The sequence below is a fragment of the Arthrospira sp. PCC 9901 genome, from assembly GCF_059013425.1.
This window is the reverse complement of record NZ_CP102296.1, coordinates 3,480,113-3,537,783: the sequence shown is the minus strand read 5'-3', so window position 1 is coordinate 3,537,783 and position 57,671 is coordinate 3,480,113. Positions and strand designations below refer to the sequence as shown.

Below are 57,671 nucleotides of genomic sequence, written 5' to 3'. Positions count from 1 at the left end.
TGGTCAGATAATCGAGGTGATAATGTGCATCCTTTTACTATTGCTGTCTTGCTGAGTTTCGCCTGTGCTGGGTTAGGGGTACTCTTGGCGATCGCATTGATTAAGTTGGGGAAAAAAAGGCGATCGCCTTCAAATTAACCAGTGGGGGGTCAAAAAAACTTGGTTTCTGCGAGGGGTAGAAAGAGGGAACCTTATCTAAAGTTAATTTTGGTGATTCAGTATGGGTAGTCTACCAGAGAAACCGGGTGGCTTACAGCCAATTACCGATTAAAACAAACGCCGCCCAATAGTAGGGATCTCGATATCTCGGTTCCTGGAGTAGGGATAATTGGGCTTGACGTAGAGCCTCGGCTTTGCCTATATTGGAGCTAGTTAGGACTCGGTAAAACTCAGCCATGAGAATGGCGGTTGATAGGTCATTAACTTGCCAGAGGGTGGCTAATGTGCTGCGCGCACCCGATCGCACTGCAACTCCTGCAAGTCCTAAAGCCGCCTGGCGATCGCCTGTAGCCGTTTCACACGCACTGAGGACTAATAATTCAATCGGGTTTCCCTCAGCCGTATTACGCAGCAATTGGTCTAGGTCCTTAACATTAATCCGATCATCCCAGGTTAGCAGAAAAGTCTCTTCTGCTTGTGAACTAAACTGACCGTGGGTAGCTAAGTGCAAAATATTTGAGGGGGGTCTCAGGGATAAATTATCTTCCACCTGGGGGCGGGTGAATTGCTGATTGAGCAGCACCCTAGATGGTATACTGGAGTTGATCATCTCCAGTTCTATCTCAACGGCTGGCAGAGGATCGAATCCTTGGCGGGCTTCACTTAAACCCACGGCTAGGGTTTTCAGGTGGCGGCGATTTAGCGATCGCGCTTCTAACAGTTGCAAGCCTGGGGTGAGGGCAATATTATATTTTTCCAGTAGATATTGCTGTCCGTCGTGAAGGGCTGCCATGGGTATATTTCGCAGGGAACCATCCAAGACAAATACTAGGGTACTAATGTCTGATTGCGCTAGGTCTGCTTCCGCTGGACGAATTAGCCAATTATAAACCTGTTGAGACAGCCGCCACCGTTCAGCAGTGGAAAATATCGGACGTAGGGACTGCTGCATTTTCTGCACAGTTTCCTCTAGCTGCTGCTGGTCAATAGGGGTAGCATAGTTACGCAAAGGCTGACCGGGTACTGATAAAATCACCTCTAGGCGATCGCTCAGTATAATCGGGTAAAGTACCGCTGAGTGAGGGTCAATACCATCAATTTGTTCCGGACTGCTATCTAAACAAGCCTCCCGGAAAAAGTTGTCAAGTTCCGCCAGTTGCAGGGATTCCATTAATTCCCTCGCTGTGCGAAGATTCTCCTGGGAAACTGTACCCGTCACCGGATCTGGTCGTAAGATTAAACTCACCAATTCTCGATAGACTGGCTCTACACTATCACGAAAGGAGTTCTGCACGTCCGTATTGATGGCTACCAGGTCTGTGCGTAAAGATTCCAAAGTTTGCACGGCTATTTTATAGGTAGCGATCGCTTCAGCGGTCCTTGATTGCGCCTTCAGCAGCCTTCCTAGCTGCCACTGCCATCGGTAGCCTATATCCGGTGCATTGATGCTTTGAGCGATAAATAGACCCCTCTGGGTTAACGTTTGCGCCTTACTCCATTGTTGAGTCTGTTCATAAATTCCCCCTAATAGTCCCAGGGCGTAGGCTTGGGATCTGGAGTCTTCTAAGGCGATCGCCTCTTCAATAGCCTCCTCCAGTAGTGCGATCGCCTCTTTTCGGGACAACTCCTGATTAATTATCGGTGCATTTTGTAGGCGGATCAGGCTTTCCGCCAAATTAATTCGCCCCTGAATTCCCACTCTCGCGGGTAGAGAAGCATCGTTTAACAAAGACTCCTGACCCCTAAACTTTTGCCATAATTCCACCGCCTCCCCCCACTGTTGATAATCTACTAACAGTCGGAGGAGGTTTAAATTAGCTGGCAGTTTAGTAGTATGATTAGCCGTCAATGCTGCCGCCTTTTGATAAGCTGCTAAAGCATACTCAAAGTCCCCTTGGCTGCGGGCGGTATTACCTAAATTCAGCCAAATTCTGGCTTCTGTGGCTGATAAGTTTAACTCCTGGGCGAGGTTAAGGGCGGTTTCTAATACTGCGCGAGATCTATCTAAGTCTCCCAGCATTAGCAGGGTATTTCCCAAACTGTGGAGGCTGGCAACTTTTAAGGGAGAGTCCGTAGCCTCCCCCAAACGATCCGCCAATCTTTCCAGGGTATTTAAAGCCTGGCGATATAGTCCTAGGGCTTGTAGGGCTTGACTCTGATTGATTAGGCTGCGGTATTGTCCGGGGATATTTCCTAGCTGTTGATAAATGGTTTCCGTGCGTTTCCAGGTATCAAAGGCGGCTTGGGGTTTTCCTTGGGCTAATTGAATTTGTCCGGCAATATTTAGGGTATCAGCAAGTATGGATTTTGGGGGTGGTTTTTGACTCTCTAATTTAGCGATCGCTTCCGAGATAACTAATTCCGCTTCGGGGAGTTGACCTAACTCTTGATACACTAGGGCTAAATTACTTAAAGCGATCGCCATATTAACTTGATCATGGCGATCGGCAAATTCCGCCGCCGCCGACTCCAGGACCCTAGCCGCTTCCCTAAACCTTTGGACTTCATATAAATCTCGTCCCTGTTGGATTAAATTCGGCGGTAATTCTTGGGCGATCGCTGGTAGTAATGCTAGACAAATTCCGAGGATAAATAGCCACCGAATAGTTACCCCTTTATATACTCCAATTAAACCAGCAATTTTTTCCCATATTCCCAACAGAAACTCCCCCCATTGGCGGCGGGTAGAGATTAACTGAGAGTTAGGGGGAAATCCGGGTTTTCTCATAGTCACCTCCCACAGGCTGGTAACCCTAAAGGATAAGGCGTAATTTGGGGCGGGTTAGCCACCAATTGCACCCGACCATCAGCCCCCAAGACCAACCCTTGAGCCTCCACATATACCGGCGTTTTACTATCCGAATTTACCTGATATCTATGATTAGGATTAATCGCCCTTGGTGGATTTTCGGACACCACAGCATCAATCCAATTAACTAATACCGCATCCCCCGTAAAAGCATCACTAGGCGCAGGAGGCAAACCGCCGCGACCCGTCACCACAAACTCACTCCCCGCATAGGGAGAACAGCCCACCACTACCAATGTGGACGGATCAATAACATCAGTAGGAAGAGTCACCAAACCAGAATTGGGGTCAATTTCCGGGCTAGTAATTTCCACAGTCCCGCTAAACTCAGCCCCCAATTCACTGGTAGCAGTAATATCACTAGCAGGAGTTTCGCGATCGCGAAAAGCCGTGCCAAAAATGCCCCTAGCTTCAATAGCAACTCGGCCACCTCTCCCCTGTTGAGCATTAGCAGTAATATCGCTATTTTCCAGGGCAATTAAATTATCAGTAATAATGCTAATATTACCCCCATCAGCACTACCAGCATTAGTAGTAATGCGAGACTCTCTAAACATTTCCAAACGCGGTGTCACCAGAGAGATATTTCCGCCGCTTCCCGCTGCTGTCGCCGCCGATAGAGTCCCTTGATTATCCAACAAAATCGACCCAGCTTGAATATTCAAATTCCCAGCCGCACCTTCCCCGGTTCCCCGCACCCCAATTTCCGCACCATCTCGGACTACTAGGCGATCGGTTACAATTTGTAAATCTCCGGCTGCGCCTTCTCCACTTGTGTTAGACTCAATAGCACTGGGGACGATACCATCGCCAATCACTCCAAAGGATACTGATTCCACAGAGGGATCTACTCCCACACCCACCCCAATCACCTCCACGGACTCAGAGGCGCGGATATTCAATTCCCCAGCCCGTCCTTCGCTACCTGTAGCAGAGGAAATTTGTGCGCCGTCTCGGACTACAATGCGTCTGGCGGTTATGTTTAAATCTCCGGCGGGAGAAGTTCCCGGTAGTCCTTGGACCGTTAGCAAAGCGGAGGAAGTGAGTAACCCGCTGAGAAACCGACCATCAGGAGAGAGTCCGACTAACTCTATGGTGTCCGCGTTGACCGTTAAGTTACCACCTTTTCCCGCACCCGTGGCGGAGGTAGATATCTGGGTTCCGTCTCCCACGAATAATTCCCCGGCGTTAATGGTAATATCTCCCGCATCACCAGAACCCAAGGTAGCAGCAAATAAACCTCCCGGTAATGCCACCCCCGGCGATACCCCCCTCAATTCTACCGTATTGGCTCTCACTGTCAAATTGCCACCCCTACCGCTGCCATCTTCACCGGGACTCGTAGCAATAAAGCCATCATTGATAACCTGTAGGCGATCGCTTATTATATCTAAATTTCCCGCATCTCCCAAACCATTAGTCCCCGTCAGCAACAGAGACCCTTCTAGGACTCCCACCCTATCAGCCCTAATATTAATATCCCCCCCAGGTCCAGCCACAAAAGTAGCAGTCACCACACTCGCGCCATAATCAAGATTAAGGTTAGGCGTGATGATATTAACATCTCCAGCCTTTCCCACATTAGCGCTAAACGTAAACACACCGCCGCTAACTTCCAGCGGGTTAAAAGTACCATCAATAATTTGGTTAATCACTTGTGAAGGCTGGTTTCCCCTCAAATTAACCGACTCGTTAGCATTGATGTTAACGCCACCACTATCACCTTCTCCAAAAGTCGCAGCCGAAATAACCGCCCCCCCATTGAGATTAACTTGATTAGCATTAATAGTGATACCCCCACCGTTTAACTCCCCAAACGTATCTGCAGCCAGCCGAGAGTTACCTGTCAGGTTGATGTTTCTCCCAAATAGTCTAATGTCTCCTCCCCCCAAGCCGCTAGTCGTGACACTACTGCTGCGAGTTAGTTGTATATCTCCCCGCTGTGTGGGTTGGTTAGCAGCGACTCCCGCTTGTAGTTGCCAAATTCCCCCTCTCATAGCTGCCAGTTCGATATTACCCCCAAAGGCGCTAAGATGACCCCCTTCTAGGTTAATTTGTCCCCCCACTAGCGTAATAGCCTGTCCGGGTTGCACTTGTAAACCTGTGGGACTCGGTTCGCCTTCCAGTCCGATACCTACCGCTTGGGAACGGTTCGTAATTGTTGACCCAGCCCCGTTTAATTGCAGCCCTATGGGGGTGTTAATAGATAGCAGAGGGGGGGACTGTGGTTGGGTGCTTAACTGGGTTCCATCGTTAAAAATGAGGCGGTCTGCGGTACTGGCGAGGAAGGAACCACCGATGTTAAGTTGGGCGTTAGGACCGAAAATGATACCGTTGGGGTTGAGGAGAAATAGGTTGGCGACTCCGTTGGCTTGTATCAGACCATCAATATTTGATGGCATTCCCCCCGTTACTCGGCTGATAATGTTCTGAATATCTAGGCTATTGTTGAATAGGGCGACGCTACCAGTGCTAAGGGAAAATTCCCCGAAGCTATGAAAGAGGTTATTTCCCGCTTGGGTTCCACCTTCGATGTTGATAATATTGCCTTGGGGGGTGACTATACTATTTTGGGGTAGAGTTCCATCTGGTCTAATCTGGGCTTGGGCGGGTGATGATAACGTACACAGGTTAAAATACATGGCACAAGCCATTAAACCAAGAAACCCTGGTTGATAGGAAATTTGCCGTGGTTGCTGTGATTTTTGCCTCAACACTTTAACACTCGTGCAGATTCAACCCTTTCTGCTACCCAATTTTAAACTATCAGGACTTTTTTCGCTCTAATGTCTGTATCTAACTCTATCCAAATCATAATATGTCATAATCGCACCTGTCGTAAACAAGGCGCAGCCAAGGTTTTACAGGCTTTTCAGGCTGCCAATTTTTACGTCGGGGTCATTACTCCTAGCGGCTGTCTGGGGTCCTGTGGTAATGGGCCGATGGTTTTGGTTTTACCGGAGCAAGTCTGGTATGATCACGTTACACCAGAACAAGTCCCCAGTATTTTGGGATCTATTGACAGTTAACAGTTGAAAAATTGATGATGGATAGTTTAGAAATTTTACAATATGAATTATTGACAAATACCCTATCTGATTATTTAATCGCTTTTGTGATTATTGTGTTGGGTATTTTAGCTATCAGAGTCATCGAACAAATGATTTTGAGGCGGTTAAAACTCTGGGCGGTCAAAACCAATAGTCGGTTAGATGATGCCTTGGTGAAAATTGGGGATAGAGCCCTAATCCCCCTGGGTTATGTGGGTATATTTTATGTGGCAATCACTAACTTATCATTGCACCCAATTTTCGCAAATTTAATTAATGCGATCGCCTTAATTTTCTCCACCTTTTTAGGTGTAAGGCTGGTGGTATCCCTCGCTGAATATGCTATGCGGTTATACTGGTTAAATCGTCGAGAAATCGAAACCGTAGACCGCGCCCTAAATGCCCTATTGCCAGCCATTCGCACCGCCGCCTGGGGATTAGGAATTATCTTTGTGCTAGATAACCTCGGCTTCAATATTTCCGCCGTGGTAGCGGGTTTAGGAATTGGGGGTGTAGCCATTGCTTTAGCCTCCCAGGGAGTCCTACAAGACCTATTTAGTTATTTCTCCATCCTGTTCGATCGCCCTTTTGAAATCGGAGATTTTATCGTAGTGGGGGACATGGCGGGAAGCATCGATTATGTGGGAATTAAAACCACCCGCATTAAAAGCATAAGTGGCGAACAAGTAGTAGTTCCTAATACCAGCCTCACCGCCTCTCGTATTCATAACTATAAACGCATGGAAAGGCGGCGGATACTGTTTAAAATTGGTGTCATCTATGAAACCCCCCAGGAGAAACTACAACAAATTCCTGCCCTCATTCGAGAGATTATCGAACCCATAGAAAACACCCTATTTGACCGGGCGCACTTCTCAAGTTTCGGAGACTTTAGCCTAGACTTTGAGATTGTTTACTACGTTCTCAGCAGTGATTATGCCATGTATATGGATATTCAACAGCGGATTAACTATCAACTAAAATCCGCCTTTGAAGCCAGGGAGATTGAGTTTGCTTATCCAACTCAAGTCACCTATTTTGATGGTCTGAACAACCCCAAAAACAGCCCCAGCCGTGAACCTCTCAGCCAGATTTTGAACCCTTAGAATAAAAAGCGCCCTCACACTTACCCAAAATTTCGGAAACCGGAACTACAGAAAAGTAGTTATTGGTTGACTGATACCATTGCCAATTTTCAGGTTAACAGCTATAATAGTATACTTGTACTGTTCCGAGTTTGTGCATCCAAACTTTTACCAACTATGGCAACCAAGCCAACGATAGCATTTTCCCATTTAGGTTGCGAAAAAAATCGCATCGACACCGAACACATGATCGGTTTATTAGCCGAAGCCGGATATCAAGTAGACTCCAACGAAGAGGCTGCTGATTATGTGGTAGTGAATACCTGTAGTTTTATTGAATCAGCCAGAGAGGAGTCCGTCAATACCATAGTTGAACTCGCCGAAGCCCATAAAAAAGTAGTGATTACTGGGTGTATGGTGCAACACTTCCAGGAACAATTACTTGAGGAACTTCCGGAAGCTGTAGCAGTAGTAGGAACCGGAGATTATCATAAAATTGTTAATGTAATTAATCGGGTAGAAAAAGGCGATCGCGTCTCGGAAATTTCTGCCGACCCCACCTATATTGCTGATCATACCGTCCCCCGTTATCGCACCACCACAGAAGGGGTGGCTTATCTACGGATAGCCGAAGGGTGTAACTATCGCTGCGCCTTTTGTATCATCCCCCACTTGCGAGGAAATCAGCGATCGCGTACCATTGAATCAATCGTTACCGAAGCCAAACAATTGGCAGATCAGGGAGTCCAGGAATTAGTGTTAATCTCCCAAATTACCACTAACTACGGAACCGACATTTATGGTGAACCGAAACTCGCAGACCTGATCCGCGCCTTGGGTAAAGTTGATGTACCCTGGATCAGAATGCACTATGCTTACCCCACCGGACTAACTCCTAAAGTCATTGATGCGATCACCGAAACCCCCAATTTTCTCCCCTACCTAGACCTACCCCTGCAACATTCCCACCCGGAAATTCTCCGCGCCATGAACCGTCCATGGCAGGGTCAGGTTAATGACCAGATTATTGAGAATATTAAAACCGCTATGCCTAATGCTGTAATTAGGACTACTTTTATTGTCGGTTTTCCGGGAGAAACTAACAGCCATTTTGAACACCTCCTCAAATTTGTGAAACGCCACGAATTTGATCATGTTGGCGTCTTCACCTTCTCCCCCGAAGAAGGAACCCCCGCTTATACTCTTCCTAACACCGTATCCCAGGCGGTAATGGACGCGCGACGGGATGCACTAATGCAGGTACAACAGCCAATTTCTCTCAAGCGTAACCGCCAGTGTATTGGTGAGGTAGTGGATGTTTTAGTTGAACAAGAAAACCCCTCTACAGGCGAGTTTATAGGGCGATCGCCCAGGTTTGCGCCAGAAGTCGATGGTTTAGTATATGTAGAAGGAAACGCGCGTTTAGGGTCCTTAGTTTCCGTGAAAATCACCGATGCTGATATTTATGACCTCTATGGTCACACCCTAGAAAATTAACCCACAATTAATAATTATTGTCGGGTTTCTACCCCAGCAGTCAAGAAACCCGGTTTCTCAAAGAAACCGGGTTTCTCAGCCCATAATTGACAGCCGAACCCGCCCCCCTCCACAATTATTAATTATTAATTATTAATTATCAATTGCTGTAAACTTTGCACAAAATCCGGGTAGGAAATAGCCGCAGCTTCGGCGCGATGAATGGTGGTAGAACCCGCCGCATTTAAAGCAGCGATCGCCAAACTCATAGCGATACGATGATCCGTGTCACTGTCAACTTCAGCGCCGCGCAAAGGGAAGCCGCCAGTAATTTCTAAACCATCAGGTAACTCGGAAATTTTCGCCCCCATTTTAGTCAATTCCGTAGCCATAACCTGAATGCGATCGCTTTCTTTAACCCGCAATTCCGCCGCATCTCGGATGGTAGTAGTACCCTCGGCAAAAGCCGCCGCCACTGCCAAAATCGGAATTTCATCAATTAACCGAGGAATCAAATCCCCCTGAATTTCACAGGCTTTTAATGGCGAGAAACGGACTCGTAAATCTGCCACAGGTTCCCCCGCCACAAGTCGTTCTCCTTGGGATTGAATATCAGCCCCCATCATAGCCATAGCCTCCAAAATCCCCGTCCGGGTGGGATTAACCCCCACATTTTCGATGGTTATATCCGAACCCGGAACAATAGAAGCCGCCACCAACCAGAAAGCAGCCGAACTGATATCACCGGGGACAATCACAGTTTGCCCCTGCAATTTAGCCGGTCCGAACACCGTCACGCTGTTAGTGTCTGGATTGACCGTTAATTGCGCCCCAAAAGCCTTTAGCATTCGTTCCGTGTGGTCCCGTGACAAGGCGGGTTCCGTCACGGTTGTAGCCCCTTCTACCATCAATCCAGCCAACAAAATACAGGACTTGACCTGAGCCGAAGCGATGGGCGAATGATAATGAATCGGTTGGAGTTGTTGACCATGAACCGCCAGAGGAGCGAAAGAACCCGATCGCCGTCCCCAAATAGTCGCCCCCATTTGGGTGAGAGGTGCAATCACCCGATCCATTGGTCTTTTGACCAGGGAACTATCCCCTGTGATAGTAAAGAGGCGATCGGGGTGAGAAGCCAAAATCCCCAGCATTAGCCTCATGGTAGTGCCAGAATTGCCAGCATCAAGGATGCGATCGGGTTCCTGTAAATTACCGATACCACAGCCTTTCACCTTAATCTGTTGTGAGTTCAACTCGGAAATTTCTGCCCCCAACCCAGAGAAACATTCAGCGGTGCTGCGAGGGTCTGCACCCAAGAGTAAACCCTCAATGGTGGTAATTCCTTCTGCTAGGGCTCCTAACATTAAAGCGCGGTGGGAGATAGATTTATCCCCAGGAATGGTAAGGCGACCCTGGAGGGATAAACCGGAAGAGGGAGGGTTAATTTTGAGTTTCTGCTGGTTTTCTGTATTTTCTAGGGTGACAACTACAGATGGCATTAGGATAGATGTAGATAAGGATTGATATTCAAATCCTATCGCTTTAGGGGTCCTGAGTTACTATCGGGACTGAAAATCCTATCAATTAACAAGATATTTTATGCTCACTCATCACCGTAAGCCTGTTAGTCTATCTTGGATTTCTACCGATTTACCGCTGCGATCGCAAATTGAGACAGCGGCTACCCTGTACCAAAAAGACAAACAGCAGTTTCACTTTATCCTACAGGAACCAGATCTGTTCGACTACCAATCCGAGAGTGACGGCGATCGAGTCCCCATTGTAGCACCATGTCACAAGCCCAGACTCTTGTGGTTGGAAGTGTCCCCTGCTCGTGCCGTCATGACTATGCAGGGGAACAGTAACTTTAGCTATCGTCATCTATGGCAAAAAGGGATGTACGGGCTCAGTCGTTATTATCTCCAGGGTCAGTCGGAGTCTTTACCGAATCAAATTCGCCTACGGAATTTTACCCGCGAGTTAACTTTAGTTGGTTATCCCCTGCCAGAATTTTTGCGACTGGAGTATGAATTATGGTCAGAAAATTTGCGCCTAGGTAACTATATTTTACTGCTCGAAATTCATCACTAATTAGTAGCTTTTGGCGGACAATAAACTATAATTTGCTCGGTGAGGGTATCATGGTGATCGGCAGCTTCCTGAGCCATTAGGGTGGCTTTTTGCATTTGTTCTTGGGCTTGTTTAAGTTGTTGTCGTCCTTGAAAGCTGACCGGGATAGTTTGTCCCGTTTCCAGCACCTGAGCCATCAGGGTTAGACCTAGGGCAATATCCCGGAAACTCTGGGTATAGCTACTTTTAAAAGTTTGTAGTTCCTCGTTGTGAATATCTAGGTTTTCCACTTGGCTGGCGATGCCGTTCAGTTCTAAGGCTAACTGTTTGGTAGTGGCTATATCGTAGCGATCGCCTTTAGCCGTAATTAAAGAATTACCCCGGTGTACCACATCAATTAGTTTTTGACATTGTTGGGCTTTGAAAGGATAACAGCCGACTAAAGTAGTTGTCAGCAAGCCGAATATTAAACACTTACCACGAGATAAAACCATTGGCGATCGCACCTTCCCACTTATTGGATTTGTTGATTGGTTTAACTGATACCTGCCTATTATTTCAAAAAACTACCCCCATGGCAAGACATCATAACGAAAATCACCCGGTTTCTGAATCGTGGGGTCAAGAAACCCCCTTTCTCAGTCTGCGGGGGGGTGAAGGCAGCAGTTGAGGGCTGCTGTGGGAGCCAGACTAGAGTATAATTAATAATTAGAGACCTCGAAAACAGCTATAAATGACCCGATTTATCTACGACCAATTCACCAAGCAATATATCCAGGAACTCTTAAAGCCATTAGGTCAAACTGAAACCAGCAAAACCCTAGCTTCAGAAAGGCGAGAAATTGACATCTTTTTCACACCCAACCCCGAAAATATCGCCTCGGCGAGTAACCTAGGCTTATTAGGAAGATTAGCCACCACCCCAGCCGTTTTTGAGCCTTTCAGCAATCCCGTTAAACCCGGAGAAATTCGCAGTTGTCTAGTGAAGATATTAGAGATGAAGGCGCAATGGGAACGCCAAGCCAAACGGGAAAAACGACGGCTCGCTCCCGGAGAATCACCCCGGTTGTGGATTCTGACCCCGACCGCATCCCCTGCCATCTTAGCAGATTTTGGCGCTACGGTAGACCTGGAAAACTGGATGAGTGGCGTGTACTTTCTCGCCAAGGGACTGGAAAGCGCTATTATAGTAATCCACCAACTACCGCCGACAGCAGAAACCCTATGGTTGCGGATTTTGGGGACGGGGAGAGTCCAAAAACAAGCCTTGCAAGAACTCTATCAACTACCAGGAGACAATCCCACCCGAGAAACCACGCTAGAATTACTGTATAACCTGCGCGCGATGCTAGAAGCGCGGCAAAATTTAGACCCAGAAGAGAGAGAGTTAATTATGGAACTATCACCCCTGTATTTACAACGGTTACAAACTGTTAAGGAAGAAGGTATCCAACAAGGAGTTCAGCAAGGTATCCAGCAGGGTATCCAGCAAGGTATCCAGCAAGGAGTTCAGCAAGGACAGCGATCGCTCCTAGAAAGTATGCTACAAGTGAAGTTTGGGGCGGTGGATGCCGAATTAGCTGAGATTATCGACCGGTTGATTGCAGTTCCCCCATTGGAACAAGCTCAGTTGATTTGGCAGTTATCACGGGAAGAACTTTTGGCTCGCTTTTCCCGTGACATATAACCGGGGGGTTAAGAAACCCGGTTTCTCAAAGAAACCGGGTTTCTAACAGTATACAGACCCAGAAGAGAGAGAGTTAATTATGGAACTATCACCCCTGTATTTACAACGGTTACAAACTGTTAAGGAAGAAGGTATCCAACAAGGAGTTCAGCAAGGTATCCAGCAAGGTATCCAACAAGGAGTTCAACAAGGCATCCAGCAAGGAGTTCAGCAAGGACAACGATCGCTCCTAGAAAGTATGCTACAAGTGAAGTTTGGGGCGGTCGATGCCGAATTAGCTGAGATTATCGACCGGTTGATTGCAGTTCCCCCATTGGAACAAGCTCAGTTGATTTGGCAGTTATCACGGGAAGAACTTTTGGCTCGCTTTTCCGGTGACTTGTGAACCGGGGGGGTTAAGAAACCCGGTTTCTCAAAGAAACCGGGTTTCTCAGTTGGCGGGGTGAAGGCAGCAATTGAGGGCTGCTGTCGGAGCCAGACTAGAGTATAATTAATAATTAGAGACCTCGAAAATAGCTATAAATGACCCGATTTATCTACGACCAATTCACCAAGCAATATATCCAGGAACTCTTAAAGCCATTAGGTCAAACTGAAACCAGCAAAACCCTAGCTTCAGAAAGGCGAGAAATTGACATCTTTTTCACACCCAACCCCGAAAATATCGCCTCGGCGAGTAACCTAGGCTTATTAGGAAGATTAGCCACCACCCCAGCCGTTTTTGAGCCTTTCAGCAATCCCGTTAAACCCGGAGAAATTCGCAGTTGTCTAGTGAAGATATTAGAGATGAAGGCGCAATGGGAACGCCAAGCCAAACGGGAAAAACGACGGCTCGCTCCCGGAGAATCACCCCGGTTGTGGATTCTGACCCCCACCGCATCCCCTGCTATCTTAGCAGATTTTGGCGCTACGGTAGACCTGGAAAACTGGATGAGTGGCGTGTACTTTATGCCGAAGGGACTGGAAAGCGCTATTATAGTAATCCACCAACTACCGCCGACAGCAGAAACTCTATGGTTGCGGATTTTGGGGACGGGGAGAGTCCAAAAACAAGCCTTGCAAGAACTCTATCAACTACCAGGAGACAATCCCACCCGAGAAACCACGCTAGAATTACTGTATAACCTGCGCGCGATGCTAGAAGCGCGGCAAAATTTAGACCCAGAAGAGAGGGAGTTAATTATGGAACTATCACCCCTGTATTTACAACGGTTACAAACTGTTAAGGAAGAAGGCATCCAGCAAGGAGTTCAACAGGGTATCCAGCAAGGCATCCAGCAAGGTATCCAACAAGGACAGCGATCGCTCCTAGAAAGTATGCTACAAGTGAAGTTTGGGGCGGTGGATGCCGAATTAGCTGAGATTATCGACGGGTTGATTGCAGTTCCCCCATTGGAACAAGCTCAGTTGATTTGGCAGTTATCACGGGAAGAACTTTTGGCTCGCTTTTCCCGTGACATATAACCGGGGGGGTTAAGAAACCCGGTTTCTCCGAGTATACCCCATCCCCACAGAGGGAGCCGACAATATCCAAGAGGCGATCGCTTCCTGACAAGGGGCCTGTACATCCTCCTTACCCCTATAGGGCCTCAACACCCCACGCGACCTCGGCTCTGACCCGCAAAACTGGGAAATCGCCGCAGGCTACGACCAGGCCATTTGCGCGGTGGATGCCCAATGAGCTGAGATTAACCCGGTTGCTCGGAGTCGCGGGGTGGGGTATAATCGAGTTGGGGTCGCGCGAGGCTTCACCGCACCGACTACACCGAAACAAGACTCAGGGAGGCGGAACCATGTCGATTTGGCGTGAGAAATGGCAAAATCTATGGCAGAGGCTCAACATCCTATTATTATTCGCCTCCCAGTCTCCCAGAACCTCCGACCTCACTGTTGAGGGGATATCCCCTGAGTATTTAGCAATTGGGTTAGAAATCCTGGAAGCCCAAAACAGCGGGTTAACCAGTAGAAGTGAGTATTTAGCAATTTGGTTAAAAATCCTGAAAGCCCAAAAAAGCGGGTTAAGCAGGAAAAAAGTTTATCCCATTTTCCAAAAATACCAAGATAAACTCGACCTTGAGTTTGCCGAAACCCTCAGCCAATGGTTTCACTCCCAACTTGACCCCAAACGTATTAGGAAAAATGAAGACCTCGCCAAACATCTTAATAATTTTGCTGTTTATATTCAGCAATTCCCATTAGGCAGTCGAGCCAATAATCTGGAAATTGCCATTGTTGCCTACCAAGCCGCCTTAGAAGTCATAACCCGCACGGCATTTCCCAAAGATTGGGCAATGACTCAAAATAACTTGGGGAGTGCCTACCAAACCCGCATCCGGGGAGAGCGAGCCGACAATATCGAGTCGGGGATTCGCTGCTACCAAGCCGCCTTAGAAGTCTTCACCCGCACGGCCTTTCCCTATGAATGGGCAACGACTCAAATGAACTTGGGGGCTGCCTACTGGAGCCGCATCCGGGGAGAGCGAGCCGACAATATCGAGTCGGCGATTCGCTGCTACCAAGCCGCCTTAGAAGTCATAACCCGCACGGCATTTCCCTATGAATGGGCAACGACTCAAACGAACTTGGGGAGTGCCTACTCAAACCGCATTAAAGGAGAGCGAACGGACAATATCGAGGAAGCGATTCGCTACTACCAAGCCGCCTTAGAAGTCTTCACCCGCACCGCCTTTCCCTATGAATGGGCAACGACTCAAACGAACTTGGGGAGTGCCTACTCAAACCGCATTAAAGGAGAGCGAACGGACAATATCGAGGAAGCGATTCGCTACTACCAAGCCGCCTTAGAAGTCTTCACCCGCACGGCATTTCCCGAAGATTGGGCAAGGACTCAAATGGGCTTGGGGAATGCCTACCAAACCCGCATCCGGGGAGAGCGAGCGGACAATATCGAGTCGGCGATTCGCTGCCACCAAGCCGCCTTAGAAGTCTTCACCCGCACCGCCTTTCCCGAAGATTGGGCAAGGACTCAAATGAACTTGGCGATTGCCTACTCTGACCGCATCCGGGGAGAGCGAGCCGACAATATCGAGTCGGGGATTGGCTGCTACCAAGCCGCCTTAGAAGTCTTCACCCGCACCGCCTTTCCCTATGAATGGGCAACGACTCAAACGAACTTGGGGAGTGCCTACTATGACCGCATCCGGGGAGAGCGAGCCGACAATATCGAAGAGGCGATTCGCTACTTCCAAGCCGCCTTAGAAGTCTTCACCCGCACGGCATTTCCCGAATATTGGGCATGGACTCAAAATAACTTGGGTCTTGCCTACTGGAGTCGCATCCGGGGAGAGCGAGCGGACAATATCGAGTCGGCAATTCACTGCTTCCAATCCGCCTTAGAAGTCTACACCCCCTCCTCCTTCCCCCTAGACTGCCTCAAAACCGGACGCAACCTCGGCAACTTCGGCTATGACCTGCAAAACTGGGAAATCGCCATCGAAGGCTACGACAACGCCATCCGCGCCGTGGAACAAAGCCGGGACTGGGCGACCTCCCCCGACACCAAACGGCAAATCATGGAAGATGCCCTGCCCCTCTATGGCAAAATGATACAAGCCTGCATCCACCTGGAACGCTACGACCAAGCCCTGCTGACTGTGGAGCGCAGTAAGTCCCGCACCCTGATGGAAATGCTCACCAGCGCCGACCTGGTTCCGAAAAACGCCACCCCCGAACAACAGGAACAATACCGCCAACTCAACCGGGAAATCGCCGCCCTGCAACAATCCTTCGCCCCCACGGAGAACCCCACCGACGGGAAGACGGGGACACCGGGAAGCCGGGAAATCCGGGCAAACCTGGAACTCGCCACCGCCACCGAGGCACGGGAAACCACTCCCCTGCAAAGCCTGCTCCAACAACGGCAAACCCTGCTGGCGGAAATCAACGACCCCGCCTTTAACGCCTTCCAGACCGTGCGCCCCCAACTCCCGGACTTTCGCCAACTCCTGACCCCGGAAACGGCTCTCATCGAATGGTATCTCCCCCAAGACCCGAACTTGGGAGCCTGGGCGTTCACCGTCACCCTAGACGAAGACCGCCCCCATATCGACGTTCACTGCTACAGCGCCGACCAACGCCAGCGCCTCGACCAATTCAACCAAACCTACTTCGCCGACTACCGCCAAGCGAGTTGGTATCAAGCTCTAGGCGATCGCCTGGATGACCTCGCGGAACATCTCCACCTGTCCGATATCATCGCCGCCCTCCCGGATACCTGCCAAAGGCTGATTCTGATTCCCCACCTCTACCTGCACCTGTTCCCCCTCCACGCCTTATCGGTTGACCTCAACGCCCCCGCCACCCCGTTACTGGAGCGCTTTAGCCAAGGGGTCAGCTACGCCCCCAGTTGCCAAATCCTGGACTACCTCCACCACCGCCCCCAACCCGCCACCGCGCCCCAATTCTTCGCGGTGCAGAACCCCACCCAAGACCTCAACTATGCCCAAATGGAGGTGGAGTTCATCCGCCCCTACTTCGACCCCAACTGCTATATCCTCAGCCAGGAAGCCGCGACGAAATCCGCCCTCAATCGCCTGGAAACCCTAGAGAAACTGCGCGAGAGTCATCTGATTCATTTTTCCTGTCACGGAGCCTTTGACGGCGCAAATCCCCTCAATTCCGCTATTATTTTGGCAGGGGATGCACCCCTTGAATCTGACCCCACAGAGAAAAAACGCCAGACCCTGACCCTCCGGGATGGTCGCCGCTTCGACACCGCACAGCAAGGCTTAACCCTAGGGGAAATTTATCGGAATTTAGACATTCCCGCCTGTCGTCTGGTGATGCTTTCCGCTTGTGAGACGGGACTGATGGGGAGTTTATTAACGGATGAATATATTGGGTTAGCCAGTGGGTTTTTGTATGCGGGAACTCCTGCGGTGGTGAGTAGTTTATGGTGTGTGGATGATTTTGCCACGGCTTTTTTGGCGATTCGTTTCTATTATGAATTGCGCCAAGATGAGCGGGTGGTGATGGCGTTACATCGGGCGCAAAATTGGCTGAGACGGGTTTCGGTGGAGGGGTTTTTAGAGTGGTGTGGTCAGGGTTTGAAGATGACGGAGGAGGAGTGTGAGATGATTGATTTTAAGTTAATGGATTATGATGAGTGTTGTCCGTTTGGCGATCGGCGTTATTGGTCGGCTTTTGTGGCGATCGGCTTGTAATCAATTAATAATGAATAATGAACAATTAATGAATTGTAGGTTGGGTGAAGCGCAGCGGAACCCAACACGGAACCCAACCAGCAACCCAACCCGAACCCAACACGGAACCCAACCAGCAACCCAACCAGCAACCCAACCAGCAACCCAACAGCCAGCGATTGTAATTGATAATTGGAGGTAAACAACAGATGACAGCCCGAGAACAACTAATTAAAGCCATTGAAACCCTGCCAGAATCCCAGTTAGCTAAGGTTTTAGCCTATATTAATCAGGTCATAGCTGATGAGGGTAAAACGCCACAAAAAGACTCTGATTCCCAGGGATATTTTGATAACAATTGGTGGAATAACTTATCTGAGTTTACGCCGGACTTTTTAGAAGTTCGAGAACAACCTCAACTCCCGGCGCGAGAGGATATTTTTGAATGAAATTTTTGCTGGATACTAACATTTGCATTTATGTCATCAAACAAAAACCTCTGAGGGTTAAGGAGCGATTGCAAACAATTGATACTACAGAAGTTGGGCTTTCTATCATTACTTTGGCAGAGCTAGAATATGGAGCAGCAAAGAGCCAAAACCCTCAGCGGAATCGAGAAACCTTAACTCGCTTTCGTTTGCCGTTTCAGATAGTCGGTTTCTCCCCAGAAGATGCTCAAAAATTTGGCGAAATTAGAGCCACTTTAGAACGACGAGGGCAACCCATTGGCAGTTATGATTTATTGATTGCCTCTCAAGCTGTCACTCGGGGACTGATATTAGTGACTAATAATATTAAAGAGTTCAGCCGGGTTGATGGTTTGAATCTGGAGAATTGGGTTGAGTGAAGCAGCAACCCAACCCAACACGGAACCCAACCCAAGAAGCCACAGCCAAAACCAAGTGGTAAAAAAGGGGGGTTTCTGTGTTAAAATGAGGTAAGACAGCTTAAATGCTGCCAGAAACAGGGTTTTCTAATCTAAGGAGATTGTACCATGAGCGATCGCATTCCGTCAGATTTCCTACAAATTATTGAAGACTTCCTCACCTGGCTGGAACAAGCAAAAACCGACCCCCAAAATTACCCGCAACTGTCGGAAAATCTACAAGCATTAGAAGACGAATTGACCGCCGCCGAGGATAAAACCTTAAAGCTGGCTAAAATCATTAAAGGCTGGTGTAACAAGCATCAAATCACCTTCAACCGAGAACAGTTAATAACTGTGCGCCTTCACATGGCTCAACAAGGGGATGAAATCCCGAAGCCAGCGGAGGGAGAACGCCCAGAAATTGTCTATAATAAGGCTTTATTAGTGGCTAGGGCGCGAGAGGCGAAAGAAGCAGCACAGTCTTAATCTGTTTAGCCAACTTAGCAGCCAGAAACATGAGCGATAAAATAGCCCCAATTTATGCCCCTAGTTTATATTGGTTCGCCTATCAATATCATCGAGGGTTAGTGACATCAAATGATGATACCCCCGCCCAAACTTTAGACGACATTAACCCCCAATGGGTGCGGGGAAAATATGGCAGTATTCTTAACAAGTTCGAGGTAGACTTACCGCTAGATATTCGGTTAGATGAACCCTCCAAAAATTTCGATTTGCTCATGGGGGCTGATGATAAAAGAGCTATCAAATTTTTTACCACCAAACAGGATTTGGAAGGGTTTATTTATCCTCAATGTCTCCATGATAGTTATGCCCTAAATCTGAATATTTACCAACCGGAAAACCCCGGACAAGATGAATATCAACTGGCGGATTTAGCTAAATTCAACCCGGGGAATTGCTTTAAACCGGAACCGGACTCGGCTGCCAATTTAGGGCAAACTCTGTTATTAAGTGCCTATTTAAACAGGACCAAACCGGAGCATATCCGCGACTTGGAACCCTTGGCTAGAGAGGGCTGGATTAAGTTTTTTCACCTGAAAAATGGGGAAAAATTACCCCGTCTCTATCGCGCTTATAATCTGCTGGGGGGATATCTCTACGAGTACGGTAGTCCGAAGGCGGATTTACAGGAAAATCCCTACGGTCATTTATTGACTTGGTTTCTATTTGAAGAAGAGCCAACTGTAATCCTGCAAAAGTGTTATTGGGAATTGCCGGAATTACTACTATATTATCACAAAATCGCCAAAAGTTTTCAAGATAGTCGGATTTATTACGATCGCGCCGATCGCATTGTGACGGAAAATGAAATCCAATTAAGTGAGTTACATCAAAACTATCTGAATCGGGAAAAAACGGAAACGCTGTCCGCCGCCGAATTGCAAAAGTTGAAAATCACGTTAAAAACGCTGCTGGCGACTTCCCTCAACTATTCTCAACAACTGCGAAATATGGAATATGCGCGCAATACGATCGCCATCAATAGCAAAAACTATCAAACGACCTTAGAACGCATGGAACAACTAGCGGACACCCCCCTAGAAGGTTGGCGGTTATTTTACGAAAAGGAAGCGATCGCCTTTCAGGAACAAATCCGCGCGGATTTAAACTATTTTAACCCCGGTTCCAACCTACTTAATCAAGCGATTGCGACGATTCGGGGATTAGTAGAAATTGACCAAGCGGAACGCGATCGCCACATACAAGAAAAGCAGCAACAACTAGAGGATCACATTCAGGCGTTGGGGGTAGGAATTGCTGGGGGTGCGATCGTTGCTTCCTGTAGCGGATTGTTATTTGAACAGCAACGGATGACCTTTCCCTGGGAAGCAGAATTTGGCAAATATCCCCATCCGTTTTTGAGTGCGATCGCTATCAGTAGCCTGATAGCTTATTTAGCCTTCAAAGCTGCTCAATATGGGATTAGAAAAAGGCGATCGCGATCGTGATTTGACCAGATTAAAGCTAGTTAAATTCCCTGAATGTTTAATCATCATCATCATCATCAAACTCGATCCGGGTGGTATGACCTGGGTCGGATTCCGTGATATCATTGGCTGCTAAATCTTCTAAATCGGGGATATCTAATTGCTTGTTGAGTTGAATATCATTAACAAGTTTTAAGCGAATTAAAAGCCGGGGTCCGGTATGTCCTAAACGGACTACCATACCATCTACAATTCGCCTCTTGTTAACCATCTGATTATTAACATAAGTGCCATTAGCACCAAAATTGACTAATTCCCATCCAGAGGTTTTATTCCACAATTCCAGATGATGTCTTGAAACCACGGCACTACCAATAATAACATCATTATCTTTCGAGCGACCAATACGCAAGATCGGTTTATCCTCAAAAGTCCAACGATGCAAAGGAAGAGGTCGGCTAGAATGAAGCAGGATGAGAGTAATCACACCAAAATTTAATAGGCAAAAAATATACAACAAAGTCCTGAAAAATAGATAACCAACCTACAAGTTATAGGAATTTTTGGCAATGTCTACCAAGTGTAAACTTGTCATCATATATCTAGTAAATTAGTACACCAAGACAGCCTGAAGGATTCAATAAGTAGGTGTCCAAAAATTCGCACTAAGCCCGCACAAATGATTTTATGAGAGCGGAAATTTTCAGTTCTATGATGTGCCTATTGTCGGAATTGTTCCCACCTACTTAGTGATCTAATTTAGCTATTATGGCTGGCTATAATCCTTATCTAGGGATTTTCGGCATCAGTAGTGTCGGATGATTTAGTATCCTCCTTGTCCAAGTTTTGATCAGCACTATCTGATGAGGATTTCCCTAACTTTTGGGCCTCTTTTTTTAAGCGGTCCAGGTCGCTGAGGGTATTTTCAAAATCCTCCTGTAAAAATTCCGCCGCCTGACCAATTTTTTGATCCAAGCCTTCTGTATACTGGGGCGGATTTTCAACCATTGATTCCGACACAATTACTCGCTTACTACCCGCACTGGTCATGGCTGATGCTGGCATAATATAGACTCCCTGTAAAATGCCTCGCAAACCACCATCAGTTTTGAACAAATAATTAGTCACTGTACCCGTATCATTTTTAATTAGATAGTCAACCAGAACCCCCACTTTTTTACCAGCATTAGTCCACACTTCATGATTAATGCTAGAATCAGCATTTTCTGGCAATATAAAATTACCCTCCTCTGAGGATTTATTCACCAGAACAGCATCGACCCCAATAGTCTCAATTTGTTGCCAACTAAATGCCCGTTTTTTGCCTCCCACTGGTAACATTCCTGACTTGGTAGTGAAGCCTATCACTTGGTTGGAGTTCAGATCTGCTGCTATTTCTTCGATGTGGCCTAATTGTTCGACACTTTGGCGATCGAGGACTAGGCGACCGATTAGGTCACTACGTTTGATGATTCCTTTCTTAGCGTTCATAGCCAATTTTTCCTTTTACAGTTACAGCCATTATTAATTGTAACATAATTGTTGACAAAGCACAGCCAATGTGTTAAAAATTATCCCGGTTTCCAGTTAGTTTTGAGTGGCTGGCAATTGACGGGTCAGGTCTTAGGACAACTGAAAAATAAACGACACCAGATCCCCTTTACCTAAAGCGATGCGATCGCCTGGTCGCAACCGATGACGGTTTCCTTTTGGCAGAGGAATATTGTTAATATATGTTCCGTTAGAACTACCCACATCCTCAATATAATAGGCATCGCCTTCTAGGCGAATATTAGCATGGGTTCGCGAAACGATTTCCGCATTAGTAAACCCAGAAACATCTATATCCGGGGGAACTAGATCATTAGGTTTACCAATATGAATCACGGGTAAGTTTTGGGGGATTTCTAGGGCAGTTGTACTTTGAACATGAATCAATTTAGCAGTTTGTTGCTGAAGTTGGGTGGCGTGAGTTCCCCCAGTAGCCACTGCTGGAGAAGGTGAGAATATAGGGTCTGGCTGTGGTGGGACTGTTGACTGAGTTGGGGGTTGTACTACTGGCTCTGGCTCTGGCTCTGGCTCTGGGTCGGGGTCTGGCTGAGGTGGCGGGAAAGATGGACTAGGACTAGCAACGGGTGAGGGACTCGATTTTTGTAAATTCACAGCCGAATTAGAACCAGATGCTACTGTGGGGACCTCTTCATCTGGTAAAGGGTCAGGAAATACCAAATCTGGTAGCGGCGGAACTACTGTCGGAATTAAATCAGGGTTCTGGTTTTCTTCACCGTCTGGGGTCGGTAGCAAATTATAACCACACTGACCGCAGAAAGAAGCATCGGCTTGGACTGTTGCGCCACAATTGGGACAACTGGTGGTCGTGGGAAGGGGAGTATAACAAGATTCGCACTGAGTTGCGCCCTCTGGGTTCTGATGATTACAGTTTGGACAGACAATCATAGAGTTCTCCTTACGCTATCGAAAGCGATCGCACCATAGCTAACAATTAGATCCTAACCTAGCATCAGTCTCTAAAATCTCAGCTTTTCTGGATTTCTTCTCCCGCCGCCGCATCAAGTAGCCACCAAAGTTCACCCTGGGGTTGAATGAAGCGACTGGGGTAGGCGTTTGCATCCCCTGTGGGGGCAAAAACTTCAGCCAAAGCCGATCGCTTACTAGCCCCGGCTACCAGGAAGACGACACAATCAGCTTGATTGATTAGGGGAATGGTGAAGGTGATGCGAGGTTCACCGTCTTTATTGCCAACTGTTACTAGGCGATCGCACACTTGTAGTGCATCTGTAAAAGGAAACAGAGAGGCTGTATGGGCATCATCCCCCATTCCTAACAATATCATATCAAAACTGGGAAATTCTCCCGGAGTTACCCCAAAAAATTCTCGAATTTGGCGATCGTGGTTTTCTGCGTCTAGTTGAGGATTGCCACTACCTGTGGGCATAGGATGAATATTAGACTCTGGGAAGTTTACCCGATCTAACCAAGCACTGCGAGCCATTTTTTGGTTACTATCTGGGTGGTCTGGGGGTACATAGCGTTCATCTCCCCAGAAAATATGGATCTGGTCTAGGGGTAAATCTTGTTTGGCTAGGGCTTCATAAACTGGTTTGGGAGTCCCTCCCCCGGCTAAGGCTATGGTGAACCGATTTCGGCTTTTGATCGCCGCCTCCATTTGGCTGAGGATGATTTCTTGCGATCGCTCGACTATTTGGTCGCGGGTAGCTAAAACTTCGATTCTTTTGTGCATCATATCCTCAAAATCAGCTTTTACCACATCATAAAACCTTTTTCTGGCAAATCGTCAATTAGTTACCAGGTCTATCCTCACCGGGACAGTATAACCTCCGAAAAATCACGGATGCAAGATCACAAGTCATAGGTGTTTCATATCACAATCATATCTGATCAATTTCACCTGAACAAGGGCATAGTATCACGGTAAATAAGAGAGGTTTCGCACAATAATGAACATACAGGGCATAGTTTTTAGAGTTCATACCGATTTCAACCCAACTCTAACCCTTTAGTCCTCCCGCCCCTGATCTGTAAAGACTGAGGGCGATTTTATCAGAATTAAGCAGATGGATACTCAAATTGGTTACAAAAAACTAAAGTCTAATCCATTCACCACTTACCGTGACCCGATAAGCGGCAAATGGATCGTGATCAAGTCTGAGGAAAAAAAAACTCAAGCACAAGCGGCTTGAAGTGGCCAGAAACCTCAGAGTTAAACAATGGTCATGACAGTTGAAAGGTCGCCAAACACCTAGGTTGACATCTCGGTTATTATGCCAGTCTTTCTGGTTTTGGGTGACTACTACAGATCTAAATTTGATGGTTTTGGGAACTGTCACAGTTCAAATACTGTCACATACACTATCCCTAAGTTAATCATCCACTGGGTATATTACAGTTATCGAGTTCAAACAAAAAGCGATGACATCTACCATTTGTTCCCCTACCAACTCTCATGTTCAATCTAATTCTTGGCTGTATCTAATTGCCGATGAAGTTGATCACTTTACTGGAGATGATTGGTTGGCTTTGTGTCCAGATATTGACGAAGGCGAACTTTATCGCGACTGGTTTATCTGGTATGATGCCGATGTTAATAACACTTGGGAAGCCTACGACCACTTAACAGATGAACAAATTATTTCTCCTGATTTGGAGTGGATTAAGTCCCAAATTGATGCTATTGAAAATCGCCGACAACTGTCATATATTCATATAGCATAAACTTCTCTATTGGTGAAGAAAATTTTGATAAAACCCTATCAATTCTTGGGGATATTACCCCAGATTACTAAAATTATCCAACTGATTCAACCCTCGGCTACTTCCTTCGGTCCCCCTAATTCAGGGGGATTTTTAATTGTCCCTAGTCCCTAGTCCCCTGTCCATAGTCCCTGGTCTGTTAACTCAACAGGTGCATATATTTGCTATGCTGACCTGATAGGATTTGGGAGGTGTAGGGATGACGGGTTTAAATGGGAAGTCCAACTTATCTAAGAAGTCCCCCTATTTAGAATTAAACAATCAGGGACAAATTATCACCTTTGAATTGACCCAAAATCAGCATATTTTGGGGCGCGATCGCACCCGCGCTGACTTAGTAGTTCCCGAAACCTGGCGAGTGATTTCCGCCGGTCATCTAATGCTACGCCAAATCGGAGACACCTACCATATTTATGACGGAGACGGACAGCAACCTAGCACGAATGGTCTGTTTATTAACCATACTAGAATTACAGTTAAGGAAGGCTATCGACTAAGGAGTGGGGTGGAAATTACCATCGGTCAGAACCCGAAAAATCAGATGAGGTTGCGCTACTTTGACCCCAATAATCCTAGCAGTTCCCCATCTTCGGTTATTCCGGCTATTTCCCTAAAAGAGCGATCGGTGATGTTAGGTAGAGACTCCACCGCGACAGTGCAGTTAGATTCCCCTATTATATCACGATGTCATGGGATTATTGAACCCGATGACATGGGTCATTATATTTTAAATGATTATAGTGCTAATGGCATATTTGTTAATGGGAAAAGAATCCAGAAAGCCACCCGATTACTAGATGGCGATACCATAAGAATCGGTCCGTTTACCCTGATGCGCCAGGGGGATAATTTAGAAATCATGGATTTAGGCGATCGCATTAGATTAGATGCTCAAAGATTGCTGCGATTAGTTCGCGATCGTCGAGGGAAATCGAAGGTATTATTAAGTGATTTAACCTTCGCGATTGAACCGGGACAATTTGTAGCATTAGTGGGGGGAAGTGGTGCGGGAAAATCTACCCTAATGCGAACATTATTAGGTATCAGTGCGACTACTAAGGGTTCTGTTTATCTGAATGGTGACGAATTACAACAAAACTTTAATCTCTATCGTCATCAAATAGGTTATGTTCCCCAGGATGATATTATTCATCGAGACTTAACCGTGGGAGAAGTTCTCACCTATGCGGCTAAATTACGCTTACCCCCAGACGCAGATATTGAAGCCACAGTTACTAAAACTCTCTATGAAATAGAAATGCTCGATCGCCGTGATGTTATGGTGTCGCAACTTAGCGGCGGACAACGAAAACGGGTTAGTATCGGGGTGGAATTGTTAGCCGATCCTAAGTTATTTTTTCTTGATGAACCGACATCAGGACTTGATCCGGGGTTGGATAAAAAGATGATGGAATTGTTGCGTCGTTTGGCTAACCAAGGACGGACAGTGATTTTAGTTACCCACGCTACCGCCAATATGATGATGTGCGATCGGGTCGTGTTTTTAGGAAGGGGAGGAAGGTTATGTTATTTTGGACCCTCAGGGGAAGCCTTCGAGTTTTTTGATTTAGATACGGGAGATTTTGCCGATATTTATAATTTGTTGGAAGAGGGAGAAGCGATCGCTCAAGATTGGTCTTTACGGTTTCGCAAATCTCCCCAATTTCAGAATTATGTAGTTAATCATCTAACTGGGGGAGAAACACCCGAAAAACAGCGGCAACCTGCCACGCAAAAACTCGCCAATATTCCCCAACAATTATCAATTTTAACTCAACGCTATTGGCGGCTTATTAAGCGAGATCCGTTTAATTTATTGCTGAATTTGCTAACCGCGCCTGTGGGAATTTTATTGATTAGGTTAGCTATAGGCGATCGAGACCCCTTTATGGGCGATGCTGACATCAGTTTAGCATCTTTAGCGCGACAAGTGTTATTTGTTTTTACCTGTGCCGCTATCTGGGTGGGTTTATCTAGTTCTCTGCAAGAATTAGTGAAAGAAACCGCTATTTATACCCGCGAAAGGTTAGTAAATTTACGGATTGTTTCTTATTTAGGATCCAAATTCATTGTCTTATCAGGATTAGCCCTTTTACAAACCCTGTTCATGGTAGGGATAATTGCCATCTGCTTTCAATCTCCATCAACCCCTTTATTCCCATGGATGTTAGGGGTAAGTATTACCACCTTTTTGACCCTCATATCAGCCATGGGTTTAGGTGTGTTAGTATCCGCTTATGTGCAAAATAGCGCCCAGGCTAATAGTGCATTACCCCTGCTATTATTACCACAAATTATTTTTTCTGGGGTATTATTTCAAATGTCAGGAATTAGCCGAGTAGTTTCTTGGTTAATGGTCAGTCGCTGGTCTATGGGTGCTTATGGTTCCCTGGTCGATATAAATTCCCTAATTCCCCCACCCGTAACCCTCCCTGATGGCACAATTATTCCCCAACCCTTTGAGTTATCATCAGTTTATGAACCCACCTGGGAAAATTTATTATTAAATTGGGGTATATTGGGGTTACATTTATTGATTTATTGGGGATTAACTGCGATTATTCAGAAGCAAAAAGACATCATTTAGACTACTTACTATTTTACCATATACCCCGGCTAGGCTGCCAATCTTGGAGGATGGCTATAGTATGGCTACAGTAATCTCTCTGTCAAAATTGACCTAATTCTGGGATTTGTGTTATATTAGATCAAACCTATTTACCTATTTAAAAATTTAATGGTGTCCCAGTTTATTCATAGTCTAAAGTTGCGAAACTTGCTCTCCTACGGGAGTGATACAGAACCGCTTAAATTAGAGCCTTTAAATGTATTAATCGGTCGTAACGCTTCCGGTAAATCTAATTTAATCGAAGCCTTGGGGATTTTAAAAGCCACTCCTACAGATTTAACTACTCCCATTCGTCAAGGAGGAGGAATTAGTGATTTCCTGTGGAAAGGAACCCAAAAAATTCCTATAGCCGAAATTGACGCAACTATTGCACCCCTAGAAGGTTCAATGAATCTGCGCTACAGAATCAGTTTTACCGAAACTGGTCAGAGGTTAGAAATCATTGATGAAGCAATCGAAAATGAACAGCCTTATCCAGGAGAAAATGAACCATATTTTTTTTATCGTTATCAAGGGGGTCGTCCAGTTATCAATGAGGCTACCGAAGTTGATGGATACAAAAAAAGAGCCTTACGTCGAGAAACTCTGAGTCCCGAACAATCAGTTTTATCCCAAAGAAAAGATCCAGATATGTATCCTCAGTTAAGTTATCTGGCTGCTCAATTTGCACAGATTAATCTATATCGTAACTGGCAAATTGGCAGATATTCTGAACCCAGATTGGCTCAACAAACTGATTTACCTTCCCACCCAATATTAGAAGACATTAGTAACCTGGGATTGGTGTTAAATAACTTACAATATCAATTGGGAAGTCGGGAAATTATCGAGAATTTACAAAAATTTTACGAAGAAGCCGAGGAACTGATCATCAAAATTTATGGTGGTACAGTCCAGATATTTATTCGCGAAAAAGATTTAATTCAGCCGATCCCAGCTACTCGTCTTTCTGATGGTACACTGCGTTATTTATTTTTAATGGCTTTACTACTTGATCCGACACCAGGACCGATTTTATGTATAGAAGAACCCGAAATAGGTTTACATCCTGATATACTCCCAATGATTGCTGAAATGCTAATATCCGCCTCAGAAAGAACTCAACTGATTGTTACAACCCATTCTGATGCTTTAATATCAGCACTTCCGCCGGAGTCAGTATTAGTATGCGATCGCCATGAAAGTGGAAGTTTTATTCGTCGATTGGAAGCCGATAAACTCAAAAAATGGCTGGAAAACTACACTCTGGGAGACTTATGGAGAATGGGTGAAATTGGGGGAAATCGATGGTAAAGGAAATTCGCATTTATATTGAAGGTGGGGGAGATAGTAAAAATACTAAAGCTCGACTTAGAAGTAGTTTTAATCAGTGCTTTAGAGACTTGGTAAAAAAGGTTCGTGTTCGCCGGATCAAATGGAATATAATTATCTGTGGCTCGCGGAATAATGCCTATGAATGTTTTACCAAGGCTTTAGTAGATCATCCGAATTGTTGCAATATTTTATTAGTTGACTCAGAAGCACCTGTCACCAATAACAACCCATGGCAACATTTAAGAAATCGAGATCACTGGAATGATGCCCAAGTTAGCGATCGCTACTGTCATCTTATGGTACAAGCAATGGAGGCTTGGTTTATTGCTGATATTGATGCCTTAATTAAGTTCTACGGAAACGGATTTAGAAAAAACTTAATCCCTGACAATTCTCATGTGGAAATCATAGCCAAGGACAGATTACCAACTATTCTCAATGAAGCAACTCGTCATACCCAAAAAGGCAAATATCAGAAAATTGCTCATGGTTGCCAGCTTTGAGAAATCATAGACATTAACAAAGTTCGTGCTGCTTCTAGTTATGGCGATCGCTTTTTCAGAACTATGGAAGAAATTATCGCAGAATAGAGTTAGAATATGAATAATTATTCCCAGTGTATTATCAAACTTGAAGATAACTTGTAAACGCCATGTCTCTGACTCAACAAATTCTGTCGCAAATTCCGGGAAACCCTCTCACCGGACTACAAAACGCCGATCGCCTTTGGGAAGCTATCAAAAACCATAGCCTACCCATACCAGAAACCGTCACAGAAACCGATCAACCCCTTAACCAAATTGATTATGATGTCATAGTTTGTGGGGGAACATTAGGAATTATTATCGGTGCGACCTTAGCCAAAAAAGGATGGCGCGTCGCCGTCTGTGAACGCGGACAATTGAGGGGACGAGAACAAGAATGGAATATTTCCCGCCATGAACTTCAGGTATTTGAGCAATTAAATTTACTCTCTCCAGAAGAATTAGAAAATGCGATCGCCACTGAATATAACCCCGCTAGAATTAGCTTTCCTGACATTCCCGATATCTGGGTTAGAGATGTTCTTAATATTGGTGTTGACCCAGTTTATTTGCTAGAAACCATCAAAACCCGGTTTTTAGAAGCTGGCGGTCAACTCTTAGAAAATACCCCCTACCAAGCCGCCACCATTCACCCCAATGGAGTCACCGTAGAAACCGGAGTTAATCAAACTTTAACCAGCCGACTATTACTAGATGCAATGGGTCACTTTTCCCCCATTATCAAACAAGCCAGACAGGGAAAAACTCCTGATGCTGTTTGTTTAGTGGTCGGGACTTGCGCTACCGGATATCCTAGCAATGAAACCGGAGATATATTCGCTTCTTTTACTCCTGTGCAAAATCAATGTCAGTATTTTTGGGAGGCTTTCCCAGCCCGAGACGGACGCACTACCTATATGTTTAGTTATCTTGATGCACACCCAGCTAGACCCAGTTTAACAGACTTTTTTGAGGATTATTTAACCCTACTTCCTCAATATCAAAATGTGGAATTATCCCAGTTAAATTTTAAACGAGCCTTATTTGGTTTTTTCCCCTGTTATCGCCAGAGTCCCCTAGCAACTCCCTGGAATTCTATTATCCCCATTGGTGATAGTAGCGGTAGCCAGTCCCCTTTAAGTTTTGGTGGTTTTGGCGCAATGGTACGCCATCTGAATCGCTTAACTAACGGTATTGATGAAGCATTGAAAGCTAATATTTTGGATAGTAAATCTCTGGCTTTGTTACAACCATATCAACCCAGTTTGTCGGTGACTTGGTTATTTCAAAAATCTATGAGTGTCCCGATGGATAAAACCATTAATAGTCATAGTATTAATCAACTTCTCGCCGCCGTATTTCAGGATATGGAACGTTTGGGGGAACCAGTGCTTAAACCTTTTTTACAAGATGTTATTCAATTTCCCGCCTTAGCTAAAACTTTATTTACTACCGGAATTCTACACCCTGCTATTGTCTTAAAAGTGATTCCCCAGGTGGGGTTAGGAAATTTAGTTGATTGGACTATTCACTATTTGAATTTAGCCAGCTATAGTCTACTGTACCCTCTCGGAAAGTCTCTGAACCCTCTCACTCAAAAATTATCTGCTCAACAACAGTATTATATTCATCGCTGGGTTGATGCTTGGTGCTATGGTTCTGGGGGAGATTATCATAATTAATCTCCCATAAATAAAACCTCCTTTCCTGGTCTAATTTAGACTGAGGAAAGAAGGTATAAAAACCCTTGACAATCAGTGCCAAATCTAACTTTTAAAGTCCACCGACGTTAGCCAGTCCCAGAATTACACCAGCACCCAGGATATGACCTAAGCAAGCACTTCCAACTACAGCACCAGCACTCATACCAGCAATGGGGGTGGGTGCGCCTACGTTTTGTTGTTTAATGGTGAATTTACCAATAGCGATCGCCAAAACATTACAAACAATCATCACAATGGCAACATTGGGACTCCAGGGTAAAGTGCTAGGAGCCGCTGCAATTAAAGTTGAGTAAATCAATGGACTTCTCCTAATCTAAGGTTTAAACTTCAGCAGAATTGACAAATTTTACTATCTTTAAGTCCAAGTTTTTATCACAAAATTTTCGCAACTGCCTCAAAATGTAGCAATCCTTAATATTTCCACATATTTGTTAAAACTTGCTCCAAAAACTTAAACTTCTGTCAGTCAACTAGGCTTTTGGGCCTGAATAACTTGTAAACTCCCCCCAGCATAGAGACGAAAAGCAGTCCGGTCCGCCATGGGTGAGGAAAGATCCACTTGAAACCCCATAGAAGCCAGTAAGCCTTTTAAGTCGGTATCAATTAACTCCCAAGCGGTTTCCGTTTCAAACAACCATAGAAACATCGCCACACCCGGCCAAAATATGGGATTAGTTGGTTTATGGAAATCCACCAGAGTAAATATACCCCCTGGCTTGAGTACCCGGTAAACCTCCCTTAAAATTTGTTGTAACTGGTCGGGGGCCATCTCATGGAGGGCGGCGCTAGTATGGACTAAATCAAAAGTACAGTCCTCAAAAGGCATATTTTCGGCAAAGGCTTCCACATACTCAGCAGTGGGGACATTAGCCATGGCCCTAGAAAGCGATCGCCTTGATGCGTCCAAACCCGTGACTTGTTGCGAGTATTGTGCGATAATCTGGGTAGCCTGTCCGCTGCCACAACACAAATCTAACACCCGCGTTTCTGGGGTGATAGACAAACCCTCTAAGGCCAGGCGGCGAAACCGACTTTCACCACCTACAGCCAAAGCAGCCACGGCGGAAATCCCATCATACAGCCACTGATAGCGATAGCTTAACGGTCTCAGAAATGTTGCCATCAATCAAAAATCCTTAACTTCTGCTATAGACTTTGATCCTATTGATATAATATCTTGTTAAAATGGGTAACAAAAATTAGAGTCTGGGAACCTGTTAAGCGCCATGGGAAGAGTTGGAGTCTTACTATTGAATCTAGGCGGACCTGAACAATTAGAGGATGTCCGCCCCTTTCTGTACAATCTATTTTCCGATCCAGAAATTATCCGGCTGCCATTTACTTGGCTGCAAAAACCTCTAGCCTGGATGATTGCCACCATGCGCCACACAAAATCCCAGGAAAATTATAAAGAAATTGGGGGTGGGTCTCCACTGCGAAGGATTACCGAAGAACAGGCGGTCGCCCTGGAAGAAAAACTTGGGGAAAAAGGTAATAATGCTCAGGTATATGTGGGAATGCGCTACTGGCATCCCTTTACCGAGGAAGCATTGGCTAAAATTAAGCGCGATCGCATTGACGAATTAGTGATTCTCCCCCTATATCCGCAATTTTCCATTAGCACCAGTGGTTCTAGTTTTAGGCTGCTTGAGAGGATTTGGGAAGATGACCCGGAACTACAAAAAATTGATTATACAGTGGTTCCCTCCTGGTATCAGCGATCGGGATATTTACAAGCTATGGCGCAACTAATCGCCCAGGAACTTGATCACTGTCCTAACCCTGATCAAGTCCATATTTTCTTCAGCGCCCACGGAGTCCCCCTTAAATATGTTGAGGAAGCCGGAGACCCCTATCAGGCTGAGATTGAAAGGTGTACTGAGTTGATTATGAAAACTCTTAACCGCCCTAACCCCCACACCCTGGCCTATCAAAGCCGCGTTGGTCCGGTGGAATGGCTAAAACCTTACACCGAAGAGGCTATCCCTGAATTAGCACAGCAAGGGGTCGAGGATTTATTGGTTGTACCGATTAGTTTTGTATCCGAACATATCGAAACTCTCCAAGAAATTGATATGGAGTATCGGGAATTAGCCGAAGAGTCCGGGATTAAGAATTTTTACCGGGTTCCGGCTTTGAACACTCATCCGGTTTTTATTAATGATTTGGCTGATATGGTGGTTGAGGCTTTAGAAAGTCCTAGTGTTCATTTCTCGGAAGTGGTGCGCCCCAGCAAACGGGTCAAAATGTATCCCCAGGAACGTTGGGAATGGGGTATGACTACAGCAGCGGAAGTCTGGAATGGTCGCTTGGCTATGATTGGAATTGTCGCTGTGATTGTCGAATTGATTACTGGTCAGGGACCTTTGCACTTTATCGGTTTGCTTTAGCAAAGTTGGGAAGGCTTATCCCCCTGATTCAAAAGGCGGATAAGCGTCCCCTAGTCCGAAATTACTTGGTGGTGACCATCATGTTGGTTTTTACTCAAAAATTAGCACCGGATCTCGATCGCATACCGGACTGGACGATCGCCCTAACAGCGGAACAACGCACTAAGACTAGACAACATATTGATATCCCCGGCGGCGATCGCATGACTTTATGTTTGGATCGTGGTGTGAATATCTCCGAGGGCGATCGCCTAATTTCCGAAACCGGGGATAAAGTTGTAGCTATTGTCGCCCAACCAGAACCCGTCATCACAGTTACAGCCCAGACTAATTTAGATCTCATTCGCGCCGCCTATCATTTGGGCAATCGTCATGTTCCCCTAGAAATTACCAGCCAGTATTTGCGCCTGGAACCTGATGGAGTTTTAGCAGATTTACTGATTAAGTTAGGATGCCATGTCACCCAGGAAATCGCCCCATTTTACCCCGACAGGGGAGCCTACCATGGGCATGATCATTAATTGGATAAGAGAAAGGAGGGAAGAGACAGGCTTTGATTTTACCATTATTACAACTATCTAGTCCGGCGTTGCCTTTGGGTGCTTATAGCTATTCTGATGGATTAGAAACTCTGGTGGAAAGCGGATCTATCGCCAACGCCGAAAACCTGAATCACTGGTTAATTCAAGATCTCAATTATGGCGCGATTCGTCTGGAAGCCGCCCTAATGATGAGAGCATTTCAGAGTTTTATCAATCAAGATTTAGCCAGTATATGTCATTGGAATAGTTGGTTAAGTGCCAGTAAAGAAACATCAGAATTGCGTCTGCAAAGCTGGCAGATGGGTAACTCTCTTTTGGCACTAATGGGGGAAATCTACCAGGCAAATAATGGCGATCATGATTATTTTCAATACATAAAATCAGCCATTGATCAGCCTTGTAATTATGCGATCGCCTTTGGAATTACCGCCGCCCATAGCCAGATAGACCCCCAAACAGCCCTACTGGGATATCTGCATAGTTGGGCTACCCATATCGTCGGTGCCGGAGTCAAACTCATTCCATTAGGTCAAACCATCGGACAAAAACTGCTCTGGCAACTTTCCCCAACTCTCACCGAAATTAGCCAGCAAATACTGATGTTAAACGATGATGATTTAGTTAGCTGTAGTTGGGGATTAGGATTAGCAAGCATGGCTCACGAAATCCAGTATACCCGTCTGTTTCGCAGTTGATATATAATGCTACCAGTAATTAGAAACAGATGACTATTTTCGAGCCAGGAACCCCTAGATTGACCCAACCCCATAGCGATCGCCATATTGCCAACATTCCCCAAATATCAATTATTATCCCCGTCCTCAATGAAGCGCAAACCCTCCCCCATACCCTCAAGCAATTGCAGGGTATCAAAGGCATTCAAGTAATTGTAGTTGATGGTGGCAGTCAAGATGAAACCGTTACCATCGCCCAATCTTTCAGCGTCCAAGTCATCACCACAGCAGCCGGGAAAGCCCGACAAATGAACGCAGGAGCCGCGATAGCCACCGGAGATACTATCCTCTTCTTGCACGGTGACACCCAGCTTCCCGACGCTTTTAACCATTGGATAGAGCAAATTCTCCGTCAACCTGAGATTATCGCGGGAGCCTTTGAACTGGAAATCGCCGCCCCCATGTTACCACTGCGTTGGGTGGAATTCGGGGTAAAAATGCGATCGCATTATTGTCAACTCCCCTACGGCGACCAAGCCTTATTTATGAAAACCCAAACCTTTAGGGATATTGGCGGTTTTCCCAATTTACCAATTATGGAAGACTTTGCACTCGTGCGGCAACTACAGAAACGGGGCAAAATTGCGATCGCCCCAGTCCCAGTCATCACCTCAGCCAGGCGCTGGGAGCAAATTGGCATCCTCCAAACCACCCTAATTAACCAAATCGTCATTATCGGTTACCTTCTCCGTATTCCCAGCCCCACCCTCTCCCAGTGGTATCGGGCCAGAAAACGTAAAAATTTATGAACTTTTAGGATTATATGTGAACTTTTTTAACGCTAACTCCCATTTTTGTCGATAGTTTGCACAGGGCTGCTTAAAATATGAGCTTAACACCTGAACTCAAGATTTTAAGCGAACAGGAGAAAAATCAGTATGCCTCAAGCAACGGATCAAGGGTTGATTCAAGCCTACAACGGCGATCCCTTTGTAGGTCATCTATCCACCCCCATTAGTGATTCCGCCTTCACCCGCACCTTTATCGGCAACCTTCCCGCCTACCGTCCCGGTCTGTCTCCTCTTCTGCGAGGCTTAGAAATCGGTATGGCTCACGGTTACTTTATCGGTGGTCCCTGGGTTAAATTGGGAACCCAACGCGGCACTGAGTTCGCCAACCTCAATGGCCTGATTTGTGGCTTGGCTATGTTACTGATTGCCACAGCCTGTTTAGCCGCTTACGGTTTGGTAACTTTCCAAGGGGATAAATCCGAAGAAGGTGATTCCCTGCAAAGCGCCGCAGGTTGGAGCCAATTCGCTGGTGGATTTTTCATCGGCGGTATGGGAAGTGCATTTTTGGCATTTTTCTTGTTAGAAAACTTTGCTGTTGTTGATGCAATCTTTAGAGGTTTTGTCAATAATTAATCAGCACGATTCTGACTGAATTTTCACACAAATATCAGTCTGTCGGTTTTTTTGTGCAACATTAACCTGAACTTTTGAAATTAGGAGACCTATAGCATGACTGGTGATTACGCTGCTTCCTTCCTGCCTTGGATTTTGATTCCTGTTGTTTGCTGGTTGATGCCTGCAGTTTTGATGGGTTTGCTGTTCATCCATATTGAAAGCGACGCCTAATATCAACCCCATGACCTAAACCGCTTAATCCTCCGCCTTTTGGTGGGGGATTTTTGGTGACTGATAGCCGGAATACTTAACTATATAATTATCAGAACTTTGACGATTTCAGGAAGTCCATGATAGCCTGACGGCGACAACTGTTGAATTATCCAAGAATTATCATGACTCCATCAGAATTAGGACTGGAAGCCTTGATGTCATCACAGCCAGGTCTGAATATCAGTCTGGAAGGCTTAAATAATACCATCCAATTTGGCACTGTAGCTAATGATACAATTGATGGCAGTGTTGGCGGTGGCAATAATCAGATCTACGGATTAGAGGGAAATGATGTCTTATTAGCAGGCAATAATGATATCCTGTATGGTGGGTTAGGTTCTGATATCCTAGACGCATCAACTGGCAGCAATAACCAATTATTTGGCGGTCAAGGAGACGATGTATTAATTGGTGGCATTCGTAGCCAACTGTTTGGAGACTTGGGGGATGATCAATTATTTGCTGGAATTGATGGCGACACTCTGACAGGTGGCCCAGGTTCTGACCAGTTTTGGATTTTAAATAACGGCAATTTCCCCATTAATCCCAGTGTAATTACTGATTTTGAACCCGGAGTTGATGTCATTGGTTTAGATGATCCTACTCTCAGTTTTGAACGGCTGACACTCACTGAAGTTAACCCTGATATAGTCATTAGTTTAGATGGCGTACCCCTGACCATAGTATTAGGAAAAACAGCGGCTGAGTTAACAGCAGATAACTTTGTATTTGCTTCGTCCCCTCTCAGCGAGGACTTGATTACCTATCCCTTATTCTGGCAAGGAATTTTCGGCTATACCGCCATCGGAGAATTTAGTTATGATAGCAGTTTTGAGGGAACCATAGTTACCCGTGATCAACTCAGTGATCTACAAATAACCTTCTTTGACCCTGATGGGAACCCCATACAAAGTTTTGACTACGATTTTCCGCTTCCTCCCACCAGTGAATTGAATTTCAACTTTGACACTACCACCACTACCATTTTGCAAACTGGCAACTTTAACGAACCTGATGGATTGGATTTGGGGGTAGAATTTAACCTGGAAACAGGTATAGACTTCATCACCTTTTTACAACCGCCAGACTTTCCCGAAGCAGTTATCTTTTTAGAAGAAGTAGTGGTTCCCGGTTCTGATGCTGATTTGATTGGACTGGATGAGGGAGGTATGTTAACTGTTATTGGTCTCGAAGTTGTCCAAGGTGTTTTGGCGGCAGCATCCCAACAGTTCATGTTACCAGATTCTGAATTGAGAATCATGGAGGCTCAACCAGCATTATGGCACTGATGGTTGCCTGGGATTACCGGAAGATGGTGCTTTTTGTACTTTAGCGATTGTCCCTGGGTGGAAGGTGAAAGTAACGGACGGCGCAAATGAATTGGTTTATCGTACCAATGAATCAGGTTCGTTGGTCAAATTGGATATGTCGGCTAGTTGAATTTAACTCGATCCTAACTTCTGCTATTTTGGTTTTATCCTGAATGGCTGTCCTGGTGGCTGCAATAGACTAACAGTTGACCACCAGGGAGAAGTTACCATGAGACGTTCAAACCGTGATAGAATTCGCTACGATCGCACCGAAATCGAAGGAAAAAATATCCATATTCACGTGGATCTTAACTCTGACCCTCGTTATCGATACGACTACGATTATGAGTCTCAAGGGTTGGGATCGGTTGGGTTTTTGTTTTTGTTACTGACAGCGTTAGTTATTTTTGTCGGTAGTTATGGCGGTCCAGATACTTACGCCGTCCCCGATTTTGACCTATCGCCAATTTTGCCTCAGTCTACTTCTAAATAGTGGGAAAAGTTGCACTAATCTGATTACCGGCTTCCCCGGCTGTAAATTTGCTATAAATCCCCCCAGATTCAAGATATGATTACCAGAGATACCCAACGGTTAAACATGATGTCGGCACCGCAGGATTTACCCCTACAGCCTACCGAGGATGGTTCTTTTACATTTTTTTCCCCAGAATTTGGGGAGGCTTTCCATAGTCGTTTTGGCGCGAAGGGAGAGGCAAAAAGTAAATTTGTCGAACCCCTGAATTTAGCGGCTAAAGCTACAGCACCCAGTCTGAAAATCTTGGATATTTGCTATGGTTTGGGATATAATACGGCAGCGGCTTTAGCTGCTATTTGGGAAGTTAACCCTCATTGTCAAGTTGAAATCATCGGATTAGAATTAGATCAGGGAGTCCCCCAAAGGGCGATCGCCCAAGGTTTATTAAATGATTATCCGCTTCCTATTCCCGAATATCTCAAGACTCTGGGGACTCAATTACAGGTAACATCCCATAACCTCCAAGCCACACTGCTAATTGGTGATGCTAGACAGACGTTAAAACAGGTCTATGATTCCGGTTTTCAGGCTGATGCTATTTGTCTTGACCCCTTTTCTCCCCCCACCTGTCCGGGACTGTGGACGGTGGAATTTTTGGCTATGGTGGCTCAATGTCTAAAACCTGACGGACGTTTAGCCACTTATTCCTGTGCGGCGGCGGTGCGAACTGCTTTAATGATGGCAGGATTAGCGATCGCTTCTAGTACCCCCTTTGGTCGCCGCGCCCCAGGAACGATCGCCAGTTGGGACGGGGTAGGTTTACCACCTCTAAGCGAAAAGGAACTGGAACAGCTTAACACCCGCGCGGCTATCCCCTATCGTGACCCGAATTTGGGCGATCGCCACCAGTCAATTATAGACCGCCGCCAAACGGAACAAGCCACCTCACCCCTAGAACCTAGTAGCCACTGGAAAAAACGCTGGATTTCAGCTACTATAGACAACCAGTAATTTTGAGTCCGGGGCAAATTTAAAGACCCTATAAGTATTAAAACCGATGGTAGCAGTAGCAATTCTAGCAGCAGGACGAGGAACCCGCATGAAATCTGACCTTCCCAAGGTCTTACATGAGTTGGGAGGGCGATCGCTTGTCGAATGGGTTTTAGAAAGCGCCCGAGACTTACAACCCTTACGAAAGTTGGTGATTGTCGGTTATGGCGGCGATCAAGTCCAGACTTCTCTGGTGGCGAAATATCCAGACGCAGGCTTAGAATTTGTCGAACAGAAACAACAGTTAGGTACTGGTCACGCTATCCAACAGGTTTTACCCTATTTACAGGATTTTACTGGGGATTTACTGGTTCTTAACGGGGATGTGCCACTACTGAGACCCCACACCCTGCAACAGTTGATGACGATTCATAAACAACAGGGAAATGCTGCTACTATTTTAACGGCGAATTTGCCGAATCCCACCGGATACGGTCGAGTTTTTTGTGATAGTAAAAACCTGGTTAAAGAAATTGTCGAACATCGCGATTGTACGGAAGCGCAAAAGCAAAATCATCGCATAAATGCGGGGGTTTATTGTTTTAATTGGCAGGCTTTAGCTAAAATTCTGCCCCATTTAAAAGCAGACAACGACCAACAGGAATATTATTTAACTGATACGGTTCATGACCTCGATCCGGTTATGGCGGTTGATGTGGAAGATTTCCGGGAAATTATGGGTATCAATAATCGTCGCCATTTAGCCGCCGCCCATGAGGTGCTTCAAGAATGGATTAAAGAAGGGTGGATGGATGCAGGGGTAACTTTGATAGACCCTGATAGTATTACTATTGATGATACGGTGCAATTGGAACCAGATGTAATTATTGAACCACAAACTCACCTGCGAGGAAAAACTCTGATTAGGTCGGGAAGTCGTATCGGACCGGGAACTTTAATTGAGAATAGCGAAATCGGGGAAAATGTGACGGTTTTATATTCGGTGATTTCTGATAGCACGATCGCCTCTAATACCCGTATCGGTCCATATACCCATTTACGAGGTCATGCTAACATAGCTGAGGGTTGCCGAATTGGCAACTTTGTGGAGTTAAAAAATGCGGAAGTCGGACCAAAAACTAATATTGCCCATTTATCCTATATTGGGGATGCGACCCTAGGGGAAAAAGTTAATATTGGCGCGGGAACTATTACGGCTAATTATGATGGATTTAAGAAACATCACACCACTATAGGCGATCGCACTAAAACTGGCTCTAACAGCGTCATAGTTGCCCCTGTAACCCTCGGAAATGATGTGACAGTAGCAGCAGGGTCTGTGATTACTAATGACGTGCCAGACGACTCCTTAGCGATCGCCAGAGAAAGGCAAATCGTCAAACATAATTGGCGATCGAACCAGCCACAGGATTAAATGGGATTAAATAGGTGCGTCAACTCCACACCAGCCGTGATGATTTGACGCACCGGACGACAGCCTAAACCAATCTGAGATTAGGATAGTAAGCCAAAATATCATCAGTGCTAAGGGTATCGCCACTGGCTTGGGGAGTCCAAAGAACTTCGATCGCCAATAGCTGTTCACTACCAATGGAACCTAAACGACTGATCGCCTGTCTCAAATCCTGGGAACTTTCAATTTTAGGCAATTCAAGCTGACCCAAAACTCCCACAACTAGGGTGACAATAATATATTCCCCTGGATTTTCGGTAGCATCTTGACTGACGATCGCTCCTTTGTCATCAGTAGCAGAAATGCGCTGATTATTGAAGTTTGAGAGAGTTTCTTCGGTAAACTTACTACGTTCTGCGATCGCCAACTGATTAAATTTCGCTTCCGCCGAATTTAAACGCATCCGATCCGCCTCACTCGCACCATAGACCCAATATTCTGGGTGACGTAGTAGGGCTAAAGTCGCTTCCTGAAGGACTTGGGCGCGACCTTCTGGGGTTCCGGTGTCAGCAGTGGCCGCGAGGCGCGCGAGGTCCTGTTGGAGGTAGCGACCCTCAGCTAATAAACCCACCTGTACCTCAGCCACGGAAACTGTGGGATTATTATATTCGGCTTCTTGGACTCCTTCACCGACAGCGCGGAAACTTCTCACGATAAAATTGGCAATGGCCACGAAAATCAGGATAGAAAATAGTCCTCCGAAACCGCCAAAACCAAAGAAGGGAAGTAAAAATGGAAATCCAAACCCACCGCGGCCGTAATATCCACCCCCTGGGGCTTGTCTGGGACTGGGGGCTAGTGTGCGACTGGGGGCGCGAAATGAACCACCGCCAATCCGACCGCCACTCCTGGCTGCTAGGGCGCTGTCAGCATGGCTAAATCCTAGGGTGATAATCAGGGCGATCGCTATTAGTGGTTTAAAAAACGGTTTAACAATTGCCAACAAATTTTTCAACATAAATGATCCTAATGTCTGCTTGGGACTGGAATTTGATCGAGGTTAGCATCAATTGTATTTCTTCCGGCGATCGCTTATCCAGTCGATATATCTACTACTTTAACGCCTCTAGCGTAACTGCTACAGCCGATCCAAGGTACGGACTTCCCCAATATAGGGGAGATATCCGCACCTTACCAGATTATTAATGGTTGATTATACCGTTGTGTCAGTTTTGAGCCAACTGGCGGTCAGTTTGGGGGCTATGGGACTAATGGTGGGAGTCAGGGTGTCTGATGGACAACAACAGACTCCTAGAATTTTACCTGTCCAACAAATTATATCCCCAAATCCACGATGTCCGGTAGATTTAAACCAGTTACTCACTGAGTTGGTGGTGGATTTACCCGCCTATGCTAACCGTGTGATTACGCGATCGCCACCTACCAACCATTTACAGGATATCCCTACATCAGTGATTTTAGCCACCAGTTTACCCCCAGAAACTATACCTGTTTCTGAGCATTTACCCACCGATTTACCTACTGGTGATGATATTGATTTGGGCTTCATTGTTACCCGTGAAAGGTTGTATATTAATAATAGGATGCTCGTGATTCAACGCTATCATTGGTTATTCTTGCGTTCAACTCCTAACGGGTGGGAATTAGTGAAAATGTTATCTAAATCAGACCCTTATCCTGGTTACAGGATTTTACCCCAGCCTTGGGATAGTAGCCAAAGTGCGATCGCCCGCGCCATTCGCCTCTGGCTGCGAGACTGTCAATGGCGGACAGTCCCCAGATAAAAATGACTAAGAGGTTTTGATTATGTATCAAGTTGGTGGTAGCTTAGAGCGTAATGCTGAGAGTTATGTAGAAAGAAAAGCCGACCGAGAACTTTATCAACATTTGAAAGCTGGAAAGTTTTGTTATGTTCTTAACTCTCGTCAAATGGGGAAATCCTCCTTATTGGCTCAGACAAGATACCGCTTAGAACTAGACGGATTTCGATGTTCTAGTATTGACTTAACCCTAGTAGGTCAAGACCAGATTACTTCTGCACAGTGGTATAAAGGTATTATTGTTGAATTACTCAGAGGATTTAAGTTATGGGAAAAATTCCAATTTTTTAAAGCCTGGTGGCAAAATCAAGATAACCTTTCCCCAGTACAGAAATTAGGCTATTTTATTGATGATATCTTATTGCCAGAAATACCCCACAAAAATCTGGTCATTTTTATAGACGAGATTGATAGTATGTTAAGCCTGGATTTCCCCTCTGATGATTTTTGGGCGTTGATCCGTTTTTTGTATAATCAAAGGGCCATTAATCCTGAATATAATCGCCTCACTTTTGCCATTTTTGGAGTAGCTACACCCTCCGATTTGATTCAAGACCGGACTCGGACACCTTTTAATGTTGGTAAAGCCATAGATTTAACAGGTTTTACCCTCTCAGAAGCACAGATATTAGCCCAAGGATTAAATATCACAGGTGGCGACAAAATAGCAGTTATTGAACGCATTTTATTTTGGACTAATGGGCAGCCTTTTTTAACGCAAAAAGTTTGTGATTTAATTAATCAAATTAATTTGATAGTCAATAATGCACCTGTGTTCATTAAGCCGGGAGAAGAAAGCCAGTTTATCGATGAAATAATTGGGAGTAAAATCATCTATAAATGGCAAGAACAAGACCAGCCAGAGCATTTAATGACTATCTTAAACCGAATCAAGTACAGGGTAGATATCATCCCTAAAATGCTAGGAATTTATCAAAAATTGCTAGAAAAAAGCCCGGTAGAAGTTGATAATACCCGCGAACAATCAGAGTTAATTCTGTCGGGATTAGTTATTAAAAATGAAGGAAATTTACAGATAAGAAACCTCATTTATCAAACTATATTTGATTCCACTTGGGCTGCTCAAGAGTTAGCAAATATTCGCCCCTATTCTCAGCTTTTAGATTCTTGGGTTAAATCTGACAAAAATGATGTGTCTCGATTACTAACCGGACAAGCGTTAATAGATGCTAAAAATTGGGCTCATTCCCGGAGTTTAAGTGACTTAGATTATCAATTTTTAGCCGCCAGTCAAGAACTAGAAGAACAGCAAATCAAAACCCGTTTAGAAGCTGCTAGAGTCCAAGAAATCAATAACCGACTCGCTCAAGAAAAAAAAGTCGCAAAATTGCAGCGGCTACTGTTACTGATAGCCACGGTAGCTTTGACCATTTCCTCTGGGTTAGGTGTCTTGGTATGGCGACAAAATCAGCAAGTACGGATTAGTGAAATTAGAGCCTTAGCATCTTCTTCTCATGGTTTATTAGCCTCCCATAACCAGTTAGATGCTATGGTGGATGCTATTAAGGCTAAACGTCGTTTAGAGGGTTTAGGCAAAGTTGATAGCTACACTGAATCCCAAGTTACATTTGCTTTAAATAATGCCATTTATAATAGCAATGAATTTAATCGTTTAATTGGTCATAAAGGCTCGGTTTTGAGTGTAGATATTAGCAGTGATGGTCAGTTAATTGCTACGGCTAGTAATGATAAAACTGTGAAAATTTGGCGGCAAGATGGAACCTTAATTAATACCCTACAACATTCGGGAACAGTCCATCGTGTGGCTTTCAGCCCTGACGGTAATTTGGTGGTTTCTGCTAGTTTAGATGGTCAGGTAAAACTGTGGAATGTAGATGGTGAATTATGGCAAAATATACAAGCTCATGATGCGGCAGTTTGGGGAATCAACTTTAGTCCTAATGGTCAAATTATCGCTTCTGCTAGTGGCGATCGCACTGTTAAATTATGGCTACTAGACGGCACATTATTAACAACTTTGACAGGACATACAACCATTGTTTGGAATGTGGCTTTTGATCAAACCAGTCAAATAGTAGCTTCTGTCAGCGTTGATGGTTTAATCAAATTATGGAGTATCGATGGCAGATTATTAAACACCATAGAAGCACATCAAGCAGCAATTTGGGATGTAGCCTTTTGTTATGATACCAATTTACTGGTCTCTGTCAGCACAGATAAAACAGCTAAAATCTGGACAATAGATGGCACCTTGGTGAGAACTATGCAGGAAAAAGATGTAATTCTTGGGGTTGATTGTAGTGCTAATGGTGAATTCATTGCCACCAGTGGTACAAATAATACAGTAACCATTTGGAAAACAGACGGCACTTTTATGAAAACCTTACAACGACATAATGCCGTGGTTAGAGGTGTGGCATTAAGCGCTAATGGTTTGATGGCTGCTTCCGCTAGTGATGATGGAACCGTCAAACTATGGCGACGTAACGCATATTTATTACAACCCCTGTATAATCACGATGATATCCTGTGGAATATAGCCACCAGTGCCGATAATCAATTGATTGCTTATGGGTCTGGTGATCACACCTATTTAAGACAAACAAATGGTCAGATTTTAAGCATAATTAGTCACTCAGGAAAGTCAAATCGCGCTGTGGCTTTTACTACCGATGCAGATATCTTAGCACTTGGTGCTAATAATGAAGTGCAACTTTGGGATATTAGAAATATCAAAACATCTGCACCCGAACTACTCACCATATTGACGGGACATGAAACATTTGTTTATGCTATTGCTATTAGTCCTGATGGTCAAATGATTGCTTCCGCTGGGGATGATAAAACCATTAAATTATGGACTATTGGAGGGGAACTGATCAATAGTTTTCCGGCTCATAGTGAAAGGATTTGGCAACTAACCTTTAGTCCAGATGGTCAAACTCTTATCTCTGCTAGTGAAGATAAGACTGTCAAATTATGGACTACAGAGGGTGGGCTTGTGAACACCCTAAATCAAGATGGAGTTATTTGGGGAGTTGACATTAATCCTGAAGGAAATTTGATTGCTTCTGCTAGTCGTGATGATACTTTAAAACTGTGGAGATTAGATGGTAGTTTGGTCAGAAAAATTAGAGCGAACAGCGGTGGATTAACCAGGGTTGCCTTTAGTCCAGACGGTAAAAATATCGCCACTGCTGGTGTTAACAATCAGGTAAAATTGTGGAATCTTGAAGGGGAGTTACTCCAAACTTTACCCGGACATGAAGCTATGGTACTCAGCCTAGCATTTACGGCTGATGGTAATTTTTTGGTATCTGGTGGGGATGACCGGACGGTGATTATATGGGATTTAGAGGGAATTAAAAATCTCGATCCTATGGAATATGCCTGCAATTGGGTTGGGGATTATCTGCGGACTAATGTGGAGGTAGAAGATAGCGATCGCCTTTTGTGTCCCTAAAATCTCAGCCCTTCATTGTGCATATATCTGATTTTTGGGTATAATCATTATTTACACTTGTTAACTTAGTTTCTGCTGACCCACCATTATCATTAACAATGCTTTCATCTCAACAACAAAGAAGCCTAGAAACGGACTGGCGGCTATTTTTGCGATTGCGAGACTATGCCAAACGACATAGAAAACTGTTGGCGATCGCTATTATTTTACTCATTCCTCTCTCTATTTCTAGTGCGATCCAACCTATTTTGATTGGACAAACTATTTCACTAATTCGCCAAGAACCCACCTATAAATTTTTAGAGGGATTATCCCTATCAGCAGGCTTAAATCTCTTAGCTTTCCTGTTATTATTGACAATTTCCCTCAGATTTACCCTTCAGGCTATCGAAGGATATGTCGTCCAAACCGTTGGACAAAAAATGACCGCAGATATTCGTAACGATTTATTTGACCATGTTACCTCTTTAGCTGTCAGATTTTTTGACCGCACTCCTGTGGGAAAACTCATTACTCGTCTCACCAGTGATGTCGATGCTTTGGGGGATGTATTCTCTACTGGTGCTATTGGCATTATTAGCGATTTATTCTCGATTGTAGTAATTGCGATCGCCATGTTTAGCCTTCAGTGGCAGTTGGCTTTAATGTTGGTTTTATCTATGTTCCCCGTCACGGCAATAATTATCTATTTTCAACAACAATATCGCACCGCTAATTATAAAGCACGGGAGGAACTCTCCGACCTCAACGCACAACTACAAGAGAATTTGATTGGTATTGGAGTCGTGCAACTATTTCGCCGGGAACGTTACAATGCCGAGTTATTTCACATCACCAATAAGCGTTATATTAAAGCAGTTGATAAAACCATTTTTTATGATTCCGCTGTCTCGGCAACCTTAGAATGGATTGCCCTAATAGCGATCGCCGCCGTCCTCTGGTTTGGAGGCAAACAAGTATTAAATCAAACCCTCAGCTTTGGCATACTTTCCACCTTTATACTATTCGCCCAACGTCTATTTGACCCCCTCCGACAATTTGCCGATAAATTTACCGCTATTCAAGCCGGTTTAACTGCTGTGGAAAGGATTAATGACATTCTGAACCAACCCATAGAAATCCGCGACCCCGAAATCGGAAAAGCCAGTGTTTTACCAACTAATAAATATGAGGCGATCGGCGAAATCAAATTTGAAAACGTCTATTTTGCCTATAAAAATGATGAATATGTAATCCAAAACCTTAATTTCACTATTCATCCTGGGGAAAAAGTCGCCCTAGTCGGACCTACTGGTGCTGGCAAAAGTTCTATTATTCGGCTATTATGTCGTTTATACGAACCTAGTCGCGGTCGCATTTTAATCGATGGCATTGATATCCGTGATTTACCTCAAGCCGAATTACGTCGCCATGTGGGGGTAATCTTACAAGATGGGTTTCTATTCGCCGGAGATGTTAAAAGTAATATTACCCTGGGGGAAACCTATACAATCGATGCCATTCGACAGGCGGCGGAAAAGACGAATGTATCTCAGTTTATTGAGGCTTTACCCGAAGGTTATGATACCGAACTTAGGGAAAGAGGCACTAATCTTTCCAGTGGTCAAAAACAGCTTTTAGCTTTTGCTAGGGTAGCCATTAGAAACCCGCAAATCTTAGTTTTAGATGAAGCGACTGCTAACCTAGATGTGATGACAGAATCCCTAATTCAGGATGCCCTTGATCGGATGTTAGTCGGCAAAACTGCCATTATTATTGCCCACCGTTTATCAACGATTAAAAATGTCGATCGCATTTTAGTTTTACAGCGAGGAAGACTGATAGAGTCCGGTTCCCATGACCAATTATTAAACCAGGGCGGACTCTACGCCAGTCTGTATCAGTTACAGATGTTAGGTTCGTGATCCTCGGCAATTTCCGCCTATTTGAGATTCAAAAATCTGTCTAAGGCTGCCACCAAAGCGGGAGGCCAACGACGGATATTAGCTACCCAATCAATATCTCGATAACGGGGGTCTAATCCAATGGCTGCTACCCAATTACTTTCGGCTTCCCCTATTTTACCACTATCCCACAAACAGGCGGTTAAAGCTGCCCGCATATCGGCAAAATTGGGGTATTTCCGAATCAGATTTTTGATGTTGCGGATAGCTTCTTTAGTCTCACCAGTCTGATACAAAGCCAGGGCGTAGTTAGCCCTAGCAAAAGCATAGTTAGGGTCTAATTCCGCCGCCTGGAAATAGTCGGCGATCGCCGCTTCCCAGTTTTCTTGTCCGGCTTCCGCATTACCTCGATTATTATAGGCGATCGCATCAGAGGGACTTAACTCTAAAGTCCGATTATAATCAGCGATCGCATCAGACCAACGCCCCAAACCCTCATAAGCCACTCCCCGGTTAAGGTAAGGGTCCGCAGCCGTCGGCGCTAATTCAATAGCCCGGTTATAGTCCCCTATGGCTTCCGTGAGGCGGTTTTGGCTAACTCGGATATTACCTCGGTTACTCCACATAGCCGGGTTATCCGGGTAACGATTAATAATTTCAGTCCAGTAATTCTCAGCTTCCGCAAACCGTCCCGCTTGGCTAGTCGCAAAAGCCCTCTCTAGTAGTTCATCCAATGATAAAGTAGAGATTTCCGCTACCGTTTCCCCCACGGTGTCAGTAGCAGCCCAGGCTAAATTATATGGCGATACTACCCCTAGCCATAGCCAGCAAAATACCACGGTTAGAAAAAGTATCAATCGGCGCATCATCAAAAAAAAGCCACAACAATCTGAAATTATACCGAAGTTAGCCACATATTGACCAGCTACGTCAGACTTTTACCCATAGCGCCAACCCTCCCCCTCGACCTCTGGCGGCGATGAAGTTTTCTTGAATTAGGAAATAGGCAAAAAAAGCCTGGTCTTTAACTAGGCGTTGATAAAAACTTTCCTCGCTAGTTTTCCCCCCACGAATATAGTTATCATAAAGTTTTATCCCCACGGCTTCCACGGCTAGACGGGTAAAATCAAAAGCCAGAATATCATTTTTGTCCAAAAACTTAGCCGGACCGCTAACAGTTAATGTCATTAGTCCGACTTGGATTTTGTTTTCGATTCTACCAGCTTCAAAGGTTTGGCGATCGCCGCTTTCCACCCCCGAAACTGGGGAATAGTTTAATAATACACTAACTAAGCCCGGCAGATAACGACCCGGCCCCATAATCACCCCTGCTTTAGCGCGAGTTTTTTTGGTTCCGGTAATGAAATATAATTGCCAACACCCACACAAACTCTCGAAGGGGTGCGGTTTCCGATTTTGGCGACCCGCCTTTTCCGCGGCCAATAAAGCATTAACCACCTGGTCAGGAGAAAGGCGATCGCCCCGAGATTTTAGCGATCGCGCCGTTTGGTCTAGGATGTCCAGATATTCAGCCAAGGTTCTGATTTCATCAAGATATGATAATTATCTCTTATATCATTTATTCGCATACCAAGACAAACTGATGGCTAATCTCAGCAGCTTTATGTTATGATAGTCAATGCTCACATCCCCTTGGAGAGGTGGCAGAGTGGTCGATCGCGCTCGACTTGAAATCGAGTGAGCCGAAAGGTTCCGTGGGTTCAAATCCCACCCTCTCCGTTGTTTCAGCCCCTAAACAAATACTTTTGGCTATAATTTGGCTATAATTTGGCTATAAATTTAGGCGATTATAGCCAAAACAATTTTTCAAAAAATCACCCCCCCGCCCCCATCCACAAAATATAATCCGTTCCTTATATATGCGTTAGCCAAACGGATTGCTATTGTACAGTGGTTAAATTTTGGGGCTAGATACAAACCACAGCCAACCTGTACCATGTCGCCTCCAAAACTGCCATAATATCAATGTACATTGATACATGAGAAGATTAACGGGAGCCTTTTCGCCTCAATTTGACATCAACTCCTAACAGCGTCAGAGCCTTGGTAATCTCCAATTTGATCGCGCCTCCATTACCAGCCTTCATTTGTGTAGCAGCCAGGAGGATATCAATTATCTGTTGGCGGCTCTGATCAGACAGAAGCTCACCGACTGCCTGGTGGTTGCCATTACTGTTTGCTGGTTTCTCAATCACATCACCCTGATCCAAACGATGAGCGATCGCCAATAGTTCATCTGCAAATACATCAGGAACTCGGATCGCGCGGGTCGGGGTGTTGATCCATTTGGGTTGTTTTAAACCACTGGTATCAGGATTGTAGTTTGCCATAATTATCCTACACCTCTATCATTGTACATTGATAATGCTATCATTGTACATTGATAGCAGTCAAGTAGGCGATCGCACTTTGCGCCCTATTGTCCAATAATCTGGCCATATATTAGCCACTTGTCTTAGGTGATTACTGTATCAATGTACATTGATAATCTGATAGGCGATCGCCTCAACCCTAAACCCACCAATCGCCAACAATCATCCTGTCCCCATCAACCCGTCAAGAGTAGGCCCAAAACATAAAACGGGCCATTTTTGTATACAGTCAGTAATGGATTGAAAAAAAATCACAAATTTTTATTTTTGGGTGTCCTGCCTGTCCACTGTGGCTGTAACTGCTATAGCAAGGGAGTTACAAGGTGGACAGGCAGGAAAAATTCTGCCTGTCCTCTGCCTGTCTGCCTGTCCACTTCTGTTGGACAAAAAAATACCCGACCTGGTGCGATCGGGGGTTGGTGATTGTGTATTGATTGAAACTGCTATTAGAAAAACGCCCGCACAGACAAGGAGTGGGTTTTCAAATCTCACCCTTGTTCTTGGCTTCCTCAATTTCCAACTGCAACAGGCGGCGGATAAGGCTTGAAAGAGATCTTTGTCTCTTCTCTGCCAATTTTTTACCCTCTTCTAACATCTGTTCATCCAGGTAAACCTGTAGCTTTGGCTTGTTGCTAGGCACTGTGGCAGTCATATAGGTATTACTCCAATTCTACTCTTACTCAAAAAAATATGCTAGGGGTATTTACAGAGCATTCACCTTTATGTTACAGTTAATTTACCGAAAGGTCAAACACAAAATAACCCACTGGTGTCAGCCGCCAAGCAAGCCACCAGTGGGTCTGAAAACCCCTTTACAGGAGTAACTATGACTTTAGCAGAACTTAAAGCTAATGCGATCGCCCTAGGATTGTCAAAAGATGATATCCGCCAGTTTGGCGACCTGCGTTCAAAATCCACTTGGGAAGCCGCTATTGCCCAAGCCGAATCCGAAGCCGTACCAGAGGCCGAGCCTATCCCCGAATTTTTGCCAAACCAGGCTATGGTCAACCCCTTACATCAGGTTGAATCCGACCCCACCCAACAGCCAGAAAATCAATGTACATTGAAAGAATCGGAGAATCATTGCCGCTACCAACAAGATGTAATTTTGGTTACAGGGGCCTGTAATGGTATTGAGGAAGTTATTAGCTCTGGTGTTGGCATTAAAGAGGCGAAACACATTGCCGATCAAGTTAACTTAACTTTTGGTCAGCAAATCATAATCCGAGATCCTGATGGTAGTAGTCAGATATTCTACCGTCGCCACGATGATGAGGTTGACCCCGACATCCTGCCCGAACTCAAGGATAAAGACGATCGCTTTGATTGTTGGAGCCCATGGATGAAAGTAGGCGCTAAATTTACTACACCCCGGGGAAACCGCTTTACCATTGTTGGTTTTGACAAGTGGGGGAACTGTCACGCGATCGCCGATGGGGATGAGGAAACCCAAACCTTTCGGCTTAGTCATCTGATTCAGTACACCCCAGAAGCTGACGATGATACCCGTGACGAAATTATTGAAAAATTCCGCCAAGCCGGGGTATCCGATGCCGATATTGCTGAATTGAACGCCGCGCCCCTTTGCGTTACCGGAGCCGCAGTCGTTTTGGGTTTTCTGGAAGGCTTACTTGAGCCAATCCCTGCCACTGGTGTAGTTGTTGGTTTGGTGTTGAGTTTTTTCGCCCTGGGGTGAGGGATGCCGGATGGGTGGGGTTCAAGGCTTCCCTAACTGCCATGGCGATCGCTCTCCTGTGGCTAGGATTCTGGCTAGGGACTGGTGATCTGAGAATCCCCCCCTTTACCCTCACTGTAGATATTGCCAACCCCAACACAGAGCAACAGAAATGAACCCTAAATATGGGCAAATCAAACAGTTAGCCATGAAATTGTATTGTTTCATGCTTTCCCATCCTGAGACGATACCAATTAAATCCGAGTCGGTGCGCCGCCATATTGCAGCACTCTGTTTTGATGCCGCCGCCGATTTCTTGGCAGTCCAAGACCAGTGGATTGAGGAACAAGAATCCTCGGAAAAATCCGGCAATTAACACTTGATAAAAAATGCGATTGCCACGCGAGTGAGGGTGGCTGCCCGTTATCACCAAGCCTGTTAACCATTAGTTAGGAGCAATAAACCATGATTGGATTTCTCAGAGGCGACGATGTAAAAGGTGGAGCGATCGCACCCGTAGAGGGTCAGCATAGCAACCTTGATCAAGGGTCGGTTTTTGTCACCAGCCCGAACGGCATCACTCCCGACAACCCCGGTAGTTGGGAACATTTCCGTTTCGCTCCCGTGCTTGACCGTCCCCGTGTCCTTGATCCGGCCGAAGCCGATGCCCTCACCGACCTGGCTGATGAATCCGATAAGCACGTTGTCAGTACCCGCAAAGGATACCGAGCCTTAAAGCGACTAGATAACAATAGCCGCAAGGTCAACGAATCTTATGAGAAACTCCGTCGCCATCAGGCTGGAAATGAACACAAGATTCAATCGGCTAAACACGATTCTGCCAAATATCTGCACGGATTGCGACCTAAATATGCACGTTTAGGGCAGGGTCTGGAAAAGTCTGCACAACTGGCTGACCAGAAAATTAACGCCCTGATGTCTACTCTGTAATCCCATAAAAATGCCCCCATCATTGGGGGCAAAAATGCTAAAGGAAAGTGAGCAGAATGATTCAATTGTACAGAATTCTTGGATTGATTTTGTTATTTGGTGCTAGTGCTTCCACTGTATCACTGTTGGCTGTTAGCTACCAAAGTTTCCGCCTCCCGGCTTTCTGGCTTGCCTTAATTGCCGCCAGCATCTTGGGTGCAATGGGGGCGATCGCTTACTATCACAAAGGTAAATCTGAGGAATGGTGGCAGTGGTTAGTTTTTGCGATCGCTGTGGCTGCCGTTCTAATTATTGGGGGTGCAATCCAGTGGACGTAATTAATCCCAGCGCCAATAATCAAGCCATTCGGAGCAATTGGAGATTGTTAAACGGCATATCAGTCTTAATAGCAGTTACTGCTACACCAGTTTGGTTTTTTACACCCTTCCTCACCCATCAAAATACCCTAAGATGGTTATCTATTGGCTATGGTATGGGGGGCGGTGCCGGATTACTCTTAACCAGTAATGAATTAGCCAAACTCAAACCAAAAATTACCGCATTAAATAAACAAGAGGAGGCAGACTTTAAGCATTCGGTCGCCAGTTCACTCTATTTAACTCAGCAGACTAACCAGGCAATTGCCGAGTTCCTAAATTTTCAAAGACATGACTCCCTTTATGCCCAACCAGAACTGCTAGAGTCCGCAGTATATGGGGAGTTAAGCGAGTTACCAGAAAAGTTAGAAAGTTCTGAGTTAGCTAGTCAGTTTGAACTTACCGAACTTTCTAAACTTGCCGAACGCTACCGCCAAGCCGTATTAGATGCCTTGGATAAAGGAGTAATAGAATCCAAGATTATCAAAGACATAATAGGGTTAGGCGGTGCTAAATATTCCAAGGGCCGTGCTGTACTTGAGTTAATTAAACAGGATGCAGAATATGACGACTAAATCGCACTACAAAAACTATTTAGCTGTAACCAAATTGCTAGATGGGACTATCTTAATCAACCTTGAGATTGTAATACCTCGGTTTGAGGAAGACCCAGACCATATTAAATGGTTGTGTGAAGCCCACGAATGGTTACGCCCCTATTTTCCTTTTTGGCGTGGAGTGTTTTAAGATGGCTAATCATATTGTGATAAAAATTCCAACTAATCCGAGGTTTAAATATATTTTCTACCTCAGAATTGATGTCTATAGTATTCGGTGGTATGTGGTCAACATACAGTTATCACCGATTAGGTTTCTCTACCCAAACGAACATATAGTTTGGTTGTGTGAACCCCACGAATGGTTACGCCCCTATTTTCCTTTTTGGGATTGGTTTTGATAGGAGTTGTTATGGCTAAGATGACGAAAAAATATAGTTTAGCGCTTGAAATCGCCCCGGAGTTTTCCCATTCTGATCATGAATCCCTTTACAGTCACCTAAGTGGTATGGGGTATTGGTGGAATAGTAGAGCTCAGTCTTGGGTGTTTGTTGAGCCAGAGGATTCACATCCACCCAGTAGCGTGATTCGCGTCCGGGTCATGACTGCTAACACGCTGGTTGCCAAGGCTGCCAATGAACTTGCCGAACGATTTGAATTAGATGGCTATGTGCTTTCCGATGTTTCCAAAATCTACCCCTGCCGTCCGCCAAACAACAATGATGGCCGGGTTTATTTAACGTTCATCCCCCCAGGTGAGTCGGGGTAGCGGAAAGCGAATTCATTGCAGTTCAGTTTCCGTAATGTCCCGCACCCATCAGAAAGCCATCCCCAGGATAGTCGCAGCCCTAGCCTAGACTGCTTGCATATTCGGAAACCTATAGGGTTTCCGTATATGTTCGCATACCTCATCTAACCGAATCCCAAGTAATTGCCTGAATAAACACAGGACTTACCGATTGGCTTTCTTGTACGCTTTCATACTGCCACTGTCTGATTATTTTCCCTAATGGCTTGCTTGATTTTCCCAGTAGGAGGTTGTATCATGGTCTATTTAAAAGGAATAGTGGCGGTTAGCCGATTAAACCCTTTACCCATTTTGGGTAAAATACTTCATCACCCCTAACCCGTTTCGCGACTACTCTAAAAACCACTTTTCTGATACCCCTTTTGGGAGAGTAGCAGGCCGTGAAAGCGCGATTGTATGAGGTTAAGGCATTGGGAGGGGGAATCTGATCGGTTTTAACAAGAAAGTAAAACCATCAACAGACGGTCTAACTTTCTTATTGAGAAGATGACAGTTGGGAGAGAAAGCCTAATAATTCGTTAACAGGACAGGAGACTAAATAGGGCAGCCATCAAAAAAAACACGGTTATGGGGTGTAGCTGTTCAGTCAATCAGTGACTGACTGATGACCGTCCGCTATTGCGGTTATACTACACAAAAAAATAATTAGAGTCTGGAATACCCTTTTTCCAGACCCTAACGGATTATTAGCTCTCAAGTCACTGTAGCTCAATCGCTAAAAAATCATTTTCAGAATTATGAATAATATAACACAAAAAGAAACAATTAGCAAGCTAATTGCGGAAATTTCTGATATCCCTAGTAATTGGGTATTAACGCCAGTTAACGGGAATAAAGCCCCCTACAGAAATGGTTGGCAGAAAGAATCAGCTATATCCAGGGATGTATTGCTTGACGAGATCAAGTCTGGATGTGCACAAGGCTATGGTCTGAGAACGGGGCAGATTAGTGGTGGTATTGTAGCCATTGACGCGGACGGTCGGGAAGCACATAAATTAGCCGAATCATTGGGGGGATTACCAAGCACTGTTAGCTTTACCAGTGGCAAGGAAGGGCGCGCCCAATATTTATATCTAATCCCCGAAAAATACTGGGAAAAAATTGCCACCAAGAAATTATCAACAAGTCACAAATCATCTGACGGTAAAGATGAGTTACTAGAGTTACGCTGGGATGGTTGTCAGTCAGTTTTACCCCCATCAGTACACCCAGAAACCGGACAGTATAAATGGCTTAATCCTCCCAACGAAATTGATATTGCCCAAGTACCATTATGGGTAATAGACAAAATGTCAAAAGACACATCCCAATCACTCCCGTTAGTTGGATTATCGGAGCCTGTACCGTTAGAAGCCTGCTTAACCAAAGACGATCGCCAACTATTAGAAACCGGAGCATCACAAGGAAGCCGGAACGAGAGTGCGGCTAAACTTGCTAGGAATTTAATCGGAACCTACAACAGGCTACACTTCTTAGGGGAAGTGTGTCGGGATAACTCACGGACTTTGTTTGATGATTTTTGCGATCGCTGCAACCCGCCAATATCATCACGGGAAAGAGAAACAATATGGAAGTCCGCAGAACAAAGTAATCCCACACCAACATTGTCGGATGATTATTTGATGAACTGTGTTAAGTCTTACCGGAGACAGCCCATACACACACCCACACACTGGACAGAAAAGGATGCTAAAAACACGGTAGCTAAATATGATTTACAAATTCTCAAAGACATAGAAAAAATCCAAGGGGCTTTTGGTAAGAGAATTCGCTACAATACCCGATTCAAAACGATTGAAATTGACGGGGAGCCTATTAATCCTGACGCTCCCGAAATTGATTTAGCGAAAAAAGGTGGGATTGAGATTAAAGGAAGTTTACGAGTCAAAAATCAAATCATTCTTGATGTAGCCAAAAATCATAGCTTTGACCCATTTAATGATTATCTTGAGGATTGCCATAAAAAATGGGATAGAAAGAGTCGTATCTATGGGGCTGCCAAACGTTATTTTGGGACAGATAATCCATTACATCAACGTTATTTAGAGTGTTTGTTGGTCGGAACTGTGGCTAGGACTAAAATACCAGGGCGTAAATTTGACACGCTGTTAATATTACACGGTCAGCAAGGGATAGGGAAATCAACCTGGTTTAGAACAATGGTGGGTGATAACTTTTTCTGTGACGACATGGGGGATTTCAAGGATAAAGATGAACGCCTAAAAATGCACCAATCTGTCTGGACAGAATGGGCGGAAGTAGAAAACAATATCAACAGAAGTACATCAGGTAAAATCAAGGCATTTATCACAACTCAAACAGACAATATCCGCCCCCCTTACGCACAACGTTCAACAGCGTACCCGCGCGCGAATGTGTTAGTCGGTTCAACCAACCGCACCGATTTTAACCATGACGAGACTGGGGCGCGGCGTTTTATGGTTATCCCAGTCTCTCAAAATATCCCTATACATTTGGTAGAGGATGAACGCGATCAGCTTTGGGGTGAGGTAGTAGAACTATATCAACAAGGCCATTCTTTTTATCTGACCCGTGAGGAACAGCAACAAGCTAATTTACTTAATAAAGAGTTCACAGAACACAGCTATCTACACGATTTGATAGAAAGATTTGTAGCTAATAGAAATGAGGTAACAACTGAAGAGATAAAAGTATATCTTGACAATTTAGATCAACAAGCAACAAAATATATTGATTTTTGTCGCATTGAGCGAGAAATCAAGAAAATAATGACAAGCCTAGGATTTTCTCCCAAACGATGTTGGCGTGACAAGTCTAAGAAAAGTGGGTACAAAAGAGATCAGCTTGTCCAGATAGTGGACAGGCAGACAGGTAGCGGACAGGCAGGAGACAGGCAGGGTGTCCACCCTGAAAACCAGACAGAGCAAGGGTTTCAGACTGAGCGGACAGGCAGGACAGGCAGACAGGCAAATTTTGTAAAAAACGATCTGAACCCAAAAACAGATAGCGATCGCCCTAGCCAAAACGGATCTTACCCTCCAGATTCCGGTAGTCAGTCCCATAGTAGTGGGTTTGATGTCGGTGAAATCCCAGACACTTTTCACTGTGACACTACAGAGGAATGTGAGGAATCTATCAAGCAGATTTTCAAAGACTTACACAAAAACAACAAGTGTCGGATTGGCAAAAATCAGCTTATAGCAAAATTTGATAACCCAGCTTTGGCTGAATCAACCATAACTAGGTTAAAAGAAAATTGGCGACTCCAGGAAGACAAAGGGTATATTTCGGCTATATCCCCAACCCAAAGAAATGCTTGGTTTTCTGTAGGTAAGACAGTTGTGATTAACAAAGAAGATGATCCACTTGACTCTTATTATGCTGTAATCACTCAGGTTAATACAAAAAATACAGTTATAGTAATGGCTGGCAACAAACCTGGGATGTATGAAATCAAGCATTTAAAACCTAAACAAGGTTAAGCCACTAATACAGTTAGAAAAA

57 protein-coding genes, 1 tRNA gene and 1 pseudogene (1 of these 59 cut by a window edge) are annotated in these 57,671 nt (G+C 45.1%); 44 read left to right on the top strand and 15 right to left on the bottom strand.

Annotated features, from left to right (window positions below; all coding sequences use genetic code 11):
* Window positions 1-138, top strand: the final stretch of a protein-coding gene (locus NLZ44_RS15470) for a hypothetical protein (RefSeq protein ID WP_493750371.1). It extends 1,515 nt beyond the left edge of the window; only the last 138 of its 1,653 coding nucleotides appear in the window; its start codon lies off the left edge, out of view; its stop codon occupies window positions 136-138.
* A 112-nt stretch (window positions 139-250) separates the two neighbouring features.
* Here the strand turns inward: NLZ44_RS15470 and NLZ44_RS15465 are convergent, their stop codons facing one another.
* Both NLZ44_RS15465 and NLZ44_RS15460 read right to left on the bottom strand, forming a co-directional pair.
* Window positions 251-2,887, bottom strand: a complete 2,637-nt coding sequence (locus tag NLZ44_RS15465) for a CHAT domain-containing protein (RefSeq protein WP_493750370.1) — start codon at window positions 2,885-2,887, stop codon at window positions 251-253.
* A gap of 2 nt (window positions 2,888-2,889) precedes the next feature.
* Window positions 2,890-5,685 carry a two-partner secretion domain-containing protein gene (locus NLZ44_RS15460; protein ID WP_493750369.1) on the bottom strand — a complete coding sequence of 932 codons (2,796 nt, stop codon included), beginning with the start codon at window positions 5,683-5,685 and terminating at the stop codon, window positions 2,890-2,892.
* 69 nt (window positions 5,686-5,754) lie between these two features.
* On the opposite strand from NLZ44_RS15460, the gene NLZ44_RS15455 reads away from it, so the two are divergent.
* The 3 genes from NLZ44_RS15455 to rimO all read left to right on the top strand — a co-directional run bounded on the left by NLZ44_RS15455 (window position 5,755) and on the right by rimO (window position 8,600).
* Window positions 5,755-5,997: a (2Fe-2S) ferredoxin domain-containing protein gene (locus tag NLZ44_RS15455; RefSeq protein ID WP_493750368.1), complete on the top strand. Its 243-nt coding sequence runs from the start codon at window positions 5,755-5,757 to the stop codon at window positions 5,995-5,997.
* A 14-nt stretch (window positions 5,998-6,011) separates the two neighbouring features.
* On the top strand, window positions 6,012-7,124 hold the full coding sequence (locus NLZ44_RS15450; RefSeq protein WP_493750367.1) for a mechanosensitive ion channel family protein: 1,113 nt from the start codon (window positions 6,012-6,014) through the stop codon (window positions 7,122-7,124).
* Window positions 7,125-7,280: 156 nt separating this feature from the next.
* Window positions 7,281-8,600 carry a 30S ribosomal protein S12 methylthiotransferase RimO gene (gene rimO / locus NLZ44_RS15445; RefSeq protein WP_493750366.1) on the top strand — a complete coding sequence of 440 codons (1,320 nt, stop codon included), beginning with the start codon at window positions 7,281-7,283 and terminating at the stop codon, window positions 8,598-8,600.
* Window positions 8,601-8,725: 125 nt separating this feature from the next.
* On the opposite strand, the gene aroA is transcribed toward rimO, so the two are convergent.
* Window positions 8,726-10,078 (bottom strand): 3-phosphoshikimate 1-carboxyvinyltransferase, encoded by a 1,353-nt coding sequence (gene aroA, locus NLZ44_RS15440; RefSeq protein WP_493750365.1) that lies wholly within the window; start codon window positions 10,076-10,078, stop codon window positions 8,726-8,728.
* A gap of 100 nt (window positions 10,079-10,178) precedes the next feature.
* Between aroA and NLZ44_RS15435 the strand changes: the two genes are divergently transcribed.
* Complete coding sequence (locus NLZ44_RS15435) at window positions 10,179-10,670, top strand: hypothetical protein (RefSeq protein WP_493750364.1); 492 nt, start codon at window positions 10,179-10,181, stop codon at window positions 10,668-10,670.
* Here the strand turns inward: NLZ44_RS15435 and NLZ44_RS15430 are convergent.
* A complete protein-coding gene (locus NLZ44_RS15430; protein WP_493750363.1) occupies window positions 10,667-11,143 on the bottom strand; it encodes a hypothetical protein in 477 nt (158 codons plus the stop codon). The two genes, NLZ44_RS15435 and NLZ44_RS15430, sit on opposite strands and share 4 nt — an antisense overlap.
* Here NLZ44_RS15430 and NLZ44_RS15425 point away from each other — a divergent pair.
* From NLZ44_RS15425 to NLZ44_RS15385, 9 genes and pseudogenes are all read left to right on the top strand, one after another.
* Window positions 11,143-11,319 carry a hypothetical protein gene (locus tag NLZ44_RS15425; protein WP_493750362.1) on the top strand — a complete coding sequence of 59 codons (177 nt, stop codon included), beginning with the start codon at window positions 11,143-11,145 and terminating at the stop codon, window positions 11,317-11,319. The genes NLZ44_RS15430 and NLZ44_RS15425 overlap by 1 nt on opposite strands.
* 63 nt (window positions 11,320-11,382) lie before the next feature.
* A complete protein-coding gene (locus NLZ44_RS15420; RefSeq protein ID WP_493750361.1) occupies window positions 11,383-12,336 on the top strand; it encodes a hypothetical protein in 954 nt (317 codons plus the stop codon).
* A gap of 58 nt (window positions 12,337-12,394) precedes the next feature.
* Window positions 12,395-12,721, top strand: a pseudogene (locus NLZ44_RS15415) (hypothetical protein); the annotation flags it as partial.
* A 137-nt stretch (window positions 12,722-12,858) separates the two neighbouring features.
* Entirely contained in the window at window positions 12,859-13,800 is a 942-nt protein-coding gene (locus NLZ44_RS15410) for a hypothetical protein (RefSeq protein WP_493750360.1), read from the top strand.
* A gap of 329 nt (window positions 13,801-14,129) precedes the next feature.
* Entirely contained in the window at window positions 14,130-17,519 is a 3,390-nt protein-coding gene (locus NLZ44_RS15405) for a CHAT domain-containing protein (RefSeq protein ID WP_493750359.1), read from the top strand.
* A gap of 188 nt (window positions 17,520-17,707) precedes the next feature.
* Window positions 17,708-17,947: a hypothetical protein gene (locus NLZ44_RS15400; RefSeq protein WP_493750358.1), complete on the top strand. Its 240-nt coding sequence runs from the start codon at window positions 17,708-17,710 to the stop codon at window positions 17,945-17,947.
* The gene (gene vapC, locus NLZ44_RS15395) at window positions 17,944-18,345 is read left to right on the top strand and encodes a type II toxin-antitoxin system tRNA(fMet)-specific endonuclease VapC (RefSeq protein ID WP_111893776.1); all 402 of its coding nucleotides are present in this window, start codon (window positions 17,944-17,946) and stop codon (window positions 18,343-18,345) included. Before NLZ44_RS15400 ends, vapC begins: the two co-directional genes overlap by 4 nt.
* Before the next feature lie 147 nt (window positions 18,346-18,492).
* A complete protein-coding gene (locus NLZ44_RS15390) occupies window positions 18,493-18,852 on the top strand; it encodes a hypothetical protein (RefSeq protein ID WP_008053709.1) in 360 nt (119 codons plus the stop codon).
* Window positions 18,853-18,881: 29 nt separating this feature from the next.
* Window positions 18,882-20,339: a hypothetical protein gene (locus NLZ44_RS15385; protein WP_493750357.1), complete on the top strand. Its 1,458-nt coding sequence runs from the start codon at window positions 18,882-18,884 to the stop codon at window positions 20,337-20,339.
* Window positions 20,340-20,376: 37 nt separating this feature from the next.
* Here the strand turns inward: NLZ44_RS15385 and NLZ44_RS15380 are convergent, their stop codons facing one another.
* From NLZ44_RS15380 to pgl, 4 genes are all read right to left on the bottom strand, one after another.
* Window positions 20,377-20,805, bottom strand: coding sequence for an FHA domain-containing protein (locus NLZ44_RS15380; RefSeq protein WP_493750356.1), 429 nt, complete (start codon window positions 20,803-20,805; stop codon window positions 20,377-20,379).
* A gap of 302 nt (window positions 20,806-21,107) precedes the next feature.
* A complete protein-coding gene (locus NLZ44_RS15375) occupies window positions 21,108-21,809 on the bottom strand; it encodes a PRC-barrel domain-containing protein (protein ID WP_493750355.1) in 702 nt (233 codons plus the stop codon).
* A 132-nt stretch (window positions 21,810-21,941) separates the two neighbouring features.
* Window positions 21,942-22,775: a double zinc ribbon and FHA domain-containing protein gene (locus NLZ44_RS15370; protein WP_493750354.1), complete on the bottom strand. Its 834-nt coding sequence runs from the start codon at window positions 22,773-22,775 to the stop codon at window positions 21,942-21,944.
* Window positions 22,776-22,854: 79 nt separating this feature from the next.
* Window positions 22,855-23,580, bottom strand: a complete 726-nt coding sequence (gene pgl / locus NLZ44_RS15365; protein ID WP_493753009.1) for a 6-phosphogluconolactonase — start codon at window positions 23,578-23,580, stop codon at window positions 22,855-22,857.
* A 689-nt stretch (window positions 23,581-24,269) separates the two neighbouring features.
* On the opposite strand from pgl, the gene NLZ44_RS15360 reads away from it, so the two are divergent.
* The 5 genes from NLZ44_RS15360 (at window position 24,270) to NLZ44_RS15340 (ending at window position 30,760) form a co-directional block, all read left to right on the top strand.
* Complete coding sequence (locus tag NLZ44_RS15360; protein ID WP_493750353.1) at window positions 24,270-24,572, top strand: hypothetical protein; 303 nt, start codon at window positions 24,270-24,272, stop codon at window positions 24,570-24,572.
* Window positions 24,573-24,810: 238 nt separating this feature from the next.
* Window positions 24,811-27,198 (top strand): ATP-binding cassette domain-containing protein, encoded by a 2,388-nt coding sequence (locus NLZ44_RS15355; RefSeq protein WP_493750352.1) that lies wholly within the window; start codon window positions 24,811-24,813, stop codon window positions 27,196-27,198.
* A gap of 180 nt (window positions 27,199-27,378) precedes the next feature.
* Window positions 27,379-28,533 (top strand): AAA family ATPase, encoded by a 1,155-nt coding sequence (locus NLZ44_RS15350; protein ID WP_231296330.1) that lies wholly within the window; start codon window positions 27,379-27,381, stop codon window positions 28,531-28,533.
* A complete protein-coding gene (locus NLZ44_RS15345; RefSeq protein WP_493750351.1) occupies window positions 28,527-29,057 on the top strand; it encodes a DUF4276 family protein in 531 nt (176 codons plus the stop codon). Before NLZ44_RS15350 ends, NLZ44_RS15345 begins: the two co-directional genes overlap by 7 nt.
* A 149-nt stretch (window positions 29,058-29,206) precedes the next feature.
* Window positions 29,207-30,760 (top strand): FAD-dependent oxidoreductase, encoded by a 1,554-nt coding sequence (locus NLZ44_RS15340; RefSeq protein ID WP_493750350.1) that lies wholly within the window; start codon window positions 29,207-29,209, stop codon window positions 30,758-30,760.
* A 91-nt stretch (window positions 30,761-30,851) separates the two neighbouring features.
* On the opposite strand, the gene psaK is transcribed toward NLZ44_RS15340, so the two are convergent.
* Together psaK and NLZ44_RS15330 are read right to left on the bottom strand one after the other, a co-directional pair.
* On the bottom strand, window positions 30,852-31,100 hold the full coding sequence (gene psaK, locus NLZ44_RS15335) for a photosystem I reaction center subunit PsaK (RefSeq protein WP_006623816.1): 249 nt from the start codon (window positions 31,098-31,100) through the stop codon (window positions 30,852-30,854).
* 168 nt (window positions 31,101-31,268) lie between these two features.
* Window positions 31,269-31,925 (bottom strand): class I SAM-dependent methyltransferase, encoded by a 657-nt coding sequence (locus NLZ44_RS15330; RefSeq protein ID WP_493750349.1) that lies wholly within the window; start codon window positions 31,923-31,925, stop codon window positions 31,269-31,271.
* 103 nt (window positions 31,926-32,028) lie between these two features.
* Between NLZ44_RS15330 and hemH the strand changes: the two genes are divergently transcribed.
* The 11 genes from hemH to glmU all read left to right on the top strand — a co-directional run bounded on the left by hemH (window position 32,029) and on the right by glmU (window position 40,297).
* Window positions 32,029-33,192, top strand: coding sequence for a ferrochelatase (gene hemH, locus NLZ44_RS15325; RefSeq protein ID WP_006668453.1), 1,164 nt, complete (start codon window positions 32,029-32,031; stop codon window positions 33,190-33,192).
* Between the two features lie 80 nt (window positions 33,193-33,272).
* Window positions 33,273-33,713, top strand: a complete 441-nt coding sequence (gene ureE / locus NLZ44_RS15320; protein WP_008053680.1) for an urease accessory protein UreE — start codon at window positions 33,273-33,275, stop codon at window positions 33,711-33,713.
* 32 nt (window positions 33,714-33,745) lie between these two features.
* Window positions 33,746-34,429, top strand: a complete 684-nt coding sequence (locus tag NLZ44_RS15315; RefSeq protein ID WP_493750348.1) for an urease accessory protein UreF — start codon at window positions 33,746-33,748, stop codon at window positions 34,427-34,429.
* A 29-nt stretch (window positions 34,430-34,458) separates the two neighbouring features.
* Window positions 34,459-35,217: a TIGR04283 family arsenosugar biosynthesis glycosyltransferase gene (locus NLZ44_RS15310; RefSeq protein WP_493750347.1), complete on the top strand. Its 759-nt coding sequence runs from the start codon at window positions 34,459-34,461 to the stop codon at window positions 35,215-35,217.
* Between the two features lie 129 nt (window positions 35,218-35,346).
* Window positions 35,347-35,832, top strand: a complete 486-nt coding sequence (locus NLZ44_RS15305; RefSeq protein WP_111890726.1) for a photosystem I reaction center protein subunit XI — start codon at window positions 35,347-35,349, stop codon at window positions 35,830-35,832.
* Window positions 35,833-35,928: 96 nt separating this feature from the next.
* A complete protein-coding gene (locus NLZ44_RS15300; RefSeq protein ID WP_006618478.1) occupies window positions 35,929-36,045 on the top strand; it encodes a photosystem I reaction center subunit VIII in 117 nt (38 codons plus the stop codon).
* A 164-nt stretch (window positions 36,046-36,209) separates the two neighbouring features.
* Complete coding sequence (locus NLZ44_RS15295) at window positions 36,210-37,376, top strand: calcium-binding protein (protein WP_493750346.1); 1,167 nt, start codon at window positions 36,210-36,212, stop codon at window positions 37,374-37,376.
* Between the two features lie 7 nt (window positions 37,377-37,383).
* Window positions 37,384-37,527 (top strand): DUF8738 domain-containing protein, encoded by a 144-nt coding sequence (locus NLZ44_RS15290; protein ID WP_493753008.1) that lies wholly within the window; start codon window positions 37,384-37,386, stop codon window positions 37,525-37,527.
* A gap of 99 nt (window positions 37,528-37,626) precedes the next feature.
* Window positions 37,627-37,890 (top strand): hypothetical protein, encoded by a 264-nt coding sequence (locus NLZ44_RS15285; RefSeq protein ID WP_193520854.1) that lies wholly within the window; start codon window positions 37,627-37,629, stop codon window positions 37,888-37,890.
* A 75-nt stretch (window positions 37,891-37,965) separates the two neighbouring features.
* Window positions 37,966-38,883 (top strand): tRNA (5-methylaminomethyl-2-thiouridine)(34)-methyltransferase MnmD, encoded by a 918-nt coding sequence (locus NLZ44_RS15280; RefSeq protein ID WP_006668449.1) that lies wholly within the window; start codon window positions 37,966-37,968, stop codon window positions 38,881-38,883.
* A gap of 46 nt (window positions 38,884-38,929) precedes the next feature.
* Complete coding sequence (gene glmU / locus NLZ44_RS15275) at window positions 38,930-40,297, top strand: bifunctional UDP-N-acetylglucosamine diphosphorylase/glucosamine-1-phosphate N-acetyltransferase GlmU (protein WP_111890729.1); 1,368 nt, start codon at window positions 38,930-38,932, stop codon at window positions 40,295-40,297.
* Window positions 40,298-40,361: 64 nt separating this feature from the next.
* On the opposite strand, the gene NLZ44_RS15270 is transcribed toward glmU, so the two are convergent.
* A complete protein-coding gene (locus tag NLZ44_RS15270; RefSeq protein WP_008053127.1) occupies window positions 40,362-41,294 on the bottom strand; it encodes a DUF1517 domain-containing protein in 933 nt (310 codons plus the stop codon).
* Window positions 41,295-41,296: 2 nt separating this feature from the next.
* On the opposite strand from NLZ44_RS15270, the gene NLZ44_RS15265 reads away from it, so the two are divergent.
* From NLZ44_RS15265 to NLZ44_RS15250, 4 genes are all read left to right on the top strand, one after another.
* Window positions 41,297-41,482: a hypothetical protein gene (locus tag NLZ44_RS15265; protein WP_008053128.1), complete on the top strand. Its 186-nt coding sequence runs from the start codon at window positions 41,297-41,299 to the stop codon at window positions 41,480-41,482.
* The gene (locus NLZ44_RS15260) at window positions 41,482-42,081 is read left to right on the top strand and encodes a hypothetical protein (RefSeq protein ID WP_008053129.1); all 600 of its coding nucleotides are present in this window, start codon (window positions 41,482-41,484) and stop codon (window positions 42,079-42,081) included. Before NLZ44_RS15265 ends, NLZ44_RS15260 begins: the two co-directional genes overlap by 1 nt.
* A 22-nt stretch (window positions 42,082-42,103) precedes the next feature.
* Window positions 42,104-45,562, top strand: a complete 3,459-nt coding sequence (locus NLZ44_RS15255; RefSeq protein WP_493750345.1) for an AAA-like domain-containing protein — start codon at window positions 42,104-42,106, stop codon at window positions 45,560-45,562.
* Between the two features lie 98 nt (window positions 45,563-45,660).
* Window positions 45,661-47,466: an ABC transporter ATP-binding protein gene (locus tag NLZ44_RS15250; protein WP_493750344.1), complete on the top strand. Its 1,806-nt coding sequence runs from the start codon at window positions 45,661-45,663 to the stop codon at window positions 47,464-47,466.
* Window positions 47,467-47,483: 17 nt separating this feature from the next.
* On the opposite strand, the gene NLZ44_RS15245 is transcribed toward NLZ44_RS15250, so the two are convergent.
* Together NLZ44_RS15245 and NLZ44_RS15240 are read right to left on the bottom strand one after the other, a co-directional pair.
* The gene (locus NLZ44_RS15245) at window positions 47,484-48,314 is read right to left on the bottom strand and encodes a tetratricopeptide repeat protein (RefSeq protein WP_006669825.1); all 831 of its coding nucleotides are present in this window, start codon (window positions 48,312-48,314) and stop codon (window positions 47,484-47,486) included.
* A 61-nt stretch (window positions 48,315-48,375) separates the two neighbouring features.
* Complete coding sequence (locus NLZ44_RS15240) at window positions 48,376-48,981, bottom strand: hypothetical protein (RefSeq protein WP_006623836.1); 606 nt, start codon at window positions 48,979-48,981, stop codon at window positions 48,376-48,378.
* A 119-nt stretch (window positions 48,982-49,100) separates the two neighbouring features.
* On the opposite strand from NLZ44_RS15240, the gene NLZ44_RS15235 reads away from it, so the two are divergent.
* Window positions 49,101-49,185 (top strand) — tRNA-Ser (locus NLZ44_RS15235).
* Window positions 49,186-49,454: 269 nt separating this feature from the next.
* On the opposite strand, the gene NLZ44_RS15230 is transcribed toward NLZ44_RS15235, so the two are convergent.
* Entirely contained in the window at window positions 49,455-49,796 is a 342-nt protein-coding gene (locus NLZ44_RS15230; protein ID WP_493750343.1) for a hypothetical protein, read from the bottom strand.
* 523 nt (window positions 49,797-50,319) lie between these two features.
* Window positions 50,320-50,490, bottom strand: coding sequence for a ribbon-helix-helix domain-containing protein (locus NLZ44_RS15225; RefSeq protein WP_006623838.1), 171 nt, complete (start codon window positions 50,488-50,490; stop codon window positions 50,320-50,322).
* Window positions 50,491-50,607: 117 nt separating this feature from the next.
* On the opposite strand from NLZ44_RS15225, the gene NLZ44_RS15220 reads away from it, so the two are divergent.
* From NLZ44_RS15220 to NLZ44_RS15180, 9 genes are all read left to right on the top strand, one after another.
* Window positions 50,608-51,534: a hypothetical protein gene (locus NLZ44_RS15220; RefSeq protein WP_493750342.1), complete on the top strand. Its 927-nt coding sequence runs from the start codon at window positions 50,608-50,610 to the stop codon at window positions 51,532-51,534.
* Window positions 51,531-51,689, top strand: a complete 159-nt coding sequence (locus NLZ44_RS15215) for a hypothetical protein (protein WP_006623840.1) — start codon at window positions 51,531-51,533, stop codon at window positions 51,687-51,689. Before NLZ44_RS15220 ends, NLZ44_RS15215 begins: the two co-directional genes overlap by 4 nt.
* Window positions 51,686-51,889 carry a hypothetical protein gene (locus tag NLZ44_RS15210; RefSeq protein ID WP_493750341.1) on the top strand — a complete coding sequence of 68 codons (204 nt, stop codon included), beginning with the start codon at window positions 51,686-51,688 and terminating at the stop codon, window positions 51,887-51,889. The genes NLZ44_RS15215 and NLZ44_RS15210 overlap by 4 nt, the downstream gene beginning before the upstream one ends.
* An 89-nt stretch (window positions 51,890-51,978) precedes the next feature.
* Entirely contained in the window at window positions 51,979-52,464 is a 486-nt protein-coding gene (locus NLZ44_RS15205) for a hypothetical protein (protein ID WP_048895224.1), read from the top strand.
* Window positions 52,465-52,520: 56 nt separating this feature from the next.
* Window positions 52,521-52,781, top strand: a complete 261-nt coding sequence (locus NLZ44_RS15200; RefSeq protein ID WP_006669821.1) for a hypothetical protein — start codon at window positions 52,521-52,523, stop codon at window positions 52,779-52,781.
* On the top strand, window positions 52,772-53,395 hold the full coding sequence (locus tag NLZ44_RS15195) for a hypothetical protein (RefSeq protein WP_273248344.1): 624 nt from the start codon (window positions 52,772-52,774) through the stop codon (window positions 53,393-53,395). The genes NLZ44_RS15200 and NLZ44_RS15195 overlap by 10 nt, the downstream gene beginning before the upstream one ends.
* Window positions 53,385-53,567 carry a hypothetical protein gene (locus tag NLZ44_RS15190; RefSeq protein ID WP_493750340.1) on the top strand — a complete coding sequence of 61 codons (183 nt, stop codon included), beginning with the start codon at window positions 53,385-53,387 and terminating at the stop codon, window positions 53,565-53,567. The genes NLZ44_RS15195 and NLZ44_RS15190 overlap by 11 nt, the downstream gene beginning before the upstream one ends.
* A 231-nt stretch (window positions 53,568-53,798) precedes the next feature.
* Window positions 53,799-54,146, top strand: coding sequence for a hypothetical protein (locus tag NLZ44_RS15185; RefSeq protein ID WP_493750339.1), 348 nt, complete (start codon window positions 53,799-53,801; stop codon window positions 54,144-54,146).
* A gap of 776 nt (window positions 54,147-54,922) precedes the next feature.
* A complete protein-coding gene (locus NLZ44_RS15180) occupies window positions 54,923-57,649 on the top strand; it encodes a VapE domain-containing protein (RefSeq protein ID WP_493750338.1) in 2,727 nt (908 codons plus the stop codon).
* Window positions 57,650-57,671: the final 22 nt, after the last annotated feature.

Bases quoted from the DNA above. Each gene is read 5' to 3' on its own strand.
- NLZ44_RS15450 (WP_493750367.1), top strand. From the start codon at position 6,012: ATGATGGATAGTTTAGAAATTTTACAATATGAATTATTGACAAATACC.
- NLZ44_RS15210 (WP_493750341.1), top strand. From the start codon at position 51,686: ATGAACCCTAAATATGGGCAAATCAAACAGTTAGCCATGAAATTGTAT.
- NLZ44_RS15420 (WP_493750361.1), top strand. From the start codon at position 11,383: ATGACCCGATTTATCTACGACCAATTCACCAAGCAATATATCCAGGAA.
- NLZ44_RS15260 (WP_008053129.1), top strand. From the start codon at position 41,482: ATGGTTGATTATACCGTTGTGTCAGTTTTGAGCCAACTGGCGGTCAGT.
- NLZ44_RS15285 (WP_193520854.1), top strand. From the start codon at position 37,627: ATGAGACGTTCAAACCGTGATAGAATTCGCTACGATCGCACCGAAATC.
- NLZ44_RS15370 (WP_493750354.1), bottom strand. From the start codon at position 22,775: ATGATTGTCTGTCCAAACTGTAATCATCAGAACCCAGAGGGCGCAACT.
- NLZ44_RS15330 (WP_493750349.1), bottom strand. From the start codon at position 31,925: ATGGCAACATTTCTGAGACCGTTAAGCTATCGCTATCAGTGGCTGTAT.
- NLZ44_RS15225 (WP_006623838.1), bottom strand. From the start codon at position 50,490: ATGACTGCCACAGTGCCTAGCAACAAGCCAAAGCTACAGGTTTACCTG.
- NLZ44_RS15375 (WP_493750355.1), bottom strand. From the start codon at position 21,809: ATGAACGCTAAGAAAGGAATCATCAAACGTAGTGACCTAATCGGTCGC.
- NLZ44_RS15410 (WP_493750360.1), top strand. From the start codon at position 12,859: ATGACCCGATTTATCTACGACCAATTCACCAAGCAATATATCCAGGAA.
- rimO (WP_493750366.1), top strand. From the start codon at position 7,281: ATGGCAACCAAGCCAACGATAGCATTTTCCCATTTAGGTTGCGAAAAA.
- NLZ44_RS15310 (WP_493750347.1), top strand. From the start codon at position 34,459: ATGACTATTTTCGAGCCAGGAACCCCTAGATTGACCCAACCCCATAGC.
- hemH (WP_006668453.1), top strand. From the start codon at position 32,029: ATGGGAAGAGTTGGAGTCTTACTATTGAATCTAGGCGGACCTGAACAA.
- NLZ44_RS15255 (WP_493750345.1), top strand. From the start codon at position 42,104: ATGTATCAAGTTGGTGGTAGCTTAGAGCGTAATGCTGAGAGTTATGTA.
- NLZ44_RS15185 (WP_493750339.1), top strand. From the start codon at position 53,799: ATGACGAAAAAATATAGTTTAGCGCTTGAAATCGCCCCGGAGTTTTCC.
- NLZ44_RS15300 (WP_006618478.1), top strand. From the start codon at position 35,929: ATGACTGGTGATTACGCTGCTTCCTTCCTGCCTTGGATTTTGATTCCT.
- NLZ44_RS15280 (WP_006668449.1), top strand. From the start codon at position 37,966: ATGATTACCAGAGATACCCAACGGTTAAACATGATGTCGGCACCGCAG.
- NLZ44_RS15295 (WP_493750346.1), top strand. From the start codon at position 36,210: ATGACTCCATCAGAATTAGGACTGGAAGCCTTGATGTCATCACAGCCA.
- NLZ44_RS15405 (WP_493750359.1), top strand. From the start codon at position 14,130: ATGTCGATTTGGCGTGAGAAATGGCAAAATCTATGGCAGAGGCTCAAC.
- NLZ44_RS15265 (WP_008053128.1), top strand. From the start codon at position 41,297: ATGATCCTAATGTCTGCTTGGGACTGGAATTTGATCGAGGTTAGCATC.
- NLZ44_RS15230 (WP_493750343.1), bottom strand. From the start codon at position 49,796: ATGGCAAACTACAATCCTGATACCAGTGGTTTAAAACAACCCAAATGG.
- NLZ44_RS15465 (WP_493750370.1), bottom strand. From the start codon at position 2,887: ATGAGAAAACCCGGATTTCCCCCTAACTCTCAGTTAATCTCTACCCGC.
- glmU (WP_111890729.1), top strand. From the start codon at position 38,930: ATGGTAGCAGTAGCAATTCTAGCAGCAGGACGAGGAACCCGCATGAAA.
- NLZ44_RS15390 (WP_008053709.1), top strand. From the start codon at position 18,493: ATGAGCGATCGCATTCCGTCAGATTTCCTACAAATTATTGAAGACTTC.
- NLZ44_RS15250 (WP_493750344.1), top strand. From the start codon at position 45,661: ATGCTTTCATCTCAACAACAAAGAAGCCTAGAAACGGACTGGCGGCTA.
- NLZ44_RS15400 (WP_493750358.1), top strand. From the start codon at position 17,708: ATGACAGCCCGAGAACAACTAATTAAAGCCATTGAAACCCTGCCAGAA.
- NLZ44_RS15200 (WP_006669821.1), top strand. From the start codon at position 52,521: ATGATTCAATTGTACAGAATTCTTGGATTGATTTTGTTATTTGGTGCT.
- vapC (WP_111893776.1), top strand. From the start codon at position 17,944: ATGAAATTTTTGCTGGATACTAACATTTGCATTTATGTCATCAAACAA.
- NLZ44_RS15205 (WP_048895224.1), top strand. From the start codon at position 51,979: ATGATTGGATTTCTCAGAGGCGACGATGTAAAAGGTGGAGCGATCGCA.
- pgl (WP_493753009.1), bottom strand. From the start codon at position 23,580: ATGCACAAAAGAATCGAAGTTTTAGCTACCCGCGACCAAATAGTCGAG.
- NLZ44_RS15355 (WP_493750352.1), top strand. From the start codon at position 24,811: ATGACGGGTTTAAATGGGAAGTCCAACTTATCTAAGAAGTCCCCCTAT.
- aroA (WP_493750365.1), bottom strand. From the start codon at position 10,078: ATGCCATCTGTAGTTGTCACCCTAGAAAATACAGAAAACCAGCAGAAA.
- NLZ44_RS15430 (WP_493750363.1), bottom strand. From the start codon at position 11,143: ATGGTTTTATCTCGTGGTAAGTGTTTAATATTCGGCTTGCTGACAACT.
- NLZ44_RS15340 (WP_493750350.1), top strand. From the start codon at position 29,207: ATGTCTCTGACTCAACAAATTCTGTCGCAAATTCCGGGAAACCCTCTC.
- ureE (WP_008053680.1), top strand. From the start codon at position 33,273: ATGTTGGTTTTTACTCAAAAATTAGCACCGGATCTCGATCGCATACCG.
- NLZ44_RS15180 (WP_493750338.1), top strand. From the start codon at position 54,923: ATGAATAATATAACACAAAAAGAAACAATTAGCAAGCTAATTGCGGAA.
- NLZ44_RS15385 (WP_493750357.1), top strand. From the start codon at position 18,882: ATGAGCGATAAAATAGCCCCAATTTATGCCCCTAGTTTATATTGGTTC.
- NLZ44_RS15245 (WP_006669825.1), bottom strand. From the start codon at position 48,314: ATGATGCGCCGATTGATACTTTTTCTAACCGTGGTATTTTGCTGGCTA.
- NLZ44_RS15360 (WP_493750353.1), top strand. From the start codon at position 24,270: ATGACATCTACCATTTGTTCCCCTACCAACTCTCATGTTCAATCTAAT.
- NLZ44_RS15190 (WP_493750340.1), top strand. From the start codon at position 53,385: ATGACGACTAAATCGCACTACAAAAACTATTTAGCTGTAACCAAATTG.
- NLZ44_RS15345 (WP_493750351.1), top strand. From the start codon at position 28,527: ATGGTAAAGGAAATTCGCATTTATATTGAAGGTGGGGGAGATAGTAAA.
- NLZ44_RS15435 (WP_493750364.1), top strand. From the start codon at position 10,179: ATGCTCACTCATCACCGTAAGCCTGTTAGTCTATCTTGGATTTCTACC.
- NLZ44_RS15270 (WP_008053127.1), bottom strand. From the start codon at position 41,294: ATGTTGAAAAATTTGTTGGCAATTGTTAAACCGTTTTTTAAACCACTA.
- NLZ44_RS15455 (WP_493750368.1), top strand. From the start codon at position 5,755: ATGTCTGTATCTAACTCTATCCAAATCATAATATGTCATAATCGCACC.
- NLZ44_RS15305 (WP_111890726.1), top strand. From the start codon at position 35,347: ATGCCTCAAGCAACGGATCAAGGGTTGATTCAAGCCTACAACGGCGAT.